The following is a 56,955-nucleotide window of genomic DNA, read 5'->3' on the forward strand; positions in this document are numbered from 1 at the left end:
CCGCGGACACCGCCGCCAATGCCGATGTCTACGCCTTCAGTGCCGCCGAAGGCACCCCCTCCGGCAGCACCGTCGGCACCGTGGCGGCCGTGGATAAAGACGGCGACAGCCTGACCTACAGCATTACCGGCGGCAACGACGCGGGCCTGTTCAGCATCGATGCGGCGACGGGCGTGATCAGCGTCACCCAGGACATCGACGATGCCGAACTGGGCGATTACGCCCTGAGCGTCAGCGTGGATGACAGCGAAGGTGGCACCGACAGCGCCACCGTCAACATCAGCCTGACCAACGTCAACGATGACCCGACCGGTACCCTGGGTGGCCAGACCAATGCCGACGCCGACGTCATCAACCTGGACGTCAGCAGCAGCTTTGCGGATCTGGATGGCGACAGCCTGAGCTTCAGCGCCACCGGCTTGCCGGCGGGGCTGAGCATCTCGGCGGCCGGCGTTATTACCGGCACCATCGCGGCCAATGCCTCGGATGCGACCGATGACAATAACAACACCCAGGACTACAGCGTCACCGTGACCGCGAGCGACGGCAACGGGGGCAGCGTGGATGTGGACTTCACCTGGACGGTGAACAACACCGTGCCGGAGTTCATCAGCGGCACCGACACCGCGGACACCGCCGCCAATGCCGATATCTACGCCTTCAGTGCCGCCGAAGGCACGACCTCCGGCAGCACCGTCGGCACCGTGGCGGCCGTGGATAAAGACGGCGACAGCCTGACCTACAGCATTACCGGCGGCAACGACGCGGGCCTGTTCAGCATCGATGCGGCGACGGGCGTGATCAGCGTCACCCAGGACATCGACGATGCAGAGCTGGGCGATTACGCCCTGAGCGTCAGCGTGGATGACAGCGAAGGTGGCACCGACAGCGCCACCGTCAACATCAGTCTGACCAACGTCAACGATGACCCGACCATTCAGGTTGATGCGACCTCTAAACAGGTTAATGAAAGGGGTCTTCCGCTCGGAAGTGGAGAGCTTGCAGACGGTGATTCGGGCAATGAGAGCGATCAGTCCGAGGTAACATCCGGCACCTTCACCCTGTCCGATGCCGATGGTCTGGACGATATTGAGAGTCTCAGCATAGGCGGCAGCAGCTACGTGCGCGGGGTGGACTTCAGTGACTTCGCCGACCTGGTGGGTGAGACCATCGATGTTGGCTACGGCACCGTCGAGCTGACCGGTTACAGCAACGGCAGCTTCAGCTACAGCTACAGCCTGAATGAGACTGTCGACAACGACAGTAAAGACGGCGCCACAGGTGCTGGCTATGACGAGTCGTTTACCATCAGCGTGTCCGACGGCATCGAGAGCGCGGAGGCTCATGTCACCATCAGCATCATCGACGACGTGCCGAGCATCAGTGTTGCCGCGGCTAGCCTTGACGGCGTCAGCCTGCTGACGCAGGACGCGGAAACCGGTGATGACGCGGGCCCGGACACCGCCTCCAGTGCAGCGGCGTTTGACGGCGTCTTCAGTGTCAGCAGCAGCGCTGGCGGGGCCGACGGCCAGGCCGGCGCCATCAGCTGGAGTTATGCGTTAAGCCTGAGTGCAGCCTCAGGCACAGCATCCGGCTTTGAGAGTGGCGGCGTTGCCGTCAAGCTGTACCAGCTGACCGACGGCACCATCGTGGGCAGTACCAGCTCAACAGCCCCGCTGGTTATCGATGACGCAGTGGTGTTCAGTCTGGGCGTGGACACTACAGGTGTGGTGACCCTGAGTCAGTATGCGGCGCTGGATCACGGCAATGCCGAGACAGAAGGTGGCTATGACGATGATGTGTTGAGTCTCGCCAGTAATCTGGTGAGTCTGACCGGTACGGCCACGATTATCGACAATGACGGTGACAGCGCCAGCAGCAGCCAGAGCGTCGATCTGGGTGGGGCGATCAGCTTCGCGGATGATGGCCCGAGCGTGTCCCTGACGCTGGGTAGCGACAGCGGAGTGACGCTGCGAACCCAGGACGCCGATACGCGGGGCGGATCACCCGATACGGCAACCAGCAGCGCGGCGTTCGGTGTTACGATCGCGGCCTCGTTGAACTCCGGTGCCGACAGTGTTCAGGCCAGCGGGCTCAGTTATGTGCTTAATCTGGCGGCCGAGGGCGCCGACAGTCAGCTGACCTGCGGTTCCGATATGGTGTATCTGTACACCCTGGCGGACGGTACCGTGCTGGGTTCAACGGCGACCACCAATCCCGGCAGTGTGGATGCTACGGCGGTTTTCAGTCTCAGTGTTGCCAGTGACGGCAAGGTGACGCTGACTCAGTATCAGGCGCTGGATCATGCTACGGCCAGCACTTCGGGATACGACACTGATGTGCTTGCGCTGGCCAATGGCCTGGTGAACCTACAGGTCACCTATTCGATCACCGATGGCGATGGCGATTCGGCGACCAGCACCAAGACGATTGATCTGGGTGGAAACGTCCAGTTCGCGGATGATGGCCCGTCGCTTTCGGCAACCAACCTGGCGATCGCCAATGAGACCGGCACCTATACCGGTACCTATGTGTTCGATGTCGGTGCCGATACGCAGTCCTTTGTCGACAGCTTCGATGCCAGTGCGCTGCAGTGGACCAATGCGCGGGACGGTTACAGTCTTGAGTATGATGCGGCGGGCTCGGATGCCAGCCATCTGCTGTACAACGCTGTGTATGAAGAAGGAGGGGAAACCTTTACCTTCTTTACGCTGCAGGTCAACGCCGATGGCACCTACGAGGTGACTATGGTTACGCCTGATCCGGTTGTTGAGCAGACGATCCCGAGCCTGTTGAGCGGTATTTCCGGTGGCTCGAATCTGTCGTCCTACACCTTTGGGTCTTCCGTGTTTGGCGGAGAATTCGCGATAGTGGTAACCGGCACGGAAAATGGTGTCGCCAGCACACTGACCATCTCCGCCACCGATCTGGGTGTGGGTGACAACGTCATGCAGGGCAGCAAGGGTGACGTGCTGCGCTTTGACGTGCAGCCAACGGCGAGCGGCAGCAGTGTGCTGTCGGAACTGACGATTCAGCTGTCCCATACCGGTGGCGTGAAGACCTCTGATCCGGTAGACATTAATATCCGCTACACAGACGGTACATCGTCGAGCTACAGCGAGCAGATCGGCTCCGACTACAGCGTGACCGTTGCTGCGGATACCGCGCGGGAAGTGGATTACATTGAGCTGGGCCCGGGAGACAGCGGCGCCAGTTTCAAGATCACGGGCCTGGCCGGCAAGTATGTGACCAGCGAGTTCCCGGACGACTACGAACTCGACTTTACGCTTACCGGAACCGATTCGGATGGAGACTCTGCGTCGAGCAGCTTCTCGGTGATGGTGAACGCCACGGATAACGGTTCGGCCCTGATCGAGGGAAGTGCTGGCAGTGATCTGCTCTACGGCACCCTCAGTAACGATATCCTCACAGGTCATGATGGTGCGGATATCTTCGTTTGGAGCGATGGTCACGAGGGTGGAGTGGGTACAGGCCTGTTCACCGAAGATACCGTGACCGATTTCAATCCAGTAGAGGGTGATGTGTTGGACCTGTCGGATCTGCTGGTTGGTGAAACCGAGGCGACCCTGGATGCCTACCTGTATCTGGATGACAACGGTGCCGACAGCACGCTGTACGTCAGCACTAGCGGCAATATGAATGCTGCCGATGCGAGCGAGGCGGCAACCAAGGCAGATCAGGTGATTAACCTGACCGACCTTAGCGGTACTGATATAGATACGCTGATTGCCAGCGGTAATCTGACGGTGGACAACAGCTAACAGCTATTGCCTTGCCTGAAACCCAAAAGCCGGCTGATGCCGGCTTTTTCGTGTCTGGCGCTGCGGTCTTAGCTATTGACGATGGCATCCAGTTTGGCGGCGCAGATAAAATCGTTATCCGACAGGCCGTTCACGGCGTGGGTGCAAAAGCGCACCGTACAGTAACCCCAGCCCATGCGGATGTCCGGGTGATGGTTTTGCTGATCGGCCAGAAAGCAGGCGGCATTGGTGGTATACACCGCCTTGGCAAAGCCCTTGAAGCGAAAATCCCGCTCTAAATAGCTGGCATCATCGGCCAGCACCCAGTCCTGGTGCAGCTGGTGCATTAACGCTTGGGCTTCGGCAGGGCTGAGGGCAGGAATGCCGCCTTCGCAGGGTACGCAGTTCTGACCGGCGAGATCACAGATTGAATCGCTCATGGGGGTATCCTCTGGTGTATGGGTTAGCTGGGGCAGGGCGTGCCGCCACTCAGGCTGATTGCAGTAGCTCACAGCTGCTTGTGTTCAGTTTAGCGCGGCTTTGGGGGCGTAAAGTGGTGCATGCAGCCCCAGCGCCTGGGCATGGTGGATGGCGCCCAGGACATCGGTGCTGATCAGGTCGTATAGCTGATCGAGGCCCTCGAGTACAAAGTACAGCGGCTGGTGAATATCGATGCGATAGGGCGTGCGCAGTACGTCCATCAAATCAAACGGCTGGCGCTTGGCCTGCGGGCTTTTGATGGCGTAGGGCAGCTCGCTGGCCGAAGAAGCGAGCCCGGCGCCCAGGGCCTTGAGCTCGCCCTGTTCGCGAATCAGGCCAAACTCCACGGTAAACCAGTACAGCCGGGCCAGCCAGACATGATCCTGGGGGCGGGCTTGGGTGCCCAGTACGCCGATGTGGTGCGAAAATTCGGCGATCTGCGGATGGGCCAGCAGCGGTGTGTGGCCGAAAATTTCGTGAAAGATATCCGGCTCCTGCAGGTATTCCAGTTCGTCGCGCGAGCGAATAAATGAGGCCGCCGGGAAGATACGGGCGGACAACAGCTGGTAGAAACGGTCGAAACCGATCAGTGCCGGTACCGGTGTTACGCTCCAGCCCGTAGCCTGCTGCAGGCGTAGCGACACTTCGGCGCACTGCGGAATCCGCTGCGGGCTTAGTGCCAGCTGTGCCAGGCCATCGGTGAATACCCGGCTGCAATAGTGCTTGGCCCGGGCCTGCTGGGGGCTGAACAGCGTCTGCCAGACCGCGTCTTCCTCGGCGCTGTAGGGAATCATGCCCTGGGCGTCGGGTTGGTGCGCCTGGTAGCGGCTTGTTGTTTTCATGGTGCGCTCCTGTACAGCATTCTATGCCCCATTAGAGTAACGAAGAGCGCGGGAAATTTGCTTGCGCTGTTGTGCAAAACAACGCAGTGTTTGAAAGGATATTGCCTATAGATATTGTTTTGAGAAATAAAATGTCTGAAAGGATCAAGCTGGATAAAACGGATCGCCGTTTGTTGCGTGAATTGCAGCGCAACGGGCGCATCAGCAATCAGGAGCTGGCCGAGCGCACCAGCCTGTCCACCGCGCCCTGCTGGCGGCGGCTGAAAAAGCTCGAGGACAGTGGTGTTATCAACCGTTATGTGGCCCTGCTGGACAGCCACAAGCTGGGCATGCAGACCATGGCCTTTATTCACCTGTCGTTACTGGATCACAGTGATGCCAGCATTGCAGCCATTGACGAGTTCGTCGAACAGTCGCCGGAGGTGATGGAGTGCTACGCCATCACCGGCAGTGAAGACTACCTGCTGCGTATCGTCGCCGAGGATATGGAAGCGCTGGAGCGCTTCATGATGCAAAAGCTGCTCAAGCTCAAGGGCGTCAAGTCGACCAACAGCTCGCTGGTACTGCGCCAGAAGAAGTACACCACGGAATTGCCTATTAGTGATTAGTGCGGCGCTATAGCTGCTCGCGGATCAGCTCCCCCAGCACCTGAATGGCCTGCAGGTAGTAGGGTGTGGCCTCGAAGGTGCTGTAGTTCAGTCGAATACAGTGGCTAAAGCGCCCGTCGCTGGCAAACAGGCTGCCGGGGGTAATGCCGATGCCGGCCTGCTGGGCCGCCCGATACAGGCGGTCGCTGTCAAAGCCCGCCGGCAGTTCAATCCAGCAGAGGAAACCGCCTTTGGGGATAAGTGGTACGGCGCAGCCCGGCCAGTACTGGTAGATGGCTTCGAGCAGCAGGCCGAGGCGTGCCTGATAGCGCCGGCGTACCTGGCGCAGGTGGCGTTCATAGCGGTTGTCGGCCAGAAAGTCGGCCGCTGCATGCTGCAGTATGCCGGGGGAGGCCAGGGTGGTGACATATTTGAGGTAATTTACCTGCTCATAGTAGCGTCCCGGCATGATCCAGCCGATACGGATATCGGAGTCCAGGGTTTTGGACAGCGAGCTGCACAGCAGTACCCGTCCTTCGGTATCCAAGGCCTTGACCGGCGGCGGTCGGCTGCCCTGGTGACACAGTTCCCCGAAGACATCGTCCTCGATAATGGGCAGGTCATGCTCGTTCGCCAGGCGCAACAGGCTGTGGCGTGCAGCCGTCGGCATGCAGGCGCCGGTGGGGTTGTTGAAGCTCGGGTTGGTCAGTATGGCCTTGACCGGCCAGCGCGCCAGCGCCTGAGCAAGCGCTTCCATATCCATGCCCAGCTGCGGGTGACCGGGGATTTCCAATGCCCGCATGCCCAGGGCTTCGATACACTGCAGGGTGCCATAAAAGCAGGGTGACTCCACCGCTATGGTATCGCCGGGGCGCGCCAGGGCCAACAGCGCCAGGGTGACGGCTTCCTGGGCGCCGTTGGTGATGACGATATCGTCCGCGCTGGCCGGCAGCGAGGTTGAATGAACACGCCTGGCCAGTTGCGCCCGCAGCGCATGCAGCCCGGGAGGCGCCACATAGTGGCTGTTGCCGCCGGGTGTCGCGGCGGTATCCCTGGCATGGCGTGACAGGCGGCGGTAGAAGAATTCGCGGCCGCTGCAGCGGGCATCCGGGTCGGCGCTACCCAGAGGAACCAGCCGGGCATTCTGGGCCGCACCGATGATTTCCAGCGCCGTAGCGCCAAGCTGCACCTTGCGCGGTTCCAGTGCGGCGCCCGGAGTGGGGGGCAGAAGACGTGCCCGTACGTAGTAGCCCGAGCGTGGACGAGGCTCAATCAGCTGCTCGTCTTCAAGCATCATGTAGGCGTGTATCACGCTGTTACGCCCAACACTGAGCCTGCTGGACAGCTCACGGATCGAGGGCAGTGGATCGCCGGGCCGCAGCTGCTGCTCCAGAATCTGGTTGCGCAACAGCTCGGCGGTCTGTTCGTATATTTTCATGGATACAGTCTAGCTATACATGGGCTTGTGTGGGTCATTAAATGCGACTGTACCCATCCAAATAACGTCGTCTTGTGTCTGTTTTGCCCAGGCGTAAACACCGTATGCTTGAACTCTTGTTCAACTTGGCGGCTAGCTAGACTCAGCCGCCCAGAGGATTTATTGATGAGTGATTTTCAGGCGCGGCTGGTACGCTGGGTGCCGCTGCTTTTCGTTCTGCTCTGGAGTACCGGTTTTATAGGTGCCAAGTACGGGCTGCCTTATATAGAACCCTTTTACCTGCTGTTTATCCGCATGCTGCTCACCCTGGTGGTGTTTGCACTGCTGATGCGCATCTTCCGGGCCCGGGCACTGGGGCCGCGTCAGGCGCTGCATCAGATGGTGGTGGGGCTGATGGTGCACGGGGCTTACCTGGGCGGGGTCTTTGCGGCTATCAGCTGGCAGATGCCGGCCGGTATTGCCTCACTGCTGGTTGGCCTGCAGCCGCTGCTCACCGCGCTGATTGCCTGGCAGTGGCTGGGCAGCCGGTTGCGCAGTTTGCAGTGGGTCGGTTTGCTGCTGGGCCTTTTAGGTGTGGCGCTGGTGCTGGCGGGGCGAGGCTCAGGCGCCTCCGGCGAGCTGGTCTGGACGGCGTTGCTGGCGCTGGTACTGGCTCTGGTGGGAATCTCGGTCGGCACCCTGTATCAGAAGCGCTTTGGACAGGGTGTGGACCTGCTCAGTGGCTCTTTCTATCAGTATCTGTCTACGGCCCTGCTGATGGGGTTGCTGAGCTTTGGGTTTGAAACGCAGAAAGTGGACTGGCAGCCAGAGCTGTTTCTGGCGCTGTTCTGGCTCGTAGTGGGGTTGTCGGTGTCGGCCATCCTGCTGCTGATGCTGATGATCCGTGAAGGTGAGGCCGCAAGGGTCGCCAGTTACTTCTATCTGGTGCCGCCGGTGACGGCACTGGAAGCCTGGTGGCTGTTCGACGAGAGCCTGGCCCCCGTTGCACTGGGCGGTATCGCCATCGCCGTGCTGGGTGTGTACCTGGTGATCAGACCCGCCCGCGTTACCGCGCCAGCGATACCAGCGACTGGGGCCGGGGTGAAAGGCTCGGGCTAAAGGACCGTGTTGCAGCCTGCCGGGTTCTCAGTCGGTTTTTGCTATCATGGCGCCTCCTTTTGTTGTGTGGCGTGGAGCCTTTAACCGATGCCTGAGTTGCCTGAAGTCGAAACCACCCGGCGAGGTGTGGCGCCCTATCTGCAGGATCACAGTGTCCGTGCTCTGGTGGTGCGACAGCCGCGGCTGCGCTGGCCGGTGCCGCCGGAACTGGCCGGGCTGATTGCGGGCCAGCCGGTGCGGGGCCTGTCGCGTCGTGGCAAATACCTGCTGATCGACTTCGACGCCGGCACCGTACTGGTTCATCTGGGCATGTCCGGCAGTCTGCGACTGGTGCCCGGCGAGCAACTGCCCGGCAAGCACGATCATGTGGATTTTCTGCTGGATTCGGGGCTCGCCCTGCGCCTGACAGATCCGCGGCGCTTTGGCGCCGTGCTCTGGCAGGAAGCCGGCACCGAGCATGCGCTGCTGGCGTCCCTGGGGCCGGAGCCGCTGTCCGAGGCGTTTGATGCGCCGTTGTTGCAACAGGCTTGCAAGGGTCGGCGCAGCGCGATCAAGCTGCGCATCATGGACAGCAAGGTGGTGGTGGGGGTGGGGAATATCTACGCCAACGAAGCACTCTTTGCCGCCGGTATTGACCCGCAACGGGCTGCAGGGCGTATCTCTGCCCAGCGCCTGGATCGACTGGTGGCTGAAATAAAGCAGGTGCTGGAGCGTGCCATTGCCCAGGGCGGCACAACTCTGCGGGACTTTGTCGGTGGTGATGGCAAGCCTGGATATTTCAAACAGGAGCTGTGTGTTTACGGTCGGGGCGGTGATAGCTGCGTCTGCTGTGGTACTGTACTGAAAGAAATTCGTCTGGGGCAGCGCAGTACTGTGTTTTGCCCGCGCTGTCAGCGTTAGCTAGCAGCCTGTCGGGCTTCGCCGGTCGTAGCGAGGGAAAGACCGATTTGAGTTAGTTTTTGAGCTCTTTTGAGGCAAATAGTGGTTCTATTTAACAAAGAAGAGTACGCAAAGTAACCAAATTCGGCTTTTTCGCAGTAGACCAGTGTTAAGTCCGAGTGGCTGTTCGGGGCGAGTATGGCTTATTACAGGGGTGCATAATCTATGACCGCAGCGCAATCCGCGTTGACTGACAAGGCGCTGCAGCGCAACCACTTTCGCGAGCAGTTGCGGGATGGTTTGGGCATTCAGGATATATTGCAGGGCAGGGAAGTGCTGCAGATTGAGAGGGATCCGCCGATTCACTGCGAATTGTACGAGTTCGACAGTCAGGCCCCCGTGTTGCTGTTTCTGCCGGGGCTTGGGACCTATTCGGAGCTCTACGCCGAGCTGCTGGCGGGTATTCGGGATCAGGGCTTCAATGTTGTGGGGGTTGACCCCCGTGGCCACGGTTATTCCGGCGGCGAGCGCGGCTATTACAGCGTCGAGGACACCGTAGAGGATCTGCAGTGCGTGCTGGATAGCCTGCAGGAGCGCTTTAGCGGCCCTGTGGGCGTGTTTGGCTATTCAGGTGGTGCGGTGACGGGCCTGGCGCTGGCCGAAAAGGACAGCCGGGTGCAGGCGCTGTTGTGCGGCACTCTGCTGCTGAGCGAGCTGGCACCAGATCTGCTGCATGGTCTGGGTTGGCAATGGACCAGCGCTTCGGCCTGGATGTTTCCGCGCATGCGGGTGCCGCTCAAGGGCTTTATTGACTTTGAAACCCTGCTGGCCGGCCATCCGGCGGGTCCTCTTATCAATGCTGATCCCATGCTGGTGTTCGAGTATCCGTTGCGTACCCTGGCCAGCCTGTTCAGTCGCAGCGCCGGCATTTTGAAACGGGAGTATCCGTTTTCTCTGACCATCATGCAGGGTGCGCGGGATGAGGTGCTGGATGTGGACTATGCCCGCCGTGTCGTGGCGCAGTCGGTGCATCCCATTGAGCTGGTGCTGATTCCGGCCGAGGGGCACATGCTGCCCTGGGACAACGCCGCTGTGCTGGCGCAACGCTCGGCACAGTGGTTTCAGCAGCAACTGCAAAGCTCACAGGCCATCTCCGCCTGAGTCGCTGTCATCCCGGTGTCATGCCCTGTTCATGTGGCTGTCACCGGCGGTATCGGACAATGCACCTGACTGCAATCCTGTCAGGTGATGCCGATGAATGCGCTGCAACAGAAAATCACTCAGCTTGATACGCTTGCGTTCCACTGGTGCCAGGGTCATGCCAGGGCGCCGCAACTGGCGTCTGTCAGTCGCTGGGTGTCGAGGCTGGGGGATGGCCTCTGCTACGTCCTGCTGGGCGTTGCGCTGGCGCTGTTCGAGCCCGAGGACGGGCATCGCTTCCTGCAGACCGGCTTGCTGGCGTTTGGTATTGAGCTGCCGGCCTACCTGGTGCTTAAAAACCTGATCCGGCGCGACCGTCCCTGCGACCGCTTCGATCATTTCTCGGCCTATATAAAACCCTCGGATCGCTTCAGTTTCCCCTCCGGGCATGCGGCAGCTGCCTTTACCTTTGCCGCTGTGATGGTGGCGCACTATCCCAGCCTGATGCTGCCGCTGTACGGACTGGCCAGCCTGATTGGGGCGTCCCGCGTATTGCTGGGTGTGCATTTTCCGTCGGATATTCTCGCCGGCGCCCTGCTGGGTATCTGCTGTGCCCAGCTGGGCATTCTGCTGTTCGGTCTGGGGTAAAGCACCATGAAAATACTCTACGGTGTGCAGGCAACAGGGAATGGACATATTACCCGGGCGCGGGTCATGGCCGGAGCCCTGGCAGCACAGGGGCTTGAGGTGGACTACCTGTTCAGTGGCCGCCCCGCGGAGCAGCTGTTTGATATGGATCCCTTTGGCGACTATCGCTGTCGCCGCGGCCTGACCTTCCAATACGGCGCAGGCGGGCGTGTGAATGCGCTCGGCACCCTGTGCAACAACAGTCTGTGGCAGCTGTGGGGCGAGATACGCGGGCTGGATCTGAGTGGCTATGATCTGGTGATTAGCGACTTCGAGCCGGTCTCGGCCTGGGCGGCACGGCGTCAGGGTGTAGCCAGCATCGGTATCGCCCACCAGTATGTGTTCAACTACGAGCTGCCGGGGCGGCATCAGGGGCGCCTGACCCGCAGTGCCATTCGCCTGATGGCGCCGGTGGATACCGCCATTGGCCTGCACTGGCATCATTTTGACCAGCCCATACTGCCGCCGCTTGTTTCTCCGCCGCGCTATCCGGTGACGCTCGAAGCCGACAAGATTCTGGTGTATCTGCCCCATGAAAGCCGCGCCCAGTTGCTCGACTGGTTCAGCCGCTTTGCGAATTATCGCTTCGTGGTTTATTGCGACAGCGCAGAACCCGAAACACAGCAAAACCTGCAGTTCCAGCCCTTCTGCCGTGATGGTTTTGAGCGCGATCTGGCCAGTTGTGCCGGCGTGATCAGCAACAGTGGCTTCGGGCTGGCCAGCGAAACGGTGCAGTACGGCAAGAAGTTGCTGAGCAAGCCCTATCGCGGCCAGGTGGAACAGCTTTCCAATGCCGAAATCATGCAGCAGCTGGGGCTGGCCAGCGTGGTGAAAGGCGATTGCGATCTGGCGCAACTCAAACGCTGGCTGCAAGAGCCCAATCCGTCCCCGGCGCCCTATCCGGATGTGGCCACTGCGCTGGCGCGCTGGATTGCCGGAGGTCATGCCGAGCCCGCAGCGTCTTTGGCCAAACGTCTGTGGGCCTGTCACGCCGCCCAGGCTGGGGCAACAGCGGGCGCCTGAGCCGTAGCGCGATTAATTATCAGCCGGGTTTTATCTGGGCGGGCTGCTGGAGTATGGTCAGACATCATTCCAGCGGAGAGCGTCATGCAGAATAGAACGGTGCTGATTACGGGAGCCGGCAGCGGTATTGGCCAGGAGGTGGCGCTGGCATTGGCCGCACAGGGGCATCGCATTATCGCTACCGACCTGATTGCGGCGGCGGCACAGCATACCGCAGACCAGATACTGGCCGGCGGCGGCCAGGCGCGGGCGCTGATACTGGATGTCAGTGCCCAGGCGGATATCGATCAGCTGGCGTCGCTGTTACAAGGCGAAACGGTGGACGTGCTGATCAACAATGCCGGCCTGCAGCATGTGGCGCCGCTGGAGTCCTTTCCCCCCGAGCGTTTTGACCTGCTGGTGCAGGTAATGCTGAACGGCGCCGCCATGCTTACGCGGGCACTGCTGCCCGCCATGCGGGCGTCGGGCTACGGACGTATTATCAATATCGGCTCCATTCATGCCCTGGTGGCATCGCCGTACAAGAGCGCCTATGTGGCGGCCAAGCACGGGCTGCTGGGTTTTTCCAAGGTGGTGGCGCTGGAGACGGCCGATACCGATATCACCATCAATACCATTTGTCCCTCCTATGTTCGTACGCCCCTGGTTGATAAGCAGATTCAGGATCAGGCGCGGGAAAACGGCATCAGTGAAGCGGATGTAGTGAGCGAAATAATGCTCAAACCCATGCCTAAGGGGGTCTTTATCAGTATTGAGGAACTGGCCGGACTGGCACTGTTTCTGATGAGTTCTGCGGCACGTAATATTACCGCCCAGGCGATTGCCGTGGATGGCGGCTGGACCGCGCGCTAGTGTCGTTTTAAAAGGCTAACTTATTGTAAAGCGGGCATAAAATAAAAAGGGCGCGATGATCCGTCATCGCGCCCTCTTGTCTGGCTTCCATTTTCCGTGCGCTTGAATTGCATCCTGCGTGCGTCCAATTCGTCCTTTGCGCTAACCGAGGCCATCCTTGCTATTCGTTCCATGAACAGGAGATCCATGAGACTGATTATGGGCGCTGCCAAATTTATTAATATAGGAAAAAGTCCTAAAAGATGTTTCATTATCTTTACACTTTTGAAGTGGCGGCAGTGTCTGGTCGAGAAAGCGAAACTGTTACCAAACATTTACAGTTTGCTGCGCCGGAGGGCGCGGGGCCTGGCGAATCCTGGCTGGCCCAATCTTCAGATCAATTTGGCCGTGGACATTATCCCTGTGAAACGCATAGACTAGATGCCTTCTTGTCGGGGTGCCTTAAAAAGCACCGAGCGCGTATCGGTTTACCGATCTTCTGCTCGGTCATTTGAGGGGCTGAGATCAAACCCGTTGAACCTGATCCGGTTAGTACCGGTGTAGGAAACCGAGATATGTCCCATATACTCTTTCCTCTGTTCTTCTGGTGAATCTTTGGCCGACAGCCAAATTTATCAGGAGCCGACCATGCAGCAGCGTTCCCCGCATGCCTGTCCCATAGCACTGACCATCGCCGGGTCCGATTCTGGCGGCGGTGCCGGGATTCAGGCTGACCTCAAGGCATTTTCTGCGCTGGGCGTTTATGGCGCTTCGGTTATCGCTGCCCTGACGGCCCAGAACACCCAGGAAGTGCGCGCCATCCAGGATGTGCCGCCGGAATTTATTCGCAGTCAAATTCAAACCGTATTCGATGATCTGGCCATTGGCGCCGTCAAGATCGGCATGCTCAGTCAGCCGGCGGTGATTGCTGTGGTGGCCGAGGAACTGCGGCGCTACCAGGCCCGCAATATAGTGCTCGATCCGGTCATGGTGGCCAAGAGCGGCGACAAGCTGCTGGCACAGGAGGCGGTTGCCAGCCTGCGTACGGAATTGCTGCCGCTGGCGACCATTCTGACCCCCAACCTGCCGGAAGCGGCGGTGCTGCTCGATTGCGAGGAGCCGACCTGCCGCGATGACATGATTCGTGCCGCCCGGGCACTGCTTGAGTGCGGCCCTGAGGCTGTGCTGCTCAAGGGGGGGCATCTGCAGGGGCAGGATAGCGCCGATCTGCTCTGCACGGCCGATCAGCTGCTCTGGTTGCCCGCAAGGCGCATCGATACACGCAATACCCACGGTACCGGTTGCACACTGTCCTCCGCCATAGCCGCGGAGCTGGCCAGGGGCCTGTCGGTACAGGCGGCAGTTGAGAGTGCAAAGGCCTATATCAGTGCTGCCATAGAGGCGGCGGACAGGCTTGAGATCGGCAGCGGTCACGGGCCTGTCCACCATTTCCACCGTTGGTGGTGAGCGGCCGGGTGCTCGGAGTTGACGTACGCAACGCCAGCCTCGCCTGGCAGGGTCACAGCGTTTTCAGCGAATTGAATTTTCATTTGCCGGCCGGTGAGTGGACCTGTCTGCTGGGGCAGTCCGGTGTTGGCAAGAGTTCGCTGCTGCGCCTGCTGGCAGGGCTGACCGAGCAGATGCAGGTGCGGGCCGAGATAGTTGCCAGCGATGGCAAGTCGCTGGACGGACGAGTGGCCTGGATGGCGCAGCAGGATTTGCTGCTGCCCTGGCTGGGCGTGCTGGATAACGTGCTGCTGGGGCCGCGTCTGCGGCGCAGCCGCGTTACCCCGGCGCAGCGCGAACAGGCCCGCTACCTGCTGAGCCAGGTGGGTCTGGCGGGGCTGGATGCGCGTTACCCTGCGGCCTTGTCGGGCGGCCAGCGGCAGCGAGTGGCCCTGGCGCGCATGCTGATGGAAGACCGCCCGCTGGTCCTGATGGACGAACCCTTTTCGGCACTGGATGCGGTGACACGGCTGAAATTGCAGGATCTGGCGGCCCATCTGCTGGCCGATCGCACGGTGCTGCTGATTACCCATGATCCGCTGGAGGCGTTGCGTCTGGGGCATCAGGTGCTGGTATTGCAGGGCAGCCCAGCCCGCCTCACCGCGCCGCTGCGCCCGCAGGATGCACCGCCCCGGGCAGTGGATCAGCCCCAGGTGCTGGAATTGCAGGGACGTCTGCTGCGCCAGCTGATGGAGCTGTCGACATGAATTCCCTGCGCAGTTTGGGCATAGCGGCAGGGCTCTGCGGCCTCTGGCAGCTGCTGGTGTGGTTAACCGATGCACCGCATTTTATCCTGCCGGGGCCCTTGCGGGTGCTGGCGGCGCTGTACGGCAATATAGGCCTGATATTGCAGCATGCCGGCGTGACCCTGGCGGAGATACTGCTGGGTCTGTTGCTCGGTGTCCTGCTGGGCCTGGGCAGTGCCCTGACACTGATCTGGTTTCGTCGCCTGCGGCCCTGGATGCTGCCGATTCTGGTGATCAGCCAGTCGATCCCGGTGTTCGCACTGGCGCCGGTACTGATGCTCTGGCTGGGATACGGCATGGCTTCCAAGGTGGCGATGGCCACGCTGATCATCTATTTCCCGGTGACAGCGGCCTGTTACGACGGCCTGCGGCATACGCCGGCGGCCTGGCTGGAACTGGCCCGAACCCTGGGGGCTGACAAGCGTACCCAGCTGCTGCACATTCGCCTGCCGTCGGCATTGCCGGCGCTGGGCTCGGGGTTGCGGGTTGCAGCTTCGGTGGCGCCCATAGGCGCGGTCGTGGGGGAGTGGGTCGGTTCATCCACCGGGCTTGGTTATCTGATGCTGCATGCCAATGCGCGCATGCAGGTGGATCTGATGTTTGCGGCCCTGCTGGTGCTGTCGCTGATGGCGGTGAGCCTGTATTTCCTGATTGACTGGCTGCTGCGGCGCTTGATGCCCTGGCAGTCTGAAACCCTGTTTGATGATGCCCGGGAGGCATAAACATGAAAACAACAAAGCTAAAAGTCGCCGCCATGCTGGCCACTGCACTGCTGAGTGCGAATGTCATGGCGGCGGAAAAAGTCACGCTGCTGCTCGACTGGTTTATCAACCCGGATCACGGCCCGCTGATCGTGGCGCAGCAGCAGGGCTACTTCAAGGAGCAGGGGCTCGAGGTCGTGATGCAGGAGCCGGCGGACCCGTCCATGCCGCCCAAGCTGGTCGCCGCCGGCAAGGCTGACATGGCGGTATCCTATCAGCCGCAGCTGCACGTGCAGATCGATGAAGGCCTGCCGTTGAGCCGCGTCGGTACCCTGGTGGCAACGCCGCTGAATTCTCTGGTGGTGCTGGAAAGCAGTGATATCCATTCGATCGAGGACCTCAAGGGCAAGAAGGTCGGCTATTCGGTCGGCGGTTTCGAGGATGCGCTGCTCAAGGCCATGCTGGCCCGTGAAGGCCTGGAACTGTCGGACATCGAAATGGTGAACGTGAACTGGTCGCTGTCGCCGTCACTGATCACCGGCAATGTCGATGCCGTCATCGGCGCCTACCGCAACTTCGAGCTGAACCAGATGGATATCGAGGGCCATCCGGGGCGGGCGTTTTACGTCGAGGAACTGGGCGTGCCGGCCTACGACGAGCTGGTGCTCGTCGTGAACAACAAGGATCGCAAGAACCCCAAGTATGGCCGTTTCATGCGGGCGCTGGAAAAGGCGACCCAGTTTATCGTCAACCATCCGGAAGAGGCCTGGACCAGCTTTGTCAGCTACAAGGCGGATCTGCACAACGAACTGAACAAGCGTGCCTGGGCCGATACCCTGACCCGTTTTGCACTGCGCCCGGCGGCGCTGGACAGCGGCCGTTACGAGCGCATGGGCGCCTTTATGCAGGCCCAGGGACTGACCAAGGCCAACCCGGCGGTATCGACCTACGCCTTTGAGCCCAAATAAGGCGGGCCCAAGGACGTTGAACCCAGGCAAGTTGAATTAAGTTCAGACGCGGGAGCCTCGATGACGATGTCATTTTCACAACAGCTGCGCAGCACTGCCGAGCCCTGGTGGAGCGGTGCCGTAGACCACCCTTTCACCGTTCGGCTCGGTGACGACACCCTGGCGGATGCGGTCTATATCCGCTATCTGCTGCAGGACTACGCCTTTATCGGCACCCTGGCCGATCATGCCGCGCTGGCGATTGCTGCTGCACCCGACATGGCGGCCAAGGGTGTGCTGGCGGGTTTTCTGGCGGCGCTGACCTCGGCCGAGAATGACTACTTCGAGCGTTCCTTTGCCGCCCTTGATGTAAACCCTGCAGCGTACCGGGCGCCTGAACTGAATCCCGTGGCGCAGATGCTGGCGCGGGAAATGCGCGATGCCCAGGCCTGCGGCTACGCCGACATGATAGTGGTGCTGGCCTGTGCCGAATGGGTCTATCTGAGCTGGGCACAGCGCGAGGCGAAAAAGACGCCGCCGACGCGTTTCTGGCTGCGCGAATGGATCGATATCCATGTATTGCCGGAATTCGAGGCGTTCGTGGCCTGGCTGCAGGCGCAGCTCGACAGTTTTGGCGAGCTGGACGCGGCGGATCGAAAGCGCCTTGAACAGCGTTTTACCCGTATGGCCTGGCTGGAACAGGCGTTCTTTGATGTCTTGCTGACCGAGCAGAAATGATCATGTCCATCTATGAAGAGCTCAAGCGCGCCGCCCAGCCCGACTGGGATGCCTATATTCAGCACGAATTTGTGCGTGGGCTGGGTGATGGCACCCTGGCGCCGGAATCCTTTGCCCATTACCTGAAGCAGGATTACCTCTTCCTGCTGCAGTTCAGCCGTGCCTGGGGACTGGCGGTATACAAAAGCCGCACCCTGGAGCAGATGCGTTATGCCCAGCAGGGTATCAACGCCATGCTGGATATCGAGATCGGTCTGCATGTGCAGTACTGCGCCGACTGGGGTATCAGCGAAGCGGAACTGCAGCGCCTGCCGGAAGCGGCCGCCACCGTGGCCTATACCCGTTATGTGCTGGACGCGGGTCTATGCGGCGATCTGGCGGATCTGCATGCTGCGCTGGCGCCCTGCATCGTCGGCTATGCCGAAGTCGCCCGCTGGCTGCTGGATCAGCCGTCCACCGTGCTGGATGGCAACCCTTACCGCGCCTGGATCGAAATGTATGCCAGCGAGGAATATCAGGCGGTCGCCGCCGCCGAAATCCGCCTGCTGGATGAACTCTGTGCCGGCATGCCGGCGCGACGTCTGGATGAGCTGAAAAAGACCTTCCACACCGCAACCCGGATGGAAGCGGCCTTCTGGCAGATGGGGCTCGATCTGAGCGCCTGAATGAATTCCTGAAGTGAAACCCTAACCCTGACCCGCCATAGCCGCGGGGTTGGGGGGCTTATGCCCAAATTAAGCTCAAAACACGATTTTCAATCATGCTGGCAGGATGCCGGCGCTAAACCGACCCAAGAGGATGAGAATAAAATGGCCGAGCAAAACAAGCCTTTCAGTCGTGGAGTCGTCGCTGACGCCGCCTCAGTGCAGCCGTTCCCCAAGTCCCGCAAGGTGTACATCGAGGGTAGCCGACCGGATATTCGCGTACCCATGCGCGAAATCTCGCTGGACGATACCCCCACGGGTCTGGGTGGCGAAAAGAATGATCCGCTCTATGTCTACGATACGTCCGGTCCCTACACAGACCCGGATACGGCAATCGACGTGCGCAAGGGCCTGCATCCGCTGCGCGATGCCTGGATCGAAGAGCGTAACGATACCGAATTGCTGGATGGCATGACCAGTGACTACGGCCGCATGCGCGAAGCCGATGCCAGCCTCGATGAGCTGCGTTTTGAGCTGACCCGCAAGCCGCGCCGCGCACGCCCCTTGAAAGACGGCCAGGCCGGTAACGTCACACAGCTGCACTATGCGCGCAAAGGCATCATCACGCCGGAGATGGAATACATCGCCATCCGCGAAAACATGAAGCTGGCCAAGTCCAGGGCCGAAGGCAATATCGTCGCCCAGCAGCACCCGGGCCACAGCTTTGGTGCCCGCCTGCCGGAGGAAATCACGCCGGAATTCGTGCGTACGGAAGTGGCCGAAGGCCGCGCCATTATTCCGTGCAACATCAACCACCCGGAACTGGAACCGATGATCATCGGCCGCAACTTCCTGGTGAAGATCAACGGCAATATCGGCAACTCGGCGGTGACTTCCTCGATCGAGGAAGAAGTCGACAAGATGACCTGGGGCACCCGCTGGGGCGCCGACACCATCATGGATCTGTCCACCGGCAAGAACATCCATGAAACCCGCGAATGGATACTGCGCAACTCGCCGGTGCCCATCGGTACCGTACCCATCTACCAGGCGCTGGAGAAGGTTAACGGCGTGGCCGAAGACCTGAACTGGGAAGTGTTCCGTGACACCCTGATCGAACAGGCGGAGCAGGGGGTGGACTACTTCACCATTCACGCAGGTGTATTGCTGCGCTACGTGCCCATGACCGCCAAGCGCATGACCGGTATCGTCTCCCGCGGCGGCTCCATCATGGCCAAGTGGTGCCTGGCGCATCACAAGGAAAACTTCCTCTACACCCACTTCGAAGACATCTGCAAGATCTGCAAGGATTACGATGTGTCCTTCTCCCTGGGGGATGGCCTGCGTCCGGGCTCGGTCTACGATGCCAACGACGAAGCCCAGTTTGCCGAGCTGGAAACCCTGGGCGAACTGACCAAGATCGCCTGGAAGCATGACGTGCAGGTGATGATCGAAGGCCCGGGTCATGTACCCATGCACATGATCAAGGAGAACATGGACAAGCAGCTGGAGGAGTGCCATGAAGCACCTTTCTATACGCTGGGGCCATTGACCACCGACATAGCGCCGGGTTACGACCACATCACCTCCGGTATCGGTGCGGCCATGATCGGCTGGTACGGCTGCGCCATGCTTTGCTACGTCACACCCAAGGAGCATCTGGGGCTGCCGAACAAGGATGACGTCAAGACCGGCATCATCACCTACAAGATCGCCGCCCATGCCGCCGACCTGGCCAAGGGCCACCCGGGTGCGCAGATCCGCGACAACGCCATGTCCAAGGCGCGCTTCGAGTTCCGCTGGGAAGACCAGTTCAATATCGGTCTGGACCCGGATACAGCCCGTGCCTACCACGACGAGACCCTGCCGAAGGAGTCCGCCAAGGTGGCACACTTCTGCTCCATGTGCGGACCCAAGTTCTGCTCCATGAAGATCAGCCAGGAAGTGCGCCAGCTGGATGACAGCCAGATCGCGGCCATCAATCTGGAAGCGGAATCCGGCATGCAAGCGAAGTCGGAAGAGTTCCGCGATACCGGCGCCGAGATCTACCACAAGGTGTAACCGATACGCCCGAGCAATGAACAAGGCCGGTTGCCCGACAGGGTGCCGGCCTTTTTTCGTTAATCCCGTCTGAACCTTGGTTCCGGTCGAGCCGATACGCCATGGGAACCTTTATTATCAATATGTTATCGTTCGACCTGTGGGCGTAAATCTGCCCGGTCTTTGTCGACGCAACTGACACTCAATGGGGCATTTACGATGGCGGTTGGTACTTTCTCCGCGCTGGACGGCATTCTGGTCGTGATCTGCGTGGCCATCGTGGCCATCATGCTGCGGGCCGAGATCCGTGACGCGCCCTACTGGCGGGCCACCGTAACCCCGCTGGCCTCCATTATCGGCAGCGGCTTTCTGGTTGTGGTTCCGCTGCTGGCCAGCATTACCGGCACCCTGGCCGTCTTCGCCATTATCGGCATCGTGCTGCTGTCGTTCTGGCTGGGAGCCGCCATACGCTTCAATATCCTGCACGATGGGCGCAACCCTGCCGCGCAAACGGATGCCTTTGCGCGGCCACTGGAGCGTCTGTCGGACCTGGCGCTGGCCGGCGCCTATGTCATCTCGATCACCTTCTACATTCGCCTGATGTGCGGCTTTGTTCTCACAGGTGTCGATACCTACACCCCCTTCAACGCGAACGCGATGGCGACGCTGGTGCTGTTGTTCATCGGTATCTACGGTGTATGGCGCGGACTGCATGGTCTGGAGCGACTCGAGGAGTACTCGGTCACCATCAAGCTGGCCATCATCGCCTCGCTGCTGGTGGGTCTGGCGACCTACGATGTCGGTAACGGCTACGACCTGTCCGGGCTGCCTTTGCCGCAGACCTCCATTTGGGCAGGCCTCCAGCAACTCGCTGGCATGCTACTGATCGTGCAGGGATTCGAGACGTCTAAATACCTGGAATCGTCCTACGATGCGCCGCTGCGGGCCCGTTCGATGCGCCTGGCACAGGTTGTGGCCGGCATCATCTATATCGCCTTCGTCGCGCTGGCCATGCCGCTGATGGCCCCCTTCGCACGGATGGCGCCGAGTGAAACGGCCATCATCGACCTGTCCGGCAACATCACCCTGGTTCTGCCCTTCATGCTGGTGGTGGCGGCAACGATGAGCCAGTTCAGTGCCGCCATCGCCGATACCATAGGCGCCGGTGGCGTGGTGGAGAACGAGACCCGCAGACGCCTGTCCGCGCGGTGCACCTACCCGGTCATTGCCGTGCTGGCGGTGGTGCTGATATGGATCAGCAACATCTTCGAGATCGTGGCGCTGGCGTCCCGGGCCTTCGCGTTCTACTACATGCTGCAGGCGGTTCTGGCGGCCCGCCTGGCCGCCAAGGTCAGCAGCGGCCGGCGCCGTCAGTGGCAGCTGGGTTCCTACTCAGCCCTGGCACTGGTGTTGCTCAGCATTGTGCTGTTCGCCAAGCCTGTAGCCGCATGACGGTGTCGGCAGAGCCGACGCATTCAGGATAAACCCAGGAAAAAACCGAAAAGAAACCGGTCGCATGCCATGCCCAGATTCTGCCGGGCCTGCGGGCCAGCCTGATTGGAAAAGGGGGATCAGTCCCCCAGTGGCTGGCTGTCGTCGTGATCCCGGTACGCCACCAGATGGTGCTTGATGCGGCGCACGTTCTCCAGCGCCCCTTCGCCGATGGCGATGGCAAGTTCCGATGCCAGTACGTCGATTACCGCCAGCAGGGCATAACGCGAGGCGGTAGGCTGATTCACAAAGCTTTTCTCTTCGGGGATATCCACCGGCAGCAGAATATCCAGATGAGCACAGAGGGGGGCGTCGGGCCGGGTCATGCCGATCACGGTGGCATCATAGCCGCGGGCGATATCGCAGGCGTTGGCCAGATCGGCGAAGCGCCCAGAGGTGGAGATGGCGAGCAGTACATCACCTTTCTTCAGTGTTGCGGCGACCATCTGCAGCATCTGACTGTCCTGATAGGCATTGACCGCCAGGCCGAGTCGAAACAGCCGGTGTTCGACATCCTGCGCCACTATGGTGGCGCCGCCGCCGCTGCCGAATACGGCAATGCGCCCGGCGTGCTGCAGGGCAGTGACTGCCTGCTGGATTGTTTCGCTGTCCAGCAGCGCCAGCTGCATTTCCAGTGCCTGCTGGGCGCGGCGCACCACCTGCTCGGCGGCTTCCGAATGGCTGCCGGACGAGGTTTGCCCGGCCAGAAAACGTACTCCCACGGCGCGTGCCTGGGCCAGGTGAACCTTGAACTCGCGCAGGTTCTTGAAGCCCAGCTTGCGGCAGAACCGCGTCACCGTGGGCGTGCTGGTATCGGACCACTGTGCCAGTTCGGTAGTACTGGCGTGGACTGCGCGATCGACGTCGGACAGGATAACCTCGGCCAGACGCTGATCCGCCTTGCTCATGGCATTGGTATTGTCCTTGAGAGCGGACACTATGTCGGGGGCTGCCGGTGGCGTCATGATGGGGTTCACCCTTCCTTGATAGTCAGCAATGGGTCAGTAGCGCGCCGCCGCACCGGGTCTGAAAGCGATCCGGTGGAGTATAACACCGCTTCACAAACCCCCGCGAGCCGGGGCCTTCGCCTGGGTCATGGCGCGCCCCCCAGGCGCAGGCGAGGCGAATATTACTGCGGATCCTTATAGGCCGTGACGTCGATTTCCACCTTGGCATCTACCACCAGCGGTGACACCACGGTGGAGCGCGCCGGCGGGTGGCCCTGGAAGTATTCCTTGAATACGCCGTTGAAACTCCAGAAATCCCGCGGGTCGTCCAGCCAGGCATTCACCTTGACCACGTCTTCGAGCCCGTAACCGGCTTCTTCCAGTATGGCTTTGACATTCTCGATGGCCTTGCGGGTCTGGGTCACGATGCCGCCTTCCACCACCTCACCATTTTCCAGCGCGACCTGGCCCGAGACAAACAGAAAGCCACCGGCTTTGGTGGCCTTGGCAAAAGGCAGTTCCTGGCCACCGGCTCCCTGACCTGCAAGGCGGAATCGTTCGATAGGCATAAATGTACTCCTGAATAAAGTATGAAGAAAATCTTCTCTTTTTTAAATTTGCAGTTGATTTTTACCCTCTTCACGGTCATATTTCAATCACAAAATGAAGATTGTGTTCATAAATAACAAAAACAGAGGTCTCCTTATGAGCCGGTGTCACAGGCTGAGCAGCAGGCTCAGCGGCAGAATCAATCTGCTGAATCAGAGGGTTGTCGGTGTACTGATGGCCGTGCTGCTGCTGGATGTGTGGATTGCGGTGCTCGACCGCTACCTGCTGCACTGGCAGATCAGCTGGGTCGAGGAGCTGGCGCGCTACATCATGATCTGGGCGATCCTGCTGGCGGTGCCCTGCTGCACGGCGGGGCGTGAACATATAGGCCTGTCGACGGTGGTGCAGCATTTGCCGGCGCCATTGCAGCGCGGCCTGAGAATCCTGGTGGATCTGTTGTCGCTGCTGTTTTTCGGCTACCTGGCCTTCTCCGGCACTGAACTGGTGATCAAGGGTCTGCAGCAGGTCTCCACGGTGTTTGGGCTGCCGATGGCCTATCCCTACGGCGCTATTCCGGTGGCCTTCGGTCTGGCGGCGCTGCAAAGCCTGCTGGCGCTGCTGCGGGACTGCGGCACGGATGCGCTGGAGCCCGCGGCTGATTCGCAAAAGGCACTGCAGCTGCAATAGCAGAGACAGTTTGTGCAGCACTGCGGCCTCAACCCATGGCGGCCGCAGTGACCCATAACAACAATACAGAGGAGTGACGCAATGACGATCGCCCTGATTCTGGTGGTACTGCTGATTATCGGTACCCCCGTAGGCGTTGCGCTGGGCCTGGCGGGCCTGGCCGGCATGTTTAGCATCGGCGGGCTGCATTTTGCGTCGCTGGCGCCGGCCAAGGTCTTCAACGGCCTGAATATCTTTCCCTTCCTGGCCATGCCGTTCTTTATTCTGGCCGGCGAAATCATGAACCACACCGGCATAACCTCCCGGCTGGTGCAGTTTTCCCAGGCGCTGGTCGGTCATTTTCGCGGTGGTCTGGCGCATTCCAACATGGTGGCATCGGTGTTCTTTTCCGGTATCACCGGGGCGGCCACCGCCGATGCCGCCGCCTTCGGTCGTACCCTGGTGCCGGCGATGGTGGAGCAGGGCTACAGTCGCCCTTACGCCTGTGCCGTTACGGCGGCGGGTTCCATCATAGGCCCGACCATTCCGCCATCCGGCCTGATGGTGGTGTATGGATCCCTGATGGGGGTATCCATCGGCGGTCTGTTCGCCACCGGCATTCTGCCGGGTCTGCTGATCTGCCTGGTGTGCATGGCCATTATCGCCGTCTTCGCCAAGCGCAAGAATCTGCCCAAGGCAGCCCAGCGCGCATCGCTGCGCCAGCTCCTGGGTCACTTCAAAGGCTCGCTGCTGGCGCTGCTGATGCCCCTGATTATCCTGGGCGGCATTGTCAGCGGCATCGTCACACCCACGGAAGCGGCCTCAGTCGCGGTGGCCTATGCACTCTTTATTGGCTCGGTGGTGTATCGCAACCTGAGCTTTGCGGCCCTGTTTCGCATGCTGATCAGCACGGCGCAGATTTCGGCGGTGATCTATCTGATTATTGGCGCCGCCTCGATCTTCGGCTGGTGGCTGAGTTTCAACCAGATTCCGCAGTTTATCGCCACCTTTATCAGCCAGCTGTCGGATAACCCCAGCGTGATCCTGCTGCTGATAATCGGTCTGCTGCTGGTGGTGGGCATGATCATGGATATCAACGCCATGCTCATCATCCTGGCGCCGGTGCTGGTACCCCTGACCGAGCAGATCGGCATGGACCCGCTGCACGCCGGCATCATCTTCGTACTGGCGCTGAATATATCGCTGATGACGCCTCCGGTGGGCGCCTGCCTGTTTGTGCTGTCGTCGGTCACCGGCGAAAAGCTGGAACGTATTTCAGCTGAGCTGATGCCCTTCCTGATAGGCCAGCTGATCCTGCTGATGTTTCTTGCCTTTACCCCTGAAGTCACGCTCTTCATCCCGCGTTTGCTGGGTTACTGAGCAGGCTTGAATCCTGCGGCTACGGCCATTTATCCACCTGAAACCAAGAGATACTGTCGATGAAAAAAATAATCACCTCCATCGCCGCCACATCCCTGCTGGCCACTTTGGTCGCCATGCCCCTGACGGCCAACGCCGAAAAGGTGCTGCGCTTCGCCCATGACAACAAGGCGGACATGCTGGAGAACCCGGCCCATGCCTTCACCGGCGTGTTCAAGAATATTGTTGAAGCCGCCAGCAATGGCGAGATCAGGGTCGAGATCTACCCCAGCAATCAGCTGGGCTCGGCGAAGGAGCATATCCAGATGGTGCGGGACGGCCAGATCCAGGGCACGCTGTCGTCTACCGGCGCCCTGGCGGGCTATTACCCCCGTATAGGTGTGCTCGATGTGCCTTTTGCGTTCAACAGCAATGCGTCCACCTATGAAGTGCTGGACGGCAGTTTCGGCAAGGCGCTGGCGGAGGATATCGACGCCAGCCTCGGCGACGTCAAGGTGCTGGGTTTCCCCGATACCGGTGGTTTCTTCTCGGTGACCAACTCCAAGCGGGCGATCAACACCCTGGAAGACTTCAAGGGTATTCGCATTCGCACCATGACCCTGCCGACGCACCAGAAAATTATTCAGTCACTCGGTGGCGAGGCCTATCCACTGGCCTGGGGCGAGGTTTATTCCTCCCTGCAGACCGGCGTTATCGATGGCCAGATGAACCCGATTCCCACGGTGACCTTCGCCAAGTTTGACGAGGTGCAGGAATACCTGACCCTGACCAACCACCTGTTTGCGCCCTATACGCTGATGCTGAACAAGGCCTTCTACGACGATCTGACCGACGAGGAACGCAAGATCATCCATTTTGCAGCCCAGTCGGGCATTGTCGCAGGCAGAGGCCTGTCCCGCGTGATCGAGGCTTCGGAGCGCGGTCTGGAGGGGCTTAAAAAGACCATGAAGGTCAACGCACTGTCTGCAACCGAGCGCGACCGTTTCCGCGAGGCGACCCAGCCGGTGGTCATTGAGGATATTCGCCAGGCGCAGGACGGCAAGGGCGTTGAACTGCTGGACCTGTTCCTGAGTGAAACGCAGCAGGCCAACGAAAAGCTCTACCTGAACTAAGTCCCCAGGCCCCGAACCTGTGTTCGGGGTCAACCTCTCGAGGTGTTTTATGCGAGTTTTTGTAGCCTCTCTGGCCACCGAGACCAATACGTTTTCGCCGGTATTCACGGATCTGGCGTCGTTCAAGGAAAGCTTTTATGCCCCGCCCGGCGAGCATCCGGCCACGCCGACGCTGTGCAGCGCACCCTTTATTGCCTGTCGCGAGAAAATCCCCGCGCTGGGCTGGGAGCTGATCGAAGGTACCGCCGCCTGGGCTGAACCCGGTGGCCTGGTGAACCGCAGCACCTACGAGCTGCTGCGTGATGAAATACTCGGTCAACTCAGCGCCGCCTTGCCGGTTAATGCGGTGATACTGGGGCTGCATGGCGCCATGGTGGCCGACGGTTATGACGACTGTGAAGGTGATCTGCTGGCGCGGGTGCGTGCCCTGGTGGGGCCGACGGCGACCATCGCCGCAGAGTTCGACCCCCACAGCCACCTGACGGCCAAAAGGGTCGAGCAGGCCGATATACTGCTGGCGTTCAAGGAGTTTCCCCACACCGACTTCGTCGATCGTGCCCGGGATCTGGTGGATCTGGCGGTGCGCCATGTGCAGGGGGAGATCAAACCGACTGCATCGGTATTCGACTGCCGGATGATCGAGGTGCTGCCCACCAGTCTTGAACCCATGCGCAGCTTTGTGGACCGTCTGCATCAGCTGGAGCTGGACCCGGCCGTGCTGTCTATTTCCGTTATCCACGGCTTTATGGCCGGTGATGTACCGGAGATGGGCACCCGGCTGCTGGTGATTACCGACAACGATCAGGCCCGCGCCGACAGCCTGGCGCAGTCTCTTGGCATGGAGCTGTTTTCGTTTCGAGGCAAGACCCGCCCGCCCTATGTCGCCCCTGAGCTGGCGATCGCACAGGCACAGGCCTCTTTGCTGCGGCCGGTGGTCATAGCCGATGTCTGGGACAATCCCGGCGGTGGTGTGGCCGGGGACTCAACCCTGGTGCTGCAGAAAATGCTCGACATGGGCGTGCGGGATGCGGCGGTGGGCACCATCTGGGACCCAATGGCGGTGCGCTTTTGCGTGGCGGCGGGCGAGGGCGCGAAGATCAAGCTGCGCTTTGGCGGCAAGGCCGGGGACAACGCCGGTGCGCCCATGGATGCCTGGGTGGAGATCCGCAAGGTGGTGCGCGATGCCGTGCAGAGCTTTGGCGACAGTGTGGTGCCGCTGGGGGACAGTGTCTGCATACGCCTGGCGGATACCGCGATCGATGTGGTGCTCAACAGCAACCGCTCCCAGGCCTTTGCGCCGGACCTGTTCAGCAACCTGGGCATAGACCCTGGGGCCAAACCGATCCTGCTGATCAAGTCGACCAACCACTTTTACGATGCATTCGCCGCCATCAGCCAGCACATTATCTACTGTGACGCGGGCGCTCCGTATCCGAGTAATCCCGTCACCAACGATTACCGCAAGATGACCCGCGCGATCTGGCCGATTGTCGAGAACCCGCATGAGTTAATAGACGCCGCAAGGGAGACATGCTGATGCTGTACCCACAGCTGGACACGCCCTGCGTGTTGATTGACGAGGCGATACTTGAGGCCAATATCCGCGCTTTTCAGGCCTATTGCGATGAACACGGGCTGCGGGTGCGCCCCCATATCAAGACCCACAAGCTGCCCTGGGTCGCGCACAAGCAGCTGGACGCGGGGGCTATTGGCATTACCTGTCAAAAGGTGGGGGAGGCCGAGGTCTTCGCGCAGGCGGGCTTTGACGACATCCTGATCAGCTACAACATTATTGGCAGCGCCAAGCTGGCCCGGCTGCTGCAGCTCGCAGGCCAGGTTAGGACGCTGGCCGTGGTGGCCGACAGCGAGGCAGTGCTGCAGGGGCTTTCGGCGACCTTCGCCGGCAGCGATCAGAGGCTGGATGTGCTGGTGGAGTGTGATACCGGCGCCGGTCGCTGTGGTGTGCAAAGCCCGCAACAGGCGGCGCAGCTGGCGGCGCTTGTCGCACGCCTGCCGGGCCTGCGTTTGCGTGGGCTTATGACCTATCCTGCGGCCTACAGCGAAGCTGTGGTGCAGCAGTGGTTCAGCCGGGCGGCTGCGCTGTGCGAGCAGCAAGGACTTGCGCTTGAGGTGTTCAGCAGTGGCGGCACCCCCAGCATGTTGCACGCCCATGAAGCCCCCATCGTCAATGAGTACCGCATTGGCACCTATGTGTATCAGGATCGCTCCCAGGTAGGCGTCGGCGCTTGCCAGCAGGCGGACTGTGCGCTGACGGTCATGACCACTGTGGTCAGTGTGCCTGTGCCGGGACGGGTGATCGTGGATGCCGGCAGCAAGGCGCTGACGTCGGACCTGCTGGGGCAGGACGGTTACGGCCAGGTGGTGGGTTATCCACAGGCGCGTGTCAGCGGGCTCAGTGAGGAGCATGGCATACTGGATTTCTCCGCCTGTAGCCAGGCGCCGGAGGTGGGTGAGCGGCTGCAGATCATTCCCAACCATGCCTGCCCGGTCTCCAACCTGTTTGACGAGGTGCACTTGTGCCGTGACGGCGAGTTTCGTCGCACCGAGACGGTTCAGGCACGCGGCAAGGTCTGTTAAGGAGCTCGATGGTGAACAAGGTTTACGACATTATCGCTCTGGGGGAGACGCTGCTGCGTTTGACGCCACCCCATCTCGAGCGGCTGGATCAGAGCGCAGGCTTCGATGTGCAGGTGGGCGGTTGCGAGTCGAATACCCTCAGTGCCATGGCACGGCTGGGGCTTAATTGTGCCTGGTTGTCGCGTCTGCCGGAGAACGAGCTGGGTGATCGGGTCCGGCAGGCACTGCGACAGCACAATGTTGACGTGCAGCATGTCAGCCCCGGGAGCGACGACCGGCTGGGGCTGTATTTTTACGAGCCGGGGCGGGCACCCCATCGCAGTCAGGTGATCTATGACCGTGCCGATTCGGCCATGGCGCGCATGCAGCCCGCCGAACTGCCGACGGCGCTGTTCCAGCCGGGGCGGGCACGCCTGTTTCATACCTCGGGCATCACCCTGGGGCTGTCGGAATCGGCCTGCGCCACGGCGCAGCAGGCGCTGCAGCTGGCCCGGGAGGCCGGCATTCCCTGCAGTCTGGATATCAATTACCGCCAGCGCCTGTGGTCGCCACAGCGGGCGCGCCAGTGCCTGGAGCCGTTGCTGGGGCAACTGGAACTGCTGCTGGTGGCGGAGCGGGATATTCAGGCGCTCTGGCCCGGGGCCTGGGATGCCCATTGCCACGAGCACACGCTGCGCCGCTTTCAGCGCTGGGCGCCCAGCAGCCTGCTGATCATGACCCGCGGCAGTGCCGGTGCAGCCTTGCTGACGCCGTCCGGCGAACTGTATCAGGCCGATGCATTCCAGGCTCAGGAAGTGGAACGTCTTGGAGGCGGAGATGCCTTTGCCGCCGGCTTTCTCAGCGCCTGGCTGGCGGGCAAATCCCATTCCGAGGCGCTGCGCCAGGGGGCGGCGGTGGCGGCATTCAAATATGCAACGCCCGGGGATATTGCCTGGATCAACCGCAGCCAGCTGGATCGTCTGCTGGCCGACCCTGCAGCGACGGGGTTGTGTCGCTAGCCCGGTGACAGGCCCTGAATCACTGCAGCCAGGTCGTGAAAGCAGGGCTCTGTTGCAGTGTATTCAGGCTGATGCTGTAGCTGTCACCGTCTTCGGTATGGCGCAGGCGCATAAGCTGGTAGCCGTTGTCGGGGCTGAACCAGAGCAATGTTTCCTGGCTGGCATCGTTGTCGTGTTTGTTCAGCCGCAGCGTGTTGACGCTTTTTCCTTTCAGTTTCAGCCTGTCCCTGCCAGCAATGTCAAAACGGTAGTCCTTGAGTTTGCTGCGGCTGACGAAACGGTAGCGGTAGTTGCCACTCTGGCGGGCCAGGTCCTGCTGCAGCTTGAGCTGATAGAGCAGGGGGTCGAGGGTGCCGGGTGTAATACCGATGGCGTGCTGGCCCTTTTTGTCGCTGTAGGTCACTGTCTTGCCGGCGGCATCAAAGCGCAGCTCGTATTTTTTCGAGATCCCCAGTATCGACTGATTGTAGCGATACAGCTCCGGGGTCCAGTGGCCGTTGGCATCGCGGCTGAAGGTGCTGCTTTCCTCGATATGGGCGATCGAACCGCTGGCGCGGGACTCGAACACAAAACGATCGTTGCCCAGCGGCGTCAGGGTGCGCACCAGCGCCAGATCAAAGCCCTTGTACTGGGCGCCGTAGCTGGTGGTCAGCAATGGCTCGGTGGCCTGGGCGCGGCCGGCGCAGAGCAGTACGAGCAACAGCAGGGCCGGGGTCATGCGTTTGAACATCCGATCAATCCTCCACAGAGTCTGGCTCAGCTATAAGGTACCGCCAGTGTACGGCAAATGAATGTCAGCGCCTGTCGTGTTCTGCATATGGTTCCAGGCCTTCCTTTCAGTCTGCTTTCAGAGAACGCACCTAGACTGGCTGCACCGGTTCTGGCTGGCGTAGACAATTTTTGATGAGGTGATGACGATGAGCAAACAGCGTGTAATTTCCAGGGGACCAGGTGCAGGCCTGTTCGGCTTGGCGCTGGTGTTGTCCTTTGCGGCCCAGGCCGAGGAGCCCCAGGTGATCAACCTGACCCAGACGGGATGCCAGTTCGTTGAAAGCGAAAATGGTGTGGATCATGGTTACAGCACCCGCAGCATGGCCGACTGCGAAGCGATCAATGCAAAATCCGGCGAGGAGCGCCTGGCGGGGGCCATGCCGCTGCACCTCAAACCGGGTCATTATATCTTCAGGGTCAGTAACGAGAACGTGCCCTATGAACTGGGTTTCTGGCTGCGCGGCGCAACTCTGGTGGATCGTGCCCTGCTGCCCAGCGTATCGGGTGGTGGCCTGGCCCAGGGTACGACCCGCGACTATGAGGTTGAGCTCAAGCCCGGCGAGTATCACTATTCTTGCCCGCTGAACCCGACGCCGAACTACAGCCTGGTGGTGGACGGTTAAGCCGCGAACTCCATGCCTCAGCGCTGAATTGGAAGTCGCTATGCGAAAAAAATTACGAAAGGCTGGAATCCGCTGCTATATTTCCATTGGTAAGGGAATTCGGTAAAAACTGAAATATTTCAACGCAGGCTTTGCCGATTTTTACGCTGTCTGTAATGGACAGCAATGGTCAAACGCTGGAGAAAGACGCAGGGAGAGGCGACGGTTCTGCTGGAGAAACCGGTTATTGTCTGCATGATTGCGACAGGGATGTCGCGGTTTGTGCTAAATCCCTGGCAGCTCCTGCCGTACCCTGTTTGAACTCAGATGACTCCCACCCGCTGCAAGGCTCCCAATCCTCCGGCAATGCGTCTTACGGGATGCTGTCTGGTTCCCGAACGCGCTATGGCCCTGAGCGGCAACTTGTCCACAGACCTGATTCTCATCACCTGGCGGTAATCTGTGCGGAGGCGCTGGGCAGCACGGCGGGCGAAATGCTAGGCTGCGCGCTTTCGGGCTGATATGGATTTCGATTCCCCATGGCGGATTTACTTGGCTGGCAGTATGCCCTTATCGGGCTGATTTTTGTCTGGAGCGGCTTCGTGCGTTCAGGCTTGGGGTTTGGTGGCGCGGTGCTGTCGCTGCCGTTCCTGTTGCTGATTCTGGATGAGCCCCTGGTGTTTCTGCCCCTGATTGCGGTGCATCTGCTGGTGTTCTCCAGCCTGATTGCCTGGCAGGGTTACAGGCGCGTGCAAGGGGAACGTGACGACAGCTCGCAGGGCAATATCGACTGGGCCTACCTGAAAAGCTCTCTCAAGGTCATGATCATTCCCAAGCTGATGGGGGTCTTCGGGCTGCTGACGCTGCCGGCGGACATCATGACCAGCATTATTTTTGCCATCGTCATCGTCTATGCCGTCGGCTATGTGCTGGACCGGCCCTTTCGCAGTAACAACCCCTATGTGGACAAGCTGTTTCTGATGCTCGGCGGTTATGTCAGCGGCACCTCCCTGATCGGTGCACCGCTCATAGTAGCGGTCTATGGCACCCATGTGGCCAAGCATCAGCTACGCGATACGCTGTTCGTACTCTGGTTTATTCTGGTGGTCATCAAGATGACCTCCTTCCTGATCGCCGGAGTTGATCTGCAGCTGATACATCATCTCTGGCTGCTGCCCTGCGCCTTTATCGGTCACCTGATCGGCGAGCGCTTTCACCGGGCCCTGGTCACGGCCGAGACGCCACTGTTCTTTCGCGTGCTGGGAGCGGTGCTGATTCTGGTCAGCCTGATGGGCATGGCGCGCAGTTTCGGGCTGCTGTGAACCGGTTCGCGCGAGGCTAAAGTACGAGATCGGCGGGCAGGGCCTGCTGGATGATTCGCCGTGCATTGGGGATATCATTGCCCAGCGCCCGCTTGCGTGCAGCAGCTTCCGTCAGACCCTGATCGCGCCAGCGCTGGATCAGCCGTGCTTCCAGTACGGACAGTGGCACGTCCAGGCAAATAGACAGATCCCAGTAGCCGGGCAGTTGCGACCAGGGGTGCTCGTCGAACTGCAGATAGTTGCCTTCCACAATCAGAATGCGGTGCTCGGGGCCTATACAGGCGGCGCCGGCGACAGCAATATCGCGGCTGCGATCAAACAGCGGGATAATGACCTCAGGCTCGGTGGCCAGGCGCCGGATCAGGTGAAGAAAACCACTGGCATCGAATGTCTCGGGGGCGCCCTTGCGGGGCAAAAGCCCGCGTTGCTGCAGTATCGCATTATCAAGATGAAAGCCGTCCATGGGCACCAGCGCTGCGCACGGGCTTTGGGCATTAATCGCCCTTGTCAGTTGCTGCGCCAGCGTCGATTTACCCGACGCCGGCGCCCCGGCCAGTGCGACCAGGGTGCGGATGCCGCTGGGGCGCAGGGCCATAATTCGCTCGGAAAGGGAGCTTAGATCGAACGAATGCGTGTAAGGCATCTTTGGATTTCCATTGGTGATAAGTACTTGTCATGCAGCGCCGGGGGCTGTCCAGAGGGTACTTCATTGAGGCGCTGGCTTCAGCCTTACCAGACGTGCGCGGTTTTCGTCGGTGAGCAGGTAAACATCGCCATCGGGGCCGACCTGTACCCTGCGGATGCGGCCGAGTTCGCCGCGCAACAGCTGTTCTTCGGCCACCCCCTCGCCATCGCGCAGAACAGCTCGTATGTCAGCGCCAGACCCAGCAGCCCGCACGGCGCTGGCTGCAGCTGCTGGCGCCTCGGTGAGCGTAGCGATCAGCAGCCAGAGGCAGAAGATTCGCAACAGGGTGTGCTCCTGTGTGGTTCCAGGGTCATGCGGTTCAGTGTAGACAGTGGCACGCAGGACAGGCGTAACCACATCCAAAGGTTCCTGACGGTTCCTTGACCACGGGCTGTGCGTGGTTCGCTGCAACGGTGATGCCGGCGGGGCCTGTGAGGCTTTTGTGACCATTGCTGACCTACCCTTAAGGCAGGTGTCAGGGGAGATTACGATGGCCGGGCGTGTACTGGTGATAGAAGACAATTGCGATATTGCCGAGCTGGTCAGGCTGCATCTGCAGGACCTGTCGCTGCGGGTCGATACGGCCGCTGACGGTGTCCGTGGGCTGGAAATGGCCCGCGCTGGCGTGTACGACCTGCTGATTCTGGATCTCATGCTGCCGGGACTCGACGGCCTCGAGATCTGCCGCCGTTTGCGCAGTGGCGACCATTACCTGCCGATCCTGATGCTCACCGCCCGTTCGTCCGAAATGGATCGCGTACTGGGACTGGAGCTGGGGGCCGACGACTATCTCACCAAGCCGTTCAGCATTCGCGAACTGGTCGCCCGCGTCAGGGCCATTTTCCGGCGCGTCGCCGCGATGGCTGATACCGGCGCAGCGCCACTGCGCATCGAGCACGATGGCCTGCTGATCGATTGTGACAGCCGCAGCGTCAGTCTGGATGGCCGTCCGGTGCAGCTGACCGCGCGCGAGTTCGATCTTCTGCTTCATTTCGCCCGTCATCCCGGTCGGGTCTATCGCCGTGAGCAACTGCTGAACGAGGTCTGGGGAGCGAGCTACGAGGGGTACGAGCATACCGTCAATTCCCATATCAACCGGCTGCGGGCCAAGATCGAACGCAATCCGGCTGATCCGCATTTTATTCTCACGGTCTGGGGCGTCGGCTATCGCTTCACCGACCCAACGGGAGAATGCTGATGCGCTCCCTCTATGGCCGGCTGGCGCTGGTGCTGGCGCTGCTGTTCATGCTGCTCGGGGCCGGGGCGCTGCTGCTGCTGGCCCGGACCACCGAAGGCTATCGCCAGGAGACGAATCAGCGCCTTAACCTCGATCTCGCGAGCCAGATCGTGCAGGAGCGGCAGCTGTTTCAGGCCGGTCTGATGGATCGCGCTGCGCTGGAGCATATCTTCCATATGCTGATGGTCATCAACCCCCGCATCGAGCTTTATCTGCTGGATCCCGACGGCCGGATCCTGGCCTACTCGGCGCCGCGGGGCCGGGTGCAGCGCGAGCAGGTTGATCTGGCGCCGATCAAACGACTTTTGGCGCAGCCCCGGGATCTGCCGCTGCTCGGTGATGACCCCCGCAATCCCGACGGCGGCAAGGTCTTTTCGGTGGCGCCGGTGTTCGAGCAGCAGCAGATGCGTGGCTACCTCTATGTAATCCTCGCAGGCGAGGCCGAAGCTGGCATGATGCAGCCGCTGATGGGCAGTGAGGTGCTGCGCCTGAGCGCGCTGGCGCTGGGGGTCGGGCTGCTGTTTGCGCTGCTTGCCGCGCTGATCCTGTTTCGCTGGATCACTCGTCCGTTGCGCCAGCTTACGCGCCAGGTGGCGACGCTGGAGCATTCCGATTTCCGCCAGCGGCTGCCGGATCCGGCCGTGCGCGGCAGCGATGAAATCGCTCAGCTGTCGCGCACTTGCCAGGCCATGGCCGAACGCATCCGCGATCAGGTCCACAGACTCGAAGACACTGATGCGCAGCGACGCGAACTGATAGCCAATGTGTCCCATGATCTGCGCACCCCGCTGGCCTCGCTGCAAGGGTATCTGGAAACCCTGCAACTCAAGCAGCAAACGCTTGACGACGAACAGCAGCAGCGCTATCTCAGGGTCGCACTGCGGCAGTGCTTGCACCTGTCGCGGCTGGTCAGGGATCTGCTGGAGCTGGCCAAACTGGAGGCCAACGAATTTTGCCCGCTGCTGGAACCCTTTTCATTGCCGGAACTGGTGCAGGATGTGGCGCAGAAATTCGAGCTGCGGGCGCAGCAGCAGGGCGTGCAGATCCGTTTTCGCTGCGCTGAGCAGGTGCCCTTTGTGCGTGGGGATATCGCGCTGATGGAGCGGGTGTTCGACAATCTGCTGGCCAATGCGCTGCGTCATACGCCGCGGGACGGGCAGATCCATCTCGCGGTACTGAATGGGGGCGCCCAGGTGAAGGTTGAGGTGATCGACACCGGCTGCGGCATCGCGCCTGAAGATTTGCCCCACATCTTTGACCGGCTCTACCGTCCGACCGGTGCGCGCAACGATGGCGGCGCCGGGCTTGGCCTGGCCATCGCCCAGCGGATCATGGCGCTGCACGGCAGCGTGATCAGGGCGCAGAGTCGACCGGGCGGCGGCAGCGCCTTCGCCTTCGAACTGGCGGCCGACACCGGGCATACGCCTTCGTGATCAAATCGTGATCTTCCGGTGAGGACTGTGTTATAGGCGCGGGTACATGCTGATACCGACTCACACAGAAACGGAGGTTGATCTGATGAAACTCAAAAGCTCCATCCCGGCTGCTATCGCACTCGCCGCGCTGCTGTCGGCACCCCTGCTGCAGGCGGGCCCAGGCGCGCCGAATTTTGGTCCTGGCGTCTATGCCGACGGTGTGGCCTGGGGGTCCAAGGGTACCACCGGGCTGCCGGCGCCGACCGATGCCAATCTGCAGTCTTTCGATATCCTCTATGCGTTCACCAACTCCAATAATCCTGAAGGCCAGCTGGCAGTGGCGGAAGCCGCACCTGGCAACCGGGATTACAATGGCGGTCGCTGGTTTACCCATTCGGTGGAGTGGACCGAGGCCGGTTTCCTGGCCCATGGCATAGTGCCGGTGCTGAAGTCGGAGGCGGACATCGTGCTGCACGAGGATCTGGGACACCTGGTGGTTACCCCCGGCTCCTTTCCCGAGGGTCCGCCGGTGTATTTTCAGTGCCCGCTGCTGCCGGTAAAACCCTGATCCTATGGCGTTGATCCGGCGGCGCTGATCCGGGACGGCTGCATCAGCCGGCGATCAGTTCGCGCCAGGCGTGCAGCACGTCCCTGAAATCGTCCAGTCCGCAACCGGCCTCGAGTTCGTCGTTATAGAAATCGAGGTCCTCGAGGCCGGTGTCATCGGTGGTGTCATCCAGACTATGGGCCCGCACCCGTACTTCCTCCCGATCGAGTTCCAGACTGAACTCGCTGCCATCGAGCCGGTACTCCATTCGCTGGCGTTGCTGCAATTGTCCGATGGTGTCCAGCAGCTGCTGCAGCTGTTTCTGATCCTGCCCGAGCTCTTCACACAGCCAGCGGCCGATGGCCTCATGGCCCATCGAGAATTCGGCAAAGTAGCGACCGATATCGTCGCGGCCAAAGGTATATTCCACAAGCGTTCTCTGCACAGATCAAAAGGCGTCATATTACCCTGTTTGGATCGGCACGGGGTAACAGTGGCAGCGGTCTGTCGGGGCTCAGCTGGTGCACTAGACTTTCAGGGTGGGGGCGACAGGGCGCCCATTCAATCGCGAAATACGGGAGGCGGACCTATGAATACACAGGAAGAGGTGGAGTTTTATTGCCCCTACTGTGGCGAGCGCATCAGTGTTCTGGTGGACTGCAGTGAAGCCGAACAGCAATACGTGGAGGATTGCCAGGTGTGCTGCAGTCCCATGGTGCTGGATATCCGGGTGGATGAATCCGGCGTGGCGATGGTGGAGGCCATGCAGGAGAATGAATAGTCGCGTTTAGCGGCCTTTGGCGATGCGCTGCAGTAGCTGCTCGAAAAGGTGCAGATGCTGTTCCAGCTCGGGTGTTGCCTGGCGGGCAAGCAGTTCGGCGCCGCCGTCTGCTATGGCGCCGATCAGCATCAGATTGTCCGCCATGTCGAAGCGCTCGATCGTCATGCCCTGCGGATCTGTGTCCGTTGTCGCGTCGCCCTTGGCGACCCGGTCGGCGTAGAGGCGTCCCTCCAGGCTGTAACCCCATACCGGCTTGCCCAGCCCGGTCATAAAACCCAGCTCAAACGCGGTACCTGCATCCAGGCTTGGGCCGCGAAAGGGCGTCATGTTGGCGACAAGCAAATCCGCCTGCTGCATCAGACCGATGTTGGCGCGATAAATCGCCATCCCAGCCTCGCGGGGCGCAAGCCCTGTGAGTTGCAGTGCGCTATCGAGCGGAAACAGACCCTCGAAGCCGTAGCGGGTGCAGAGTTCGACCTTGGCGGCGCCGGCTTCAAGCGCATTGGGCCAGAATACATCGGGACCGGCGATATAAATTTTGCGTACAGTCATGGGGCTACCTGAAGGGAGCGTGGCATCGGGCTGTATGATGCCGTATCTGGGCTCTGGATGCATGGAGGTTGCGGCATCTTTTAAACTGCCTGTTACACCTCGTCCAGTACGGCATCCACGAAGGCCCGCTGTAAATCGCGGGTGCTGGGAATGACCCAGGTGGGTGTCTCATAGGTAAAGGCGTTATCCGGTTTTTCCCGGTAACTGGCGCTCGCCCGTGCGCCCAGTTCAATATCCAGCGGCAACTCCTTGCGGGCGATGTCCAGACGTTCGGATTCCCACAGATCGATGGAGCCTATCAGTGCATCCAGTTCGACGAAGATCCTGCCGCCCAGGTCGAGGTAAACAGTCGGGCTCACGACGGCATCGAGTCGTGCGGTGACCGCAAAGCCGCTGCGAACATTCCAGGAAGGATGAACCACGGCGTCGAGTTCGCCGTTCAGCATGGCGCCCACGGTGAGTTCGATCTCGCCCCCGCCGCGTATCACCAGCACCCGGGCCGAGAGGCCAACCTGCAGCGCCCCTTCGAGCCCCGCCTGCGCGTCCATGTGCAGTCTGGCGTTGCCTTCAACGGTGGTATCGTTTGGATTATCGAAGTTGTAGAAGACGTCCAGTCGCACATCCTGCAAGGTGAAGGGGCTGGTCCTGACATAGGCATTGAGTGAGCCCCCCAGGCGCAGGGCGACATCGGCGACGCCGATGGACGCCAGGGGGATGTCGACATCGAAAGAGGGGCGGCGACTGCGGGGCAGTTCCAGGTCCGGTGTTTGCTCGTCGCTGAGAATTTCGATGTCCTCGGTAACCTCCACCGCACCGCGCAGGCTGATACCGCCATCGCGGGCGAACTCCACGCCGGCGGTGGCGTCCAGCCAGGGCGTCAGTGCCAGGGTGACGCTGCCGCTGCCGTACAATACCAGGGCCTCGGTCGTCTGGCCTTCTACCGGGTTACCGTCTGCATCAATGGCCTGGTTGGTGACACCCAGGGTAACGGTGCCGCTGGCGATGTCGCGTTCAAAGGCGCTGCGCAGGGTGGCGGTGAAAATGCCATTCTCCAGGGCGCCGCTGAAACGGGTTTCGGTCAGCCCCGGTACTCGCGAGGTGTCCAGGTCCGCCTCGATCGATCCGCCCAGAGCCCATATGCCCTCGGCACTTTTGGCGACCAGGACATTGACTGTCGCGCTGTTCAGGCCCGGAACCTCGCCGGTCAGCTCGACGCCGCCCCTGACCTCCAGCCCCTGCGCTTCGCCGTAGGCCAGGTTGAGGCTGCCGCGGGACAGCCAGGGATAGCTGAAACCCACATCGCCGCTTCCGGTCAGCAGGCCTTCTGCCCAGTTGACGCTCAGGGTGCCGTCACTGACGCCCGGTATCAGGCCCTCCTCAAAGCCGACCTGGCCGCCAAAACTCCAGGCGCCGGCGCTGTACCCCACGGTTAGCGTGGCCGGGTTGAACAGCGTCGACTCGAAATTGAATTCGCCCGTGGCGGCGAGCCCGGTGTCCGGCAGCAGGCTGGCGGTAATTTCGCCCTGGCCGACATTGTCGATGCCGAAGTTGACCTGGCCCTCTAGGCTCCAGTCATTGTCCAGGCTGTAGGAGACCCGCAGACTGCACTCATCCACCGAGAAGGGTGCCGGAACGGCGATGTCTTCGGCGCTGAACTCCTTGAACACCGATACGGTACCGTCCGCGAGGCGGATGCCGATGGTCGTGGCCTCGCTGAAAAACGGCAGGCTGACGTTGATATTACCCTCGGCGACAATGCCGCGGTCGCCGGCCACATCGATGTTACTGAAGGTGATGGGGCTGAAGAAATTGGCCTTGAGATCGCTGATGGTGGTGCGCAATGAGTCCTGCAGTATCCCGCCGTAACGGGCACCGATAAAGCGGTTCAGGGGCAGATCCACCGGTTCCGTGCTTTCAAAGACCTTGTCCCGCTGGGAGACGTGCACGCGCAGATAGCCGAAATCCGGCGTCTCCACCACGGATTCCGGTTCCGTGCGGAAGTACTTGTGGGTAATGACCAGGGGCTTCAGCCAGTAGCGCTCGCGCGACAGGCTGGAGGGCACTTCCTGTTCTGCCGTGGTGTTGCCACTCCAGCTGAATTCCCGGCTTACGCCACCATTGGCGCGGGAAAATATCCGCGCAAGGCCCGGCCCGCCAATTTTCGTCGGGTCCGCCGCCACCACCGCCTGCAGGTGGGCGCCGCTTTCGATATCGGATCGAATCCAGAAGTCGGAGTTGCCGACACTGGGCCCACCGCTGCCGCGGGCGCCCTCGAACACCAGGGTAAAGCCGCTCTTGATGTCCCGTTCAGTGTCACCATAAACGCCATCGGTGGCGCTGATAAAGCCGCTGATCTTGTCGCTGATGGCCTCACGGACCATTCGACCCGAGGTGGTATTGGCATTGCCCTCCAGCAATTCGTAGTTCTCCAGTGCGTTGCCCTGCGGGCTGTGGGGCCAGTTCGCCAGCTGCAGTTCGACAATATGGTCGACATGGAAGAAGCGCGGCTGCGCCCTTGGATTCCTGCCGCCCCAGGTGGGGATCAGGAACTCGGTGGCCAGGCTGTCCAGGGAGCCGACGTAGTAGCGATTCTTTCCGGCCCTGGTGCGCACTTCGAAAACGTGCTGGTCGCCCTCGGGCATCTCGCCGGCGTTGGCGGCTTTGAGCTTGTTTTCAAGCGCCTCACGAATGGTGCTTTTATCCAGCGACGTCAGCCAGTTGTCCCGTTGGGCCGGATCGTTTTCGCCGCTGCGATCAACACGTTCGCCTTGTCCGCGCCGCAGGGGCGACAGCGCCTGGTAGCGGGCGCGGCGATGGCCGCTGTTTTTAAACGCCGGGATGGTGATGCTGGACCAGGTGATGGTGCTCGCCGCGGTATCCACCAGCCCGGTATTCTTGTTGCCTGCCACCGCAAGAGGCTCTGCGGCTTGGTCAGACGGGGGTTGCGATTCCGTGGGATCGCGCTGGATCAGTTTATGCTGCAGCGCTGCGCTGCCGCGGCGTTGCTGTACTACGTGGGTCAACTCATGGGCCAGCAACTGCCGTCCTGCTGCCGTATCGGGCTGATACTCGCCGTCGCCGAAAAAGACGTCCTTGCCGGTGGTAAATGCCCGTGCGCCAAGGCCAGAGGCCAGGCGGTGTGCGGATGGGGAGTCGTGGATGCGCGTGTCGGTAAAGCGAGTGCCAAAGCGGGGTTCCAAAAAGCCTCTGGTGCTGGCCGACAGGCTTTCACCGCCACCCCGCGCGGCCGTGATATCCCGCTCCACAGGGCTGCTGATGTCGCCTACAGGCCCATCGGCGCTGGCCTGCAGCAGTTCCTCGTCTTCCTCGTAGGTGGAGGCGGTGCCCTCGGGCATTCGCTGCACGCTGCCGGTGTCGAGGGCACTGATACTGACCGCCTGCGGTCTGTCGGCCGTAACCCGCTGGGCGACCTGATCCGCCTCTCTTTCGTAGCGGTCGTTGGCCTCCCCAACCTGCATTTTTGTCTGCAGGGCCTGACCTTTCACTGAACGCTTTAACAGCGTTTTGACCGCACGGGCCTGAGTGGCGCTACTGCTGCCACCGGGAGCGGTTTTGTGGGGCGAACGCTGGGTGTAGGTAAGCATGTCAGTAAAACGCCTTGCCGTAGTTGGCCACCAGCCAGTCGGTCAGGGTCCTGTCCTTTTTGCTGTCACCCAGCAGAGCGCCGTAGGATTGGATGGCGTCGTCGATCAATCGGTCGCTGGCTTTCTTTATTTCGGACTTGTCCCTGGGTGTCAGGGCCAGTTTGACTGATGCTGAATGGGTGCCTGTATCACTGACCACTCTGGCGATGCTTTCTGCCAGCACAATATCCAGTTGAGTCACGGTTTCGTTGCCGGCTGTCTGGCGGTGCAGGCTGAGCCCCATTACCTTGGATATTTTTTTCAGTTGCGCAAGGTCCGTTTTGAATTTGGTCTCCTTCGATGCCAGCAGATCCTTGCGGTGTTTGACCAGCGCAAATTGCACCTCGACGGCGGCATCCCAGCCGTGGCGAAAGTATTCAGTCGTTGCGAGCCGGACATCATCTTCCAGGGTTAAGGCCGCGCCACTGACCGCCTTGCCCGGGGTAAACTCGGTGTCGTTGCTGTAGGCGCCGGTGTTCAACCAGCGGCGCACGAATTCCTCGTAGTGGGCCGCGTTATTCAGCTTGCGGGATTCCGCCATGCCGGCAAACGCATCCTTGCCGGTACTCGGAGGGTAGTAGCCGTGATCCTCGATGGCGCCATCGGCGAGGTGGGCGGCTTCGTGCACCAGGGTGGCAACGGATTCCTTGCTGTCGGTCACCTTCGCCACATCGGGCTCCAGGTGAATAACCTGGTCATCAAAATCCGCCCAGCCGCCCAGGTAGAGTGCGGCGTCATCCCGGTTGTAGTCGGTATTGACGCTGCTATCGAGGGTCGCCGTGCTGTCGACAAACGCCTGCAGCCTGTCTCCCGCCTTTTTATAATTGCTGGCGGCATCGGCCTGCTTGCCGCCAAATATACGCGTGAGCATGGTTTTGGATGCCTGCGCCTGGCGGATTATCCTGATGGCCCATTTCATGGCCGAGCGCAGCTTCGGCCGGTCCTTGTCCTTGATTCTGGCATTGGTATCCAGCACCGACATATAGATGACAGTGCGATCACTGGTGTCGACTGCCGCTTCAAAGGCGCTCTGATCAATGCTGCCCGGCGCGGGGAAAATGGCATCCAGAAGGCTGTCCAGGGAGTCCTTGCTTTTCAGTCGGTTTTCTTTTTTAAGGCGGATCAGGGCCGTTTTTACGAGTTCCTTCAACTCGGCCTGGTCGATCCCCAGGGTTTTGCTTTGGCTAATATCCCTGAGGTTGCTGAATCGGGGCAAGCGGTAGCGACGCTGTCCGCGGCCAAAGTACTGCTGCCTGACGGTGTCCGGAATTTCCAGCGAGACACGACCTGCGCGGGCGATACTGGCGGGCGCTTGTGCCTGCTGAACGCTTAGCGGTGGTGTCGGCACGGCAGTGGGTGCACGACGCTGAATGCGCATGCCATCAAGCCTCCTTCAATCTGGCCTTGGCGGCGGTGTTTATTTTCTTCGCCGTGGCGGCGTCGATACCGCCCTGGACCAGTTTCGCGGTCGTTATCTTTGACAGTTCCTCTACGGTGCGAATATCCAGTTCGCGCAAGGACGCATCCACTTCGGGTGAAACGTCGGCGATACTCCTGACCGGTCGATCCCGGGCAATCTCCCGGCTTATTTCAGTGCGCAGAGTTTTGATCTCTTCCAGATCAGTGCGCAGGCTGGTGAGACCGCTTGTCAGCTCGCGATTCTGTTCCGACATCTGGGTGAGCAGTGCCTGTTGCCGGTCCCTTTCGGTGCGGACCTGTTCGAGCTGTTGTTCCAGTGCGGTGATTTCAGACTCGGTCTGACTTTTCTGCACTTCGAGCGCCTGCAAATCCTGACTGGTTTTATCCAGTGCAAGTGCAGCCTTGCGCGTTTCCAGCGCCGCTATTTCTTGCGTGGGCAAACTGAGCTCCGACGGCGCTTTTTCTATGTGGTAGAACTGAACAATGCCGTCTTTTTCGATCAGCGTGACCTTGCTGCCGGGTTCGATCACCTGGGGCGTGCCGGCAAAGGCGCTGGCGTAGTTGCCGGCATAGCGTTTGTCATAGGTCTCGACGGTACCGACTTCGATGCCTCTTTTTTCGAACTCGGCCGTGGTTGTCGGGGTGTCGCTGCCGATGTAGCTCTGCTTGGATACCCCGGGCTCCGTGGTCTGGGCGCCCCTGGCCTGCTGCACGCCTGCGTCCATGAAGGTCCTGGCGTAAAAGTTCAGGGATGTTTTCTGTTGTGCCCACAGGGCTTTCATATCGGTGCGGTTGTAGGTTCTCTGGGTTTTCCTGAGGCTGCCCGCATCGGCCAGCGCTTTATCTCCACCCTGATCGCCGGTTTTGGGCTGCGGCAATACCTTGGCCCGCAAGGCGCCAAACAGATCCGGCAGCACCGCGCAGCAGAATTTTGCGATGCCCTGTTTGAGCAGCGGCAGGACGGGAATGAGCGAGGCCCAGTATTCCACCGTGGGGAAGCTTTTTACGGTCTTGCGCTTGTCGAAATTGCACACCTTGTAGACCTGCCCGTCGCGAACTTCTACGGTCGCCAGCCAGAGCTTGTCGTTATCATCGCAGCTCGGGCACTTCACCAGCAGGTGATGGCAGAAGCAGTCCTTGAGGTATTGCAGAACATTGGAAATCAGGCCCCAGAACGCCAGCAGAACCGCATAGCGATAGTTTTCCAGTGCCGTGTTGAAGGCGAGCGTCGGTGCAAGCTCGGTGACCGGCGTTACGGTGATGGTCTTGCTGACGAAATTAAGCGTGTAGATCGATTCCGTCGCCGCCGAGGCGGCCATGTCCAGCGGGCCCACCTGCACGGGAATGCGGGAACTGGCGGTGTGGAGGGCATCGCGATCCAGCGGGTGGAGGCGGCATTCGTTTTCCACGGCCACCAGCAAACGCTCGCTGGGTGCGTGCCAGCGAAGCCAAAGAGCCGAGTTGCCGAGCCCGGTACCGCCAGTTTCCTCGAGACCGTCCGCGCTCAGGGGCAGCCGATAGGCGGACACCCGTTTGGCGGCACTGGCCGAAACCTGGGTAATGCAGTAAAGCCGTGCACCTCGTTCGCCGCTGTCATCCGCCGGGCTCATGGCCAGGTTGCCACTGCCGAACAGGCTTTGTCCCAGTGGATTGCGCAGCGCGCTGGTGACCTGGGGGCTGAGATTTTCCCCGCTGGTCTTGAGGTCGCACTGAACGATGTTGCTATACAGGCCGTCGCTGGCGGTTTCGTCCGTGGCGCCGCACCAGGCGGTCTGGCTGTCGAGGTCCAGCACGACCTGCCCGCTGGCATGAAAAGCATAGAAGGGCGTTAGCTGGGGCTTGGTGTCCGCCGCGATCACATCCGGCTCGACACGGTACAGGCCCTTGTCCTTGCCAATGGCATAGATCAGGTCCTTGTCCCGGTTGGCCATCAGCATTTCGGTGACCAGGATATCGCACAGGACGCTCGACTGTTCCCATTCGTGGGTTTCGCCGATGCGCGCCGCACCGAAGAGGGTGTCGGTGCCGCGCACGGCCGCACAGGCGTATAGCCTGCTGCCATCGTTGCTGAAACAGAGCGCGGTGATTTCGGCGCCCTTGGCCGCGGGCATCTGCAGGACGTCCAGCAGTTTCTTGGATTCCAGGTCAAAGCGGTGAATGCTGTTGTCCGTGCCGCCGTAACTATAGAGGTGCTTTTGATCCGGGTGCATGAGGACACGGGTGTGGTCGCCGCGGCTGAAGATGGTGTCGATCCGGTGCTCTTCGAAGGGGTAGGGCGGAAACTCCTCGTCCTGGAACATGGCGCAGAAGGTGCGGCTGCGCAGCAGTTCCCGCAACCGGTTATAGAAGGCCAGCAGAATCTGGTGTTCCCGCAGCGACGTCCAGACGAAGTGGCCGTGATTGCCGAATAAAAACCAGGCGATGAGATTGAAGACGCTGATGGTTTTGCGTCTCTGGTCGGAGATCAGAACCCCCTGTTCGGCTTCGGCTGCTTCCAGTTCGTCATCGTCCTGAAACCGCACTTCCGCGGACAGCGCCTCGACCAGGTCTTTCAGGCAGTGCTGGTAAAAATCGATCAGCAGGGTGCCGTCAAGCCAGGCGTATTTGTTGTCCTTGCTCCAGGGCTCCAGAACGAACTGCGGGTCTGGGTCTCCTTTCTCGATGCGCAGGCAGAAGGTGCCGTCGCCGTCCACCAGCAAGGGCTCGTCCCGCGCCTGTTCCAGCGCACTGATCATATCCAGTATCGGGACTTCTTTTGATTCTGGACCTTTCAGCACCAGGTCCTCCCCGTCGCAGCTGAGGGCGTATCCCGGGGTCACGCAAATGGAGCGGCGATCGCCTGCGCTGCCGGCGGATGCGTCTGCCGCTTCGCCGTGGTTCTGGCAGCACTCGGCAATCAGGCCGCAGACGATGCCCCAGCCGTGCAAGTGCTTGTTGTGCCACTTGAGATCCCGCTGCTGGCACAGGTGATCCAGGGCCTCCTGGACGTTGTCCACGCCGGGCATGTCGCAGACGCCGTTGTCGTAGCAGACGTCTTCTGCGCGGATATCGGTCAGTGGCGGAAACTCGAAGCGCTTGCACTGTTCGTTCTCGTAGAGTGTCAGTGCATCGCCCAGGACCGAGCCGATGGTCATGTAGTGGTGCTCGATGCCCTGCGGTGAGGCTCCGTCCAGCAACTGTGGATCCAGGGCATGCACCGATTCGCGCACCGCCACCTGCCAGTAGTCCCCGGTAAGCAGGGCATTGTCCTCCAGCGCCAGCGTCAGCGTGATTGCATCCAGCACCAGGGTGACAGTGTCGCCGTTGCTCACCCGGCCGGGCGTATTGGCGCCAAGCCCAGTGGAGAGTGCGACATTGCGATCGAAACCGCTGTCGAGCTGCCACTCGCCGGCCACCCGGTCAAAGGCGGCAAAGCCATCCCAGCGGCGCACCAGTGGCAGGTTGGCGGGTTCCGATCCCGCGGTAGGGAAGCCCTGGACCAGTTCGCCGCAGGTCGGTGTAAAACCCTCCACGAGGTGCCTGCCAGGATGTTTCTCCGAGGCGAACCCTGTGTCTGCGCCGCTGAAAAATTCGTAGCACCACGAGGCTTTGGCAAACCCGGGAGGCAGGCTGTCCAGGCTATGCTGCTCGGCGCCGTTTTCCGAAGACCACTTCAGCAGGACCCGGGACGGCTGCCCGCTCCCGTCGTAGCCGACCTGGTGTATTTCAACCCGGAACAGGTAATTGCCGATCTTTTCCTGCAGCGCCAGTTCCTCGGCACAGGGATCGCAAAGGTCTTTTTCGGTGCTGCCTTCGCGCAGTTCCAGGCTGAGCCTGGCATTGCCCGTCTTGGGATTGATCTGCGGGTCTTGCGGGTCGATGTCGGTGCTGCACCATTTGAGCTGGCACATGACCTGGCGTCTGGTGCAGGTGTCGGCCCCGTTGAGGGCCGGGTCGATAAGGTCGATATCCTCAAGCGCGGTGACGGTGCGCTCCCAGACATCGAGATAGAGGCAGTAGTCGCCCTCGGGAAGCGGACAGGCGGGGAAGTCCGCCTGGTTCTGAAGGTCATCCAGGGTGCCGTCCGCCGGTGCATCTTGCTTTACCGCGGGCAGCAGCCGGGCACTGATACCCTCGACCACGGCCTCCCCGTAATAGAGGCCGATCTGGTCTGCGGCGTCGCGTCGGATAATGCCGGTGTCTCTGGGGGTGCCGGTGAGTACGGTATGCAACAGCGCCTGTCGCACGCGTTCGCCATCAATGAGGTTGAGTTCATTCCAGTCGGCGTCTGTGAGCATACGGCCCATCTGCTGGAAGACGCCGTTGTAGCGTTTGGTGGCATCGAAGCTAATGCGCGACAGTTGAGTTTTCATAGTCGTTCCATCATCAATTCATGGCAGTTGCAGCAGTTGCGGATCGGGTATCAATACCGCGCGCCGTCCCATGGGTAGAAAATCGTCCAGCTTCTCGACCACGGCTTCAAACAACCGGGTCAGGTAATAATCGTGGTAGCAGCCGGGCTCGGTGCCATCCTCGGCGGCGTGTTTTACAGCGTCGGGACTCGCCGGGTGCAATACGGCGCAGCTGCGCTCACCGAAGCGGCCGCTGAAATATACTGGCGCTTCGGTGGTGCAGGCGTGCAGCCTGAGATCGCCGCTAGGCTGTTCGGCGGGCACAACGCAAAAGCGCAGGCAGCCGGCCCTGGGGGGCTCGTCGCTGTCGTGATCGCGCTTGAGGGTCCCGGTGAAGATGCAGTCCGATGCCTGCAGCTGTTCGGTGAAACAGGTCTCCAGCACTGTGCAATATTCCAGACGGGTCAGCGCCCGCGCGCCCTGCAGGCTTTTGAACAGGGTGTTGCGGGCGCAAATCACTGGCTCGTCGAGGTCGATGGCGTGGGTTTCCACCCGTCGCACGGCGCAGTCGACAAATTCCACACGACCGCCATCGAGTTCCAGGGTGTTGTCCAGAATCAGCCCCTCGAAACGGACGCGGAGTGCATCGGCAGGTCCGACACCGCTGTCCTGCTGCAATAGTTTAATGACCCGCCGGATGCGCACGGGCCTGAAATCGTCCCGACCAAAGGAGCGGTTACGATAAATCCGCAGGCCCGGCTGCTCGATAATTTCAATGTTTTCCACAAAGGCCGCCCCGGGTTCCTCCTGCCACAGCACGGTAGTGATAGGCGCCTGGAAAAAGCCCGGCGGCGGCGCCGTGTAAAGCAGGATATTGGCAGGATGGTGATGCCCGGTTTGCCAGTCCGGACAGCGGATATCGACGGTGCGACGGGACAGGTCGTCAAAGGCGCCGGGATGACAGGGCGCGCCGTGCCGGCTGGCCTGCCGCCAGACATGGGTCTTGCCGTCTAGCGTGCTTTGCTGGCTGCCGGGTCCCTGTTCCGCCTTGACGGCACCGGACGGTCGCGAGATGTCGGGGGTTACCGCCGGGAGCCCGGGGTGCAGCGCTGCGAACGAGGGCGGCGCGTCCGGTGCATCCTGGGCGTAGCCATAATAGCGGGCGGAAATCAGCGGGCTATTCAGTCTCGGGGTAGTGGCGACCCGTTGCCAGCCTTCGTGGACCACCACTTCGAGGCCGGCGATGGACTCGGCAATTGCCTCCAGGGTTTGCAAGCTGCCTTTGCCCTGGCGCCAGGCAACGGCATTGGCGACTTCGGCGCGGCGACCCTCGGCGGTGGGTGACACCAGGCGGACATCGAAGAGGTCGGCGAAATAGGGGATCAGCCAGTCCTGCAGCGGCGGCTCGCCCTGTTCCGGCTCGACGATGAAATTATCGGCAAGGCGCTGGCGCAGGGTCTGCTCGATCTGATCCAGCAGCTGACCGGCGCCTGCAAACAGCTTCTGCAGGTCGCCGGTGTCCCGGTTGCGGTAGAGCGCCGGAACTATGGCGTAAAGGGCGGCAGCGGCGCCTTCCAGGTTATTCTGCGGCATCACAAACTCCACTCATGGCTGCTGACGGTGATCTGGGATAACGCCTCGTCCAGGTGCAGCAATTGCCCCGGGCCCGCGTTAATGCGGCGGATGGAATCATCGGCGGCCCGCACGGTTCTGGCGGCGGTGGCCGCGTTGCCCTCGCCATCCACCAGCAGGGGGCTTATAACCAGGCTGCAATTGCTGACGCCCTCGACGCTCTCGATGGCCGCCATGATTTGCGAGCGGAACAGGGGCGCGCCCAGCTTGCGTCGGCTCAGCGAAAAGGTCTCCAGCAGGGCGTCGCGCACGGCGTCGACTACAAGTTCAGGCTGGAATGCCCGGCTGTCCACCGCCACGCTGATGTCGACGGAAAATATCAGCGGCTGCCAGGGCGCAATGTCCACCTGAACCTGGGGCTCCGCCCGTTGCTGCAGAAACGTCTGCAAATCTCCTTGCAGGGTGCCCAGCTCGCCACCGCCTGCCGGCAGGACGACGACCCGGACAATCTCGCCGGGCCGCCCGTCTGGCGGTGGCCGGAAGGCCCGGGCCTGCCAGACACCGGCCTGGCTGGTGGCCAGGTGCTGGAAGTCCACCAGGGACACGGCCCGCCCCAGTGCCAGGGTGGAGGCCGGGGCGTTGTCCCGCAGGGTTGAGGTATCTTCCCTGTCATTGCCACCGCTTGCCGCTATGGGTTGCAGGAAGTCGTCTATCCAGGGGTGAGAGCTGACTGTTTTGACGAGCGCGCCGGGGCCGATGTTGCCCGACAGGCCTGCGCCGCGTCTGTAGCGGGCGCGAACATTGTTATTGCCGGTGGGCAGGCGGCGCCCGTGGCGGCCATCGCCGAAGCACAGGGTGACATTGCCGCTCTGAAGCTGGATTACCGCGTAGTGGTGTTCTTCCGGGCCGGAAAGGTCGAGGCTGTCCACCTGCTGCCAGCGGCGTCCGTCGACCCTGACCTCTATGTCGGCTCTTACACCCTGATTAAAGGCGGGGTCCGCAACATGGCTGAGATCGTCCACCTTGAGTTCGAAGGTCTGGTGGCTGAGGCTGGCGTCGCCCGAGCCCAGTACCTTTTCGTTGGCGGTTTCGCCGTGCCCCGAGGCGATGGCATTGCCATAGATCAGCGTATTCCAGGCGGCAAATCCCTGGACGGGGGGGTGGAGCCGTATCTTGCCATGCTCGCGATCAACCAGGGTGACCAGGGCCTGCTGGGCGCGCTCGCCATTACTGACAATGACCGTGCGGCCGGGTTTCAGGACCTCGGGCAGCATGTGCAGGCTGATAGTGTTATCCCCATCCTGGATGGGGTCCGTGTTGCGGTCAAAGCCCACGGGGCGCAGTTGATGTTTGAAATTGCCGTGGATCAAGGCCGCGCCGCTGGGGGATGGCGCCAGTTCGAGCAACACCGAGTCCGCGCCGGCATCCAGTGATTCGAGGCGTGCAGCTGAAAACTCACCAGCGTGATCCTCGATCACCAGCAGGTCGCCGGTACTCAGGGATTCCGCCTTGCCGCTCAGCTCCACCGACTGCTGGCTGGCATTGGAAACCGTGCCCAGGGACTGCTCAGCGGTGGTGTAATACAGCAGCGTATAGGCGGGTTCTTCAAGGTAGTCATACACGTCGGTGAGGGTTGCAACCGAGGATTCATTGATGCGATTTAATGCCGTACGAAACAGGGCGCCGGACTGGCGGTCGGATGCAAGGGGCAGGATGATGCGGTGTTTGTCCCCGTCCGCGAGCGAGTAGAGCTGGCGCTGGGCCTCCAGCGCCAGGAAGACCTGCGTGCCTGCCGGGGGGCCATTGCGGTCGAGCAGCAGGCGGGAACCCTCGGACAGGTCGACGCGGGCGGCCTGCCAGTTGCCGCCGTCCATCCAGATCAGCACGGAGCCATCCGCTACCGGAATACCGCCGGGGGACAGGCTGACCACATTCTGACCGGATATCTTCGGTGCTCTGCGCGAGCGGGCCGTCAGCCACAATGTCGTGTCGGCCAGCGGCGCCTCGGCGGGCCAGCCGGGAGCCGGACTGTGCAGCTGGAGCTGCAGTTCGCCGGCGTTCATGTCGACGAGGCTCACCGCGACAAGGTCGTTGTCACAGGCCAGGACACCGACATCGCCCACCGACGCGCCTTTAAGGGCCGCCGTCAGCGGGAAGCTGATGATATCGCCGCTTTGCGCCAGCGCTGCCGTCGAGCGGTTCCAGTTCGCCGCCCTCAGCGTGTTCAGGGCGGCGTCAATATCAAGCTCCTCGAGGGTTTCAAAGATCACCGGTGGGGAGCCGTCGTCCGGTTTGGTTTTTACGCCAAAGCCCTTGTCAAAGGTGCCGCTGACATCTTTGGCCGCCAGTAATGCCAGCGCGGTGCCGGCTGATGACTGGGGGGCCGGCCGGTAATTGAGCAGGGCCACCAGCTTGCGCAGGCTCTCCCATTCGGTGGCGGTGGCGAGGAAGGTTTCGTTGCTGTTGGCATCGATATGCTCCGTCAGCACATGGGCGGAGCGGGCCAGGGAGCGCATGATCTCCCAGACGTAGTCCCGCCGCGGCCCATGGTATTGCTCGCGCAGGCGCTCAGCTTCAGTGTTTGCCGCGCCGGATGGCGCATCGATTTCCAGCTCGGGCCACTGTGCCTCAGGTCCGGAATTGAAGGCCTGTGCCAGTCCCTGGCGCAGGGTTTCGAGGTGGGTGATGGCATTGCCGTCCAGGTAGCGCAGCCGCGATAGGCCGGCGCGGTTCCAGCGGGTAAGATCCTTGCGCTGCAGGCGGTCTTTCATCCCCTTTGCCCTCCCTGTACGGTGATGCGCAGGCTGCCCCGCTCAGGCGCCCCCGGCAGGCTGTCGCAGATGGCGATTTCGATGCCGTCGAGCCGAATCAGTCCTGCACCGGACTGGTCCGGCCAGCGTTTGCCGACCCGCTTGAAGCGGTTGAGGCAGATAGCATCGACCCCGTCGAGCGCCATCACCCGTTCCACGATATCGCTGGCGTGAATGTCTTCCCCAAACTGCATTCGGCCCGGCGCGAAAAAGTCTCGAATGCAGTCCTCCAGGGCGCGGCGGATTTCGGACTGGTAGTAATTGCTGGCGGCGCGCACCGCCAGGGAAATATCGATGCCAATGCGTTCGGCGTCCCGCAGGAAAACCTCCTGGCCCGCCATGCGCCAGCGATCCACCAGGGGTCTTAACAAGGTGCGGGCGCTGATATCCGGCGCCCAGTGGGGCGGCAGTAGCTTGTTGACCCGATGAAAGGCTTCGACCTCGTACTGAAACCGTGGAAATGCGGCCCCGAGTTCGGCCGCCAGGGTCTCCAGATCCAGCGGAATGTCCTCAAGCAATGTCACCGCCACCTCTATGGTTTGCCAGGCGCCGGACCAGCGGCTGGAGGCCTGCGCCCGCAGTACCAGCGGGTGTTCGGCGAGGTTGCCGTAATCCGGCAGGGTCACCATGCGCCGCTGGCGATGGAGCTGCCTGGGGCCGTCGCGGCGTGCCTGGTCCATGGCGTTGGGGTACAGGGTCCAGAAGCGATCCAGGGTGTAGCGCCGGCATCGACGGACGAAGTCCGGTGCGCTGTCCAGCAAATCCTGCACGCTGTCCATGACACTGGCATCGGCGGTGTTGGATTCCGCTAAAAATGCCAGTACCCGCTGCTGATCCGAGGGGGGGACTGATAGCAAGGCCTCCTCGAGCTCTGGTCTCAAGGCCCGAAACGCCGGTAAAAATGCCACCATCCTGCGCAGACGAACCTCCGGGCTCTCGTCGAAACCGGGCACGGGTTCGGGTATGGCCGCCTGGGACGGGGCCTGTGCCATGGCGTCGTAACCGATCATGGCGAGCAGTTTGCGGACGCTGTCCGGGCGTCGCGCCGTTTCCAGGTAAGCCTCGGCCTGGCTGCGATCCAGGCTGTCCGAGTACTGATCCAGCAGCACCGAGAATGCTTCGACCAGCACCACTTCCATATCCGCCGGCGTCCAGTGCCTGCGTTCCGGGAAGCGGGCGGCCAGTTCCTCCAGCATGGCGAGGCGAAAGCCATCGTAGTCCCGCTGCAGCCAGTCGAAATCGTCACCCAGGCGCGGCAGGGCGTCGGGCAGAACGGCCTCGCGGCGGCCGCAGTCGCCACAGTGGTTGTGAAAGCTCAGCGCCTGTTTCGGTGCGTCCGCCATCAGAGTGCTCCCCCTTCAGCAAAGCGCAGTTTTTCGGTGTGGTTAATGGCGGCCAGGGTGTAGGCGATGGTGATGACGAGTTTTTCTCCGGCGGGCTCGACGGACACGTCCAGGCTTTGTGGCACAACCTCGCCCTTCAGGGCATCGATCAGGGCAGCGGTTAGCCGCTTGTTGGTGATGTCCGCCAGCGACTGATTATTGGGTTCGAAGATCAGCGCCCGCACGCCGATGCCGAATTCGGGCCTGAACCAGCGCTCGCCGGGATTGGTGAACAGTATCTGCTCGATCTGCTCCCGCACATGCTGGCGGCGGTCGCTGCTGACGCCGCCGCCTGCCGCGATCTTGAGCGGAAAGCGCAGGAAATCCTGTTTGTTCAGTTGCGTGCTCATGATGCGGTGGTCTTCAGGGTCATGACGGCGGGGGTGAGCGGCGGAATCGGTGGTCCTGAAGGTGATCCCGGCGCGGTGCAGGCATGTGTGTGGGAGTTAAACAGCGAAAGGAAGGTCTGGGCCTTGATCAGGGCCTCCCCGCCGCTGCCGCCAATGGCCACCTGCTGGCCTTCGATCTTGATGGTGGTGCCCTTGATGGTGATCCCGGCGGCCGCCATCTCGGTGCTGTTGCCGTTGCTGTCCTGGATCACTGTGCCGCTGCTGTCCATGGTGATCCGGTTACCGGAGGCGTCGTTCAACTCCACCCTGTTGTTCTGTGCATCCAGATGTAAAACCGCACCGCTGGCATCGGTCCAGTTGACGCTGCCCTGCGGGGTGACGGTCAACTCGGTGCCCGCCGGATGGGTCAGGCGGAAGCTTTCCTCGCCGCTGCTGTCATCGAATTCCATGACATGACCGGAGGGCGTGGCGAACAGCCGTTTTTCGGGGGGCGCATTCCCGGGGCTGGTGCCCGGTTGCCAGAAGGTGCCGACCCAGATGGCCTGGTCGATATTACCGGCTTCGAATTCGACCCAGACCTGGGCGTCGACTTCGGGAATGCTGTAACAGCCCTGGCCATCGAGGCCCCCGAAGGGCAGGCAGGGCAGGGCCCAGTTGGATGTCTGGCTGCCGAGCACGGAGGGCACCTGCAGCTTCAGGCGGCCCCGGTGCTCCGGATCCTGGTTGTCCACCACCACGCCTCTGTGCTTGCCGAATACCTGGTGCTGGGCATTTGTTGCCAGTCGCTGCAGTACGTTATCCATCACACCACCTCCGCCAGGGGATTGGCCGCTGCCGACTGGTCGTCGCCATAGGCGTTGCGCAGTAATTTGAAGCTGACTTTGTAGCCGTTGCTGTCAAAGCGGTGGGTGCAGGCGTCCACGTACCAGCGGCCGCTGTAGCGCTCACCCGTGCCATCGACAAACACGGGTTCGCCGATGCGCAGGACATTGGCGTAACGGCTGCCATCCAGTTCGCCGGAGCCCTTGATGCGCATGGCGGCCTTGTTGGCGGCAGCCTGTGCGCTGACGCGCGCCTGTTCGTCCGATACCCGCCCGGCCCGCGGCACCTGCCAGGTGAAGTCCCCCGCGGCCTCGCTGGTGGCCGGGCGCGTACCCAGCAGGGTGCTGTCGGGCTCGACGGTTTCTTCCTCGGGCTGGGTGCCGGTTTCCGCCGCCAGTTGGTACAGCACCCGGTCGGGCTGGTGGCCGTCGTCGTCGACGGCAAAGCTGATGCAGTTGGTATCCGTGCCGGCATAGACCAGTACCGCCGGCTGGGGCTCCAGGTCGAGGCGCATGGGGCCAATGTAGAGCGCGTCTTCGAGGAAAATCATGTCGCTGCCGTTGGTGTCGGCCCGCTGCTTGAGGAAGCGCAGGTCGGTAGCGTTCTGGTTGAGGTTCTGAATGGGAAACACCGGACCCTGGTAGCGGATGTCCTGGCCGCTGCGCCTTGCGATGGCACTGGCGATCTGGCTGTCATCCGTGGTGGCGTCATCCTCGGCCCATACCTGGTTGATGTGGGTCCTGTCCATCAGTAGCGAGGCGTCCTGGCATTCCACGATGAGCTTGGCGGCCCCCTGATCCTCGGGGCATTCCAGTTTGACCTGCCGGATGTAGCCGGCCATCAGGTACTGCTCCTGGTCGCCGAACACCGCTTTGATGTGAACTTCCCGCCAGGGTTTGATGCGCTCGTCGTCGGCCAGGGTCCAGTTGCCGTCCTCAATGCGGCGGGTGTCGAATTCCAGTTTGGCGGTGGTCCAGCTGCTGCGGTCGGCATCCACCTCCACCAGCGCCAGGGCCGGGTAGAGGTCGTCAACTTCGCTGTTGTCGATAAGCACCCGGCATTCAGCCGGGCCCAGGGTGCTGCCGCCAAGCAGGTCGATGAGCGCCATGGCTATTCCCCCTCCCTGGGAATCAGGATCACCCGGCCCACCATGGCCTTATCGAGCAATAGTCGGGGACAGGAGAAGTGCGGGTTGGCATCGACAATGCGCCACCACAGCCGGCAGTCCTTGTAGTAGTGTTGCGCCAGTTGATCCAGCCGGTCGCCTTCCACCACTTCGTGTTCGACGACCCCGGTGGCCGCGCCTATGGGGCGGGTCTGCAATCCCGGAAAGATGTCCGGGTCCGTAAAGCGGACTGTGTTGCGGTAACGGGATTTTTTACTCAACATGATTCATATCACCGTAGTCACAATGGTGGGCACCAGGTTCAGGGCCGCGCCGACGGCCTGACGAACCTGCTCGACCTTGTAGAACGGGTTGTCGCCTTCGATCACCTGAAAGCTCAGGGTGACGTTGGCACGATAGGGTTGCAGCGAAGGCAGGTGGGCAGTTTCCTCAACCTGCACACTGGTGAGGAAGACCGGCAGTATATGAGAGCCCCAGATAAGCAGCAGCACAGACGGGTGTGTATCCCGCTGGAATGCCCGGGCGCCACCCAGCCCCAGGGCGGCCAGGGTGGTAAAGCCCCCAGGGCCCTGGGATTTGGGTTCCACCATGCAGCGCAGGGTGTCCAGTTCCGGTTCTATGCCAAGGGTAATGGCATTGATATGGCCGATGGCGTTCGGGTCCGCCATGCGGTCGGTGGCATCGAACAAAATGGTGAGATCGAATTTCTCCGGTTCAACGGACACGCCCTGGGCCACCCGCGGGGTGTCCATCGGTGTGCTAAAGCCGTAGCCCCCCTTCGCGCCCGGGGCGTTGCCCATGGTGATGTTGACAGTGCGGGTCCGGGTGATGGACTGGGGGTTGAACTCGAAGTACAGCACCAGGGGCGGCAGGTTGAAGCCGTATTCCATCAGAAAGCCGTGGCTGAGGTTGACTGCCATGGTGCTACATCTCCTGTGCCGATCGGGCGCGCAGCTGCTGACAGATGGCCGCGGCTATCTGCATCCCCAGGCGCTTGTCGCTCAAGGCGGGATTCAGCGTGAGGGGCGGCACATCGAGGTTTTCAAGGCTTGTTTCCCTGAGGCCAAGCGCCAGGTCACGGGCAAACTGGTGGCGCAGGCCCACACCGACTTCGCGGGCGATAGCGCTGGCGCGATCCCGGAAAACGGGCGCCAAACGCAGGTTCATGCGGCCTATGCTGACATCGATCATCCCGACGCCTCCGTGATCAGTTCTTCGGGCAGGTATGCTGCAAGCTGGCCCAGGTCGCCCGGTTGCAGCCGTGTCCGCTCTTTGGATAATTCCCGCCAGATGGCTGTGGCGATGTGGGTCAGGTCAATGGGGCTGTCGTCGGCGGCGGCCAGATAGGCGGCATAGAGCGCGGCGTTGCGGATCTGCCCGCCGGTAAGGTTGACCGCCTGCGCCAGCTGTTCGAGATCGATGTCCTGCGCCAGCGGTGCACGCGGCGGCAGCAGCAGGCGCCACAGCCGGATACGTTCCGCCACCTGGGGTTTGGGGAACTCCACCACCAGATGCAGGCGGCGCAGGAACGCCTGGTCCAGCTGCGAGCGCAGGTTGGTGGTGAGTATGCAGGGGCCCGCATGGGTTTCCATCCGCGTCAGCAGATAGCTGACCTCCATGTTGGCGTAACGATCCCGGGCATCCTTGATCTCTCCGCGCTTGCCCATCAGGGCGTCTACTTCATCAAACAGTAGAACCACGGGTCTCTGGTGGGCGGCGTCGAAAAGGCGTGACAGGTTTTTTTCGGTTTCGCCGATA

At 61.4% G+C, this 56,955-nt stretch carries 51 protein-coding genes and 1 riboswitch (1 of these 52 only partly in view); of the genes, 28 read left to right on the forward strand and 23 right to left on the reverse strand.

Going from position 1 to position 56,955, the window contains the following annotated elements:
- Positions 1-3,782, forward strand: a 3,782-nt coding sequence (locus tag MRS74_RS15710; RefSeq protein WP_254581223.1) for a DUF5801 repeats-in-toxin domain-containing protein, incomplete at its 5' end; no start/stop codon positions are given.
- Positions 3,783-3,850: 68 nt separating this feature from the next.
- Here the strand turns inward: MRS74_RS15710 and MRS74_RS15715 are convergent.
- Positions 3,851-4,201 (reverse strand): 4a-hydroxytetrahydrobiopterin dehydratase, encoded by a 351-nt coding sequence (locus MRS74_RS15715; protein ID WP_254581224.1) that lies wholly within the window; start codon positions 4,199-4,201, stop codon positions 3,851-3,853.
- A gap of 84 nt (positions 4,202-4,285) precedes the next feature.
- The gene (gene phhA, locus MRS74_RS15720; RefSeq protein ID WP_254581225.1) at positions 4,286-5,083 is read right to left on the reverse strand and encodes a phenylalanine 4-monooxygenase; all 798 of its coding nucleotides are present in this window, start codon (positions 5,081-5,083) and stop codon (positions 4,286-4,288) included.
- Between the two features lie 131 nt (positions 5,084-5,214).
- On the opposite strand from phhA, the gene MRS74_RS15725 reads away from it, so the two are divergent.
- On the forward strand, positions 5,215-5,691 hold the full coding sequence (locus MRS74_RS15725) for an Lrp/AsnC family transcriptional regulator (RefSeq protein WP_254581226.1): 477 nt from the start codon (positions 5,215-5,217) through the stop codon (positions 5,689-5,691).
- Positions 5,692-5,698: 7 nt separating this feature from the next.
- Here MRS74_RS15725 and MRS74_RS15730 read toward each other — a convergent pair whose 3' ends face one another.
- Positions 5,699-7,108, reverse strand: a complete 1,410-nt coding sequence (locus tag MRS74_RS15730; protein WP_254581227.1) for an aminotransferase-like domain-containing protein — start codon at positions 7,106-7,108, stop codon at positions 5,699-5,701.
- Between the two features lie 165 nt (positions 7,109-7,273).
- Here MRS74_RS15730 and MRS74_RS15735 point away from each other — a divergent pair, with 165 nt between their 5' ends.
- From MRS74_RS15735 to MRS74_RS15800, 14 genes are all read left to right on the forward strand, one after another.
- The gene (locus tag MRS74_RS15735; protein WP_254581228.1) at positions 7,274-8,206 is read left to right on the forward strand and encodes a DMT family transporter; all 933 of its coding nucleotides are present in this window, start codon (positions 7,274-7,276) and stop codon (positions 8,204-8,206) included.
- 87 nt (positions 8,207-8,293) lie between these two features.
- Entirely contained in the window at positions 8,294-9,106 is an 813-nt protein-coding gene (mutM, locus tag MRS74_RS15740) for a bifunctional DNA-formamidopyrimidine glycosylase/DNA-(apurinic or apyrimidinic site) lyase (RefSeq protein WP_254581229.1), read from the forward strand.
- Positions 9,107-9,310: 204 nt separating this feature from the next.
- On the forward strand, positions 9,311-10,246 hold the full coding sequence (locus MRS74_RS15745) for an alpha/beta hydrolase (RefSeq protein WP_254581230.1): 936 nt from the start codon (positions 9,311-9,313) through the stop codon (positions 10,244-10,246).
- 93 nt (positions 10,247-10,339) lie between these two features.
- Positions 10,340-10,873 (forward strand): phosphatase PAP2 family protein, encoded by a 534-nt coding sequence (locus MRS74_RS15750; RefSeq protein ID WP_254581231.1) that lies wholly within the window; start codon positions 10,340-10,342, stop codon positions 10,871-10,873.
- A gap of 6 nt (positions 10,874-10,879) precedes the next feature.
- A complete protein-coding gene (locus tag MRS74_RS15755; RefSeq protein WP_254581232.1) occupies positions 10,880-11,935 on the forward strand; it encodes an MJ1255/VC2487 family glycosyltransferase in 1,056 nt (351 codons plus the stop codon).
- An 84-nt stretch (positions 11,936-12,019) separates the two neighbouring features.
- The gene (locus MRS74_RS15760; protein ID WP_254581233.1) at positions 12,020-12,787 is read left to right on the forward strand and encodes a 3-hydroxybutyrate dehydrogenase; all 768 of its coding nucleotides are present in this window, start codon (positions 12,020-12,022) and stop codon (positions 12,785-12,787) included.
- Positions 12,788-13,209: 422 nt separating this feature from the next.
- A riboswitch (TPP riboswitch) is annotated at positions 13,210-13,351 on the forward strand.
- A gap of 63 nt (positions 13,352-13,414) precedes the next feature.
- The gene (gene thiD / locus MRS74_RS15765) at positions 13,415-14,233 is read left to right on the forward strand and encodes a bifunctional hydroxymethylpyrimidine kinase/phosphomethylpyrimidine kinase (RefSeq protein ID WP_254581234.1); all 819 of its coding nucleotides are present in this window, start codon (positions 13,415-13,417) and stop codon (positions 14,231-14,233) included.
- A gap of 8 nt (positions 14,234-14,241) precedes the next feature.
- Positions 14,242-14,979, forward strand: coding sequence for an ABC transporter ATP-binding protein (locus tag MRS74_RS15770; protein ID WP_254581235.1), 738 nt, complete (start codon positions 14,242-14,244; stop codon positions 14,977-14,979).
- Positions 14,976-15,740, forward strand: a complete 765-nt coding sequence (locus MRS74_RS15775) for an ABC transporter permease (protein ID WP_254581236.1) — start codon at positions 14,976-14,978, stop codon at positions 15,738-15,740. Before MRS74_RS15770 ends, MRS74_RS15775 begins: the two co-directional genes overlap by 4 nt.
- Before the next feature lie 2 nt (positions 15,741-15,742).
- Entirely contained in the window at positions 15,743-16,687 is a 945-nt protein-coding gene (locus tag MRS74_RS15780; protein WP_254581237.1) for an ABC transporter substrate-binding protein, read from the forward strand.
- A gap of 60 nt (positions 16,688-16,747) precedes the next feature.
- The gene (locus tag MRS74_RS15785; protein ID WP_254581238.1) at positions 16,748-17,404 is read left to right on the forward strand and encodes a TenA family protein; all 657 of its coding nucleotides are present in this window, start codon (positions 16,748-16,750) and stop codon (positions 17,402-17,404) included.
- Positions 17,405-17,406: 2 nt separating this feature from the next.
- Positions 17,407-18,069 carry a thiaminase II gene (gene tenA / locus MRS74_RS15790; RefSeq protein WP_254581239.1) on the forward strand — a complete coding sequence of 221 codons (663 nt, stop codon included), beginning with the start codon at positions 17,407-17,409 and terminating at the stop codon, positions 18,067-18,069.
- 144 nt (positions 18,070-18,213) lie between these two features.
- Complete coding sequence (gene thiC / locus MRS74_RS15795; RefSeq protein ID WP_254581240.1) at positions 18,214-20,109, forward strand: phosphomethylpyrimidine synthase ThiC; 1,896 nt, start codon at positions 18,214-18,216, stop codon at positions 20,107-20,109.
- Between the two features lie 198 nt (positions 20,110-20,307).
- Positions 20,308-21,540: an Aq_097 family APC-type transporter gene (locus tag MRS74_RS15800; protein WP_254581241.1), complete on the forward strand. Its 1,233-nt coding sequence runs from the start codon at positions 20,308-20,310 to the stop codon at positions 21,538-21,540.
- A gap of 119 nt (positions 21,541-21,659) precedes the next feature.
- Here MRS74_RS15800 and MRS74_RS15805 read toward each other — a convergent pair whose 3' ends face one another.
- Both MRS74_RS15805 and MRS74_RS15810 read right to left on the reverse strand, forming a co-directional pair.
- Complete coding sequence (locus tag MRS74_RS15805) at positions 21,660-22,544, reverse strand: MurR/RpiR family transcriptional regulator (RefSeq protein ID WP_254581242.1); 885 nt, start codon at positions 22,542-22,544, stop codon at positions 21,660-21,662.
- Between the two features lie 164 nt (positions 22,545-22,708).
- A complete protein-coding gene (locus MRS74_RS15810; protein ID WP_067293133.1) occupies positions 22,709-23,095 on the reverse strand; it encodes a RidA family protein in 387 nt (128 codons plus the stop codon).
- Positions 23,096-23,231: 136 nt separating this feature from the next.
- Here MRS74_RS15810 and MRS74_RS15815 point away from each other — a divergent pair, with 136 nt between their 5' ends.
- From MRS74_RS15815 to MRS74_RS15840, 6 genes are all read left to right on the forward strand, one after another.
- Positions 23,232-23,762, forward strand: coding sequence for a TRAP transporter small permease (locus tag MRS74_RS15815; RefSeq protein WP_254581243.1), 531 nt, complete (start codon positions 23,232-23,234; stop codon positions 23,760-23,762).
- Positions 23,763-23,843: 81 nt separating this feature from the next.
- Positions 23,844-25,121, forward strand: coding sequence for a TRAP transporter large permease (locus MRS74_RS15820; protein WP_254581244.1), 1,278 nt, complete (start codon positions 23,844-23,846; stop codon positions 25,119-25,121).
- A gap of 59 nt (positions 25,122-25,180) precedes the next feature.
- Positions 25,181-26,233, forward strand: a complete 1,053-nt coding sequence (locus MRS74_RS15825) for a TRAP transporter substrate-binding protein (protein ID WP_254581245.1) — start codon at positions 25,181-25,183, stop codon at positions 26,231-26,233.
- A 49-nt stretch (positions 26,234-26,282) separates the two neighbouring features.
- The gene (locus MRS74_RS15830; protein WP_254581246.1) at positions 26,283-27,770 is read left to right on the forward strand and encodes a M81 family metallopeptidase; all 1,488 of its coding nucleotides are present in this window, start codon (positions 26,283-26,285) and stop codon (positions 27,768-27,770) included.
- Positions 27,770-28,831 (forward strand): D-TA family PLP-dependent enzyme, encoded by a 1,062-nt coding sequence (locus MRS74_RS15835; protein WP_254581247.1) that lies wholly within the window; start codon positions 27,770-27,772, stop codon positions 28,829-28,831. Before MRS74_RS15830 ends, MRS74_RS15835 begins: the two co-directional genes overlap by 1 nt.
- Before the next feature lie 8 nt (positions 28,832-28,839).
- Positions 28,840-29,829, forward strand: coding sequence for a sugar kinase (locus MRS74_RS15840; protein ID WP_254581248.1), 990 nt, complete (start codon positions 28,840-28,842; stop codon positions 29,827-29,829).
- Positions 29,830-29,848: 19 nt separating this feature from the next.
- Here the strand turns inward: MRS74_RS15840 and MRS74_RS15845 are convergent, their stop codons facing one another.
- On the reverse strand, positions 29,849-30,559 hold the full coding sequence (locus tag MRS74_RS15845) for a DUF3108 domain-containing protein (protein ID WP_254581249.1): 711 nt from the start codon (positions 30,557-30,559) through the stop codon (positions 29,849-29,851).
- 187 nt (positions 30,560-30,746) lie between these two features.
- On the opposite strand from MRS74_RS15845, the gene MRS74_RS15850 reads away from it, so the two are divergent.
- Both MRS74_RS15850 and MRS74_RS15855 read left to right on the forward strand, forming a co-directional pair.
- Entirely contained in the window at positions 30,747-31,223 is a 477-nt protein-coding gene (locus MRS74_RS15850; protein WP_254581250.1) for a hypothetical protein, read from the forward strand.
- A gap of 518 nt (positions 31,224-31,741) precedes the next feature.
- On the forward strand, positions 31,742-32,524 hold the full coding sequence (locus MRS74_RS15855; RefSeq protein ID WP_254581251.1) for a TSUP family transporter: 783 nt from the start codon (positions 31,742-31,744) through the stop codon (positions 32,522-32,524).
- Positions 32,525-32,540: 16 nt separating this feature from the next.
- Here the strand turns inward: MRS74_RS15855 and MRS74_RS15860 are convergent, their stop codons facing one another.
- Together MRS74_RS15860 and MRS74_RS15865 are read right to left on the reverse strand one after the other, a co-directional pair.
- The gene (locus MRS74_RS15860) at positions 32,541-33,167 is read right to left on the reverse strand and encodes a nucleoside triphosphate hydrolase (RefSeq protein WP_254581252.1); all 627 of its coding nucleotides are present in this window, start codon (positions 33,165-33,167) and stop codon (positions 32,541-32,543) included.
- Between the two features lie 63 nt (positions 33,168-33,230).
- Positions 33,231-33,566 carry a PQQ-dependent sugar dehydrogenase gene (locus MRS74_RS15865; protein ID WP_254581253.1) on the reverse strand — a complete coding sequence of 112 codons (336 nt, stop codon included), beginning with the start codon at positions 33,564-33,566 and terminating at the stop codon, positions 33,231-33,233.
- A gap of 133 nt (positions 33,567-33,699) precedes the next feature.
- On the opposite strand from MRS74_RS15865, the gene MRS74_RS15870 reads away from it, so the two are divergent.
- From MRS74_RS15870 to MRS74_RS15880, 3 genes are all read left to right on the forward strand, one after another.
- On the forward strand, positions 33,700-34,407 hold the full coding sequence (locus tag MRS74_RS15870) for a response regulator transcription factor (protein ID WP_254581254.1): 708 nt from the start codon (positions 33,700-33,702) through the stop codon (positions 34,405-34,407).
- Positions 34,407-35,879 (forward strand): sensor histidine kinase, encoded by a 1,473-nt coding sequence (locus tag MRS74_RS15875; RefSeq protein ID WP_254581255.1) that lies wholly within the window; start codon positions 34,407-34,409, stop codon positions 35,877-35,879. Before MRS74_RS15870 ends, MRS74_RS15875 begins: the two co-directional genes overlap by 1 nt.
- An 85-nt stretch (positions 35,880-35,964) precedes the next feature.
- Complete coding sequence (locus MRS74_RS15880) at positions 35,965-36,429, forward strand: hypothetical protein (RefSeq protein ID WP_254581256.1); 465 nt, start codon at positions 35,965-35,967, stop codon at positions 36,427-36,429.
- Between the two features lie 43 nt (positions 36,430-36,472).
- On the opposite strand, the gene MRS74_RS15885 is transcribed toward MRS74_RS15880, so the two are convergent.
- Complete coding sequence (locus MRS74_RS15885; RefSeq protein WP_254581257.1) at positions 36,473-36,838, reverse strand: YacL family protein; 366 nt, start codon at positions 36,836-36,838, stop codon at positions 36,473-36,475.
- Between the two features lie 159 nt (positions 36,839-36,997).
- Between MRS74_RS15885 and MRS74_RS15890 the strand changes: the two genes are divergently transcribed.
- The gene (locus MRS74_RS15890) at positions 36,998-37,189 is read left to right on the forward strand and encodes a CPXCG motif-containing cysteine-rich protein (protein WP_254581258.1); all 192 of its coding nucleotides are present in this window, start codon (positions 36,998-37,000) and stop codon (positions 37,187-37,189) included.
- Positions 37,190-37,195: 6 nt separating this feature from the next.
- On the opposite strand, the gene MRS74_RS15895 is transcribed toward MRS74_RS15890, so the two are convergent.
- The 14 genes from MRS74_RS15895 to MRS74_RS15960 all read right to left on the reverse strand — a co-directional run.
- Complete coding sequence (locus MRS74_RS15895) at positions 37,196-37,741, reverse strand: nucleoside 2-deoxyribosyltransferase (protein ID WP_254581259.1); 546 nt, start codon at positions 37,739-37,741, stop codon at positions 37,196-37,198.
- Between the two features lie 92 nt (positions 37,742-37,833).
- Positions 37,834-41,346, reverse strand: coding sequence for an eCIS core domain-containing protein (locus tag MRS74_RS15900; RefSeq protein WP_254581260.1), 3,513 nt, complete (start codon positions 41,344-41,346; stop codon positions 37,834-37,836).
- Position 41,347: 1 nt separating this feature from the next.
- On the reverse strand, positions 41,348-42,763 hold the full coding sequence (locus MRS74_RS15905; RefSeq protein WP_254581261.1) for a hypothetical protein: 1,416 nt from the start codon (positions 42,761-42,763) through the stop codon (positions 41,348-41,350).
- A 4-nt stretch (positions 42,764-42,767) separates the two neighbouring features.
- Positions 42,768-47,156, reverse strand: coding sequence for a DUF6519 domain-containing protein (locus MRS74_RS15910; RefSeq protein WP_254581262.1), 4,389 nt, complete (start codon positions 47,154-47,156; stop codon positions 42,768-42,770).
- 18 nt (positions 47,157-47,174) lie between these two features.
- Positions 47,175-48,728 (reverse strand): hypothetical protein, encoded by a 1,554-nt coding sequence (locus MRS74_RS15915; protein WP_254581263.1) that lies wholly within the window; start codon positions 48,726-48,728, stop codon positions 47,175-47,177.
- Positions 48,728-51,478 (reverse strand): baseplate J/gp47 family protein, encoded by a 2,751-nt coding sequence (locus tag MRS74_RS15920; RefSeq protein WP_254581264.1) that lies wholly within the window; start codon positions 51,476-51,478, stop codon positions 48,728-48,730. Before MRS74_RS15920 ends, MRS74_RS15915 begins: the two co-directional genes overlap by 1 nt.
- A complete protein-coding gene (locus tag MRS74_RS15925) occupies positions 51,475-52,860 on the reverse strand; it encodes a baseplate J/gp47 family protein (protein WP_254581265.1) in 1,386 nt (461 codons plus the stop codon). Before MRS74_RS15925 ends, MRS74_RS15920 begins: the two co-directional genes overlap by 4 nt.
- A complete protein-coding gene (locus MRS74_RS15930; protein WP_254581266.1) occupies positions 52,860-53,249 on the reverse strand; it encodes a GPW/gp25 family protein in 390 nt (129 codons plus the stop codon). Before MRS74_RS15930 ends, MRS74_RS15925 begins: the two co-directional genes overlap by 1 nt.
- Positions 53,246-54,052, reverse strand: a complete 807-nt coding sequence (locus tag MRS74_RS15935) for a phage baseplate assembly protein V (RefSeq protein ID WP_254581267.1) — start codon at positions 54,050-54,052, stop codon at positions 53,246-53,248. The genes MRS74_RS15930 and MRS74_RS15935 overlap by 4 nt, the downstream gene beginning before the upstream one ends.
- On the reverse strand, positions 54,052-55,179 hold the full coding sequence (locus tag MRS74_RS15940) for a phage late control D family protein (RefSeq protein WP_254581268.1): 1,128 nt from the start codon (positions 55,177-55,179) through the stop codon (positions 54,052-54,054). The genes MRS74_RS15935 and MRS74_RS15940 overlap by 1 nt, the downstream gene beginning before the upstream one ends.
- Before the next feature lie 2 nt (positions 55,180-55,181).
- Positions 55,182-55,460 (reverse strand): hypothetical protein, encoded by a 279-nt coding sequence (locus MRS74_RS15945; RefSeq protein WP_254581269.1) that lies wholly within the window; start codon positions 55,458-55,460, stop codon positions 55,182-55,184.
- Between the two features lie 3 nt (positions 55,461-55,463).
- The gene (locus MRS74_RS15950) at positions 55,464-56,117 is read right to left on the reverse strand and encodes a CIS tube protein (protein WP_254581270.1); all 654 of its coding nucleotides are present in this window, start codon (positions 56,115-56,117) and stop codon (positions 55,464-55,466) included.
- Between the two features lie 4 nt (positions 56,118-56,121).
- Positions 56,122-56,388, reverse strand: a complete 267-nt coding sequence (locus MRS74_RS15955) for a hypothetical protein (RefSeq protein ID WP_254581271.1) — start codon at positions 56,386-56,388, stop codon at positions 56,122-56,124.
- A protein-coding gene (locus tag MRS74_RS15960) for an ATP-binding protein (RefSeq protein ID WP_254581272.1) crosses the window boundary here: on the reverse strand, positions 56,385-56,955 show its end. The gene runs 782 nt beyond the window's last position; only the last 571 of its 1,353 coding nucleotides appear in the window; the start codon falls outside the window, past its right edge; it ends in the stop codon at positions 56,385-56,387. Before MRS74_RS15960 ends, MRS74_RS15955 begins: the two co-directional genes overlap by 4 nt.

Origin of the sequence: Marinobacterium sedimentorum, assembly GCF_024267675.1 — a bacterium.
GTDB classification, from domain to species: Bacteria; Pseudomonadota; Gammaproteobacteria; order Pseudomonadales; family Balneatricaceae; genus Marinobacterium_A; species Marinobacterium_A sedimentorum.

What these genes read in the sequence shown, in the direction of transcription:
- MRS74_RS15735 (WP_254581228.1), top strand. Translation starts at nt 7,274, where the DNA reads ATGAGTGATTTTCAGGCGCGGCTGGTACGCTGGGTGCCGCTGCTTTTC.
- MRS74_RS15845 (WP_254581249.1), bottom strand. Translation starts at nt 30,559, where the DNA reads ATGTTCAAACGCATGACCCCGGCCCTGCTGTTGCTCGTACTGCTCTGC.
- MRS74_RS15915 (WP_254581263.1), bottom strand. Translation starts at nt 48,728, where the DNA reads ATGCCGCAGAATAACCTGGAAGGCGCCGCTGCCGCCCTTTACGCCATA.
- mutM (WP_254581229.1), top strand. Translation starts at nt 8,294, where the DNA reads ATGCCTGAGTTGCCTGAAGTCGAAACCACCCGGCGAGGTGTGGCGCCC.
- MRS74_RS15930 (WP_254581266.1), bottom strand. Translation starts at nt 53,249, where the DNA reads ATGAGCACGCAACTGAACAAACAGGATTTCCTGCGCTTTCCGCTCAAG.
- MRS74_RS15895 (WP_254581259.1), bottom strand. Translation starts at nt 37,741, where the DNA reads ATGACTGTACGCAAAATTTATATCGCCGGTCCCGATGTATTCTGGCCC.
- MRS74_RS15760 (WP_254581233.1), top strand. Translation starts at nt 12,020, where the DNA reads ATGCAGAATAGAACGGTGCTGATTACGGGAGCCGGCAGCGGTATTGGC.
- MRS74_RS15775 (WP_254581236.1), top strand. Translation starts at nt 14,976, where the DNA reads ATGAATTCCCTGCGCAGTTTGGGCATAGCGGCAGGGCTCTGCGGCCTC.
- MRS74_RS15750 (WP_254581231.1), top strand. Translation starts at nt 10,340, where the DNA reads ATGAATGCGCTGCAACAGAAAATCACTCAGCTTGATACGCTTGCGTTC.
- MRS74_RS15940 (WP_254581268.1), bottom strand. Translation starts at nt 55,179, where the DNA reads ATGGCGCTCATCGACCTGCTTGGCGGCAGCACCCTGGGCCCGGCTGAA.
- MRS74_RS15955 (WP_254581271.1), bottom strand. Translation starts at nt 56,388, where the DNA reads ATGATCGATGTCAGCATAGGCCGCATGAACCTGCGTTTGGCGCCCGTT.
- MRS74_RS15870 (WP_254581254.1), top strand. Translation starts at nt 33,700, where the DNA reads ATGGCCGGGCGTGTACTGGTGATAGAAGACAATTGCGATATTGCCGAG.
- MRS74_RS15785 (WP_254581238.1), top strand. Translation starts at nt 16,748, where the DNA reads ATGACGATGTCATTTTCACAACAGCTGCGCAGCACTGCCGAGCCCTGG.
- MRS74_RS15900 (WP_254581260.1), bottom strand. Translation starts at nt 41,346, where the DNA reads ATGCTTACCTACACCCAGCGTTCGCCCCACAAAACCGCTCCCGGTGGC.
- MRS74_RS15950 (WP_254581270.1), bottom strand. Translation starts at nt 56,117, where the DNA reads ATGGCAGTCAACCTCAGCCACGGCTTTCTGATGGAATACGGCTTCAAC.
- MRS74_RS15880 (WP_254581256.1), top strand. Translation starts at nt 35,965, where the DNA reads ATGAAACTCAAAAGCTCCATCCCGGCTGCTATCGCACTCGCCGCGCTG.
- MRS74_RS15800 (WP_254581241.1), top strand. Translation starts at nt 20,308, where the DNA reads ATGGCGGTTGGTACTTTCTCCGCGCTGGACGGCATTCTGGTCGTGATC.
- MRS74_RS15780 (WP_254581237.1), top strand. Translation starts at nt 15,743, where the DNA reads ATGAAAACAACAAAGCTAAAAGTCGCCGCCATGCTGGCCACTGCACTG.
- MRS74_RS15830 (WP_254581246.1), top strand. Translation starts at nt 26,283, where the DNA reads ATGCGAGTTTTTGTAGCCTCTCTGGCCACCGAGACCAATACGTTTTCG.
- MRS74_RS15905 (WP_254581261.1), bottom strand. Translation starts at nt 42,763, where the DNA reads ATGCGCATTCAGCGTCGTGCACCCACTGCCGTGCCGACACCACCGCTA.
- MRS74_RS15820 (WP_254581244.1), top strand. Translation starts at nt 23,844, where the DNA reads ATGACGATCGCCCTGATTCTGGTGGTACTGCTGATTATCGGTACCCCC.
- MRS74_RS15825 (WP_254581245.1), top strand. Translation starts at nt 25,181, where the DNA reads ATGAAAAAAATAATCACCTCCATCGCCGCCACATCCCTGCTGGCCACT.
- MRS74_RS15925 (WP_254581265.1), bottom strand. Translation starts at nt 52,860, where the DNA reads ATGGCGGACGCACCGAAACAGGCGCTGAGCTTTCACAACCACTGTGGC.
- tenA (WP_254581239.1), top strand. Translation starts at nt 17,407, where the DNA reads ATGTCCATCTATGAAGAGCTCAAGCGCGCCGCCCAGCCCGACTGGGAT.
- MRS74_RS15890 (WP_254581258.1), top strand. Translation starts at nt 36,998, where the DNA reads ATGAATACACAGGAAGAGGTGGAGTTTTATTGCCCCTACTGTGGCGAG.
- MRS74_RS15745 (WP_254581230.1), top strand. Translation starts at nt 9,311, where the DNA reads ATGACCGCAGCGCAATCCGCGTTGACTGACAAGGCGCTGCAGCGCAAC.
- MRS74_RS15910 (WP_254581262.1), bottom strand. Translation starts at nt 47,156, where the DNA reads ATGAAAACTCAACTGTCGCGCATTAGCTTCGATGCCACCAAACGCTAC.
- MRS74_RS15730 (WP_254581227.1), bottom strand. Translation starts at nt 7,108, where the DNA reads ATGAAAATATACGAACAGACCGCCGAGCTGTTGCGCAACCAGATTCTG.
- MRS74_RS15805 (WP_254581242.1), bottom strand. Translation starts at nt 22,544, where the DNA reads ATGACGCCACCGGCAGCCCCCGACATAGTGTCCGCTCTCAAGGACAAT.
- phhA (WP_254581225.1), bottom strand. Translation starts at nt 5,083, where the DNA reads ATGAAAACAACAAGCCGCTACCAGGCGCACCAACCCGACGCCCAGGGC.
- MRS74_RS15920 (WP_254581264.1), bottom strand. Translation starts at nt 51,478, where the DNA reads ATGAAAGACCGCCTGCAGCGCAAGGATCTTACCCGCTGGAACCGCGCC.
- MRS74_RS15725 (WP_254581226.1), top strand. Translation starts at nt 5,215, where the DNA reads ATGTCTGAAAGGATCAAGCTGGATAAAACGGATCGCCGTTTGTTGCGT.
- MRS74_RS15715 (WP_254581224.1), bottom strand. Translation starts at nt 4,201, where the DNA reads ATGAGCGATTCAATCTGTGATCTCGCCGGTCAGAACTGCGTACCCTGC.
- MRS74_RS15815 (WP_254581243.1), top strand. Translation starts at nt 23,232, where the DNA reads ATGAGCCGGTGTCACAGGCTGAGCAGCAGGCTCAGCGGCAGAATCAAT.
- MRS74_RS15945 (WP_254581269.1), bottom strand. Translation starts at nt 55,460, where the DNA reads ATGTTGAGTAAAAAATCCCGTTACCGCAACACAGTCCGCTTTACGGAC.
- MRS74_RS15860 (WP_254581252.1), bottom strand. Translation starts at nt 33,167, where the DNA reads ATGCCTTACACGCATTCGTTCGATCTAAGCTCCCTTTCCGAGCGAATT.
- MRS74_RS15810 (WP_067293133.1), bottom strand. Translation starts at nt 23,095, where the DNA reads ATGCCTATCGAACGATTCCGCCTTGCAGGTCAGGGAGCCGGTGGCCAG.
- MRS74_RS15835 (WP_254581247.1), top strand. Translation starts at nt 27,770, where the DNA reads ATGCTGTACCCACAGCTGGACACGCCCTGCGTGTTGATTGACGAGGCG.
- MRS74_RS15935 (WP_254581267.1), bottom strand. Translation starts at nt 54,052, where the DNA reads ATGGATAACGTACTGCAGCGACTGGCAACAAATGCCCAGCACCAGGTA.
- thiD (WP_254581234.1), top strand. Translation starts at nt 13,415, where the DNA reads ATGCAGCAGCGTTCCCCGCATGCCTGTCCCATAGCACTGACCATCGCC.
- MRS74_RS15850 (WP_254581250.1), top strand. Translation starts at nt 30,747, where the DNA reads ATGAGCAAACAGCGTGTAATTTCCAGGGGACCAGGTGCAGGCCTGTTC.
- thiC (WP_254581240.1), top strand. Translation starts at nt 18,214, where the DNA reads ATGGCCGAGCAAAACAAGCCTTTCAGTCGTGGAGTCGTCGCTGACGCC.
- MRS74_RS15875 (WP_254581255.1), top strand. Translation starts at nt 34,407, where the DNA reads ATGCGCTCCCTCTATGGCCGGCTGGCGCTGGTGCTGGCGCTGCTGTTC.
- MRS74_RS15755 (WP_254581232.1), top strand. Translation starts at nt 10,880, where the DNA reads ATGAAAATACTCTACGGTGTGCAGGCAACAGGGAATGGACATATTACC.
- MRS74_RS15855 (WP_254581251.1), top strand. Translation starts at nt 31,742, where the DNA reads ATGGCGGATTTACTTGGCTGGCAGTATGCCCTTATCGGGCTGATTTTT.
- MRS74_RS15840 (WP_254581248.1), top strand. Translation starts at nt 28,840, where the DNA reads ATGGTGAACAAGGTTTACGACATTATCGCTCTGGGGGAGACGCTGCTG.